We start from the raw sequence: 57,259 nt of genomic DNA on the forward strand, positions 1-57,259 counted from the left end.
GTCGCCGCCAGGTTCAACATCTGCGCATAGCCCGCCCCCAGATTCGCCTCCGCAACCAAGGGACGGAATATGTCTTTCAAGGATTGTGCCGCGGCAGGCATGGCGGCCATCGTCAGGAGTGTGCCGATACAGGCGGCGCGAGTCGAGAGGAGCATGGCTTTGGTAGCTGGCATGCGGGAGCCTTTCGTCGATTGAGCGGACCGGTAGCTTGCCCTTGAGTCGAAGGGAGGTGAAGAATTGGCCGTCAGTCGTTCCCATTTTCCTGATGTGGAACGGGTAAGCATCGTATGGCAGCCCCTGGCCGCACGGAAACTTGGAGTCCGCTGCGGCCGGACGCTTGCCCAGCAAGGAGCTCTTCGACGGGCAGCTTGCCGATCGGAAACCTGCCATTACCCTCGCGAATGTCATCAGGTAGCTCAGGGTCGCTATGGAAATCTTTGCAAGCGACCCCAAGCAGGCATAAGAACGCCCGCCGAAGCTGGGTCGTGGTCATGTTAGGCTGACGAATTCGGAGCCGGATTCGCTGTAAGCTACTCTGGCCGCGGTCGCGTGACCGGTGATCCGTGCTTGCATTGGCATGGCTATTGATATCCGGCGCCGCGCCGCCCGCGTTACGGTAGCTTCATTGCCAGATCGACTATATTCCCGAGTCCAACCGTAGCATAAGGTGATTTCTACGGATCTTCATACCGTGCAAGCCGGTCGGATCAGGATGTCCCGCTTGGGTAGAAGTGGGTTTCGTGCCAGCCTGGACTCGACAGCTTGCATGGCATCCTTGGCCACGGTGATTCCTTTTTCATAGACCGTGCGGCTCAGTTCGACGACGGGATGAATGCCTTTCCACGTCATGCTCTTTGCCCACTCCAACATCGTTTGGGTGTCGGTGAGCTTGGCGCCGTTCCAGTGCTTTTCCAGGATTCCCCAGCAACGCTCCACCGGATTGTATTTGCTGTGGTACGGCGGATAGTACAAGAGGCGGATGGACTTCCCGGTGTGATCGGCAAACTCGACGATTCGCTTGAGAAATTGCGTACGCCGGCCATTGCTCTCCGGCCCGTTATCCGCCTTGATTTGGATGTGTGTGGTGTGACGCGAGCACACTCCTCGGACGCTTGGCCTTGCAGTCCATGCTTACGCGCATGACCGCCTCGCCTTGGCAATCTCGGTCATGCTCCCGGATATTGGCGAAGATGGCGTCGGTTTCGGGGACTTTTTTTGGGGTTTGGCCTTGAGCACCGGACGCAGCCGGTACCCGTTGCGGTTCAGTACTTTCGACATGCCGCTTCGTGACGGCAGCACGTCGTCGGCAAAACCCCGCGCTCGCAACTGCTTGATGGCTTCCTCGGCCGTCAAGCGGGTAAATGACAAAGTCGTGCGAAAAGTCGGATCTTGTTGGGCATGGCTTTCCGCCAGTTCCCAGAGAGCTTGCGCCACCTCCGGGTGTTTCTCCTCCCACGATTTCGCGCCGCAGCGGAACGCGTGCAGCCCCAGACAAACAATCCCCGTACGTTTCTCATGAAGGCCAAGCTGCACCGTCTGCCGACTCCATCCGAAAACGTCCTCTGCACGCCGAGGATTGCCCCCGCAGTATTTCAGCGTCATCTCCGCCTGAAACACCCTACGGTCCGCTCCCGTCATCTTGCTCGAAGCAAGCCGGATATCTTCAATGTGGACGGCTTCAAGAGAAACCTTGCTTTCAGCTACCGTGGCGACCTTCATCAGTAATACCTCCAACCTCATAACCCAACAGTCGCATCACCAGCCGTCGGAATTAGTCGGCGTTATCAAGCTCATCGTAGGGGAGGCTCTCCGGGTAGGGGTTCTCAGCCCAAACCGGCGGAATTTGTCCATAGCGTTGCCCGCCTTGTTTTTGCTCACTCAAAAATCGGGGCAAGTTTCGCCAGCACCTCGTCCATGATCGATGCTGGCAAGGTGTCTACCAAGCGCGCATTGCGAGCGCCAAGATCAAGCACACGTGGCTGATCGCAGCGAACGACGCCGGTTGTTCTGATGCCCGTCACGGGGACAGCGAACCCAATTCGCCGAGCGAAGTCACCGCCACTGGTGATCGGGCAGACCACCGGCAACTTGGTTGCCTCGTTGAACTCGGCAGGCGACACGACCAGGACGGGACGGCTCCCGCGTTGCTCGCGCCCTTCGGTCGGATCAAGCGAGACCAGATAAATGTCACCGCGTCTCATATCAGCTCGCCACCCACAGCGGGCGCATCAATCCATTCGCGTTCTTCCGCCGGTTGCTGCTGTGAATAATCCGAAGCGGCCAACAGTTCCGCGAGTGTGTAACGCGGCCTGGGCTTGGGATCGACCACCAAGCAGCCATCAGCGACGGCCACGCCTACCGTGGCCCCTGCTTGCAGGTGCAGTTGATCGAGGAACGCTGGCGGAACTGCCAGCATCACTGAGCCGCCGACCTTGCGCAGATTGGTTGTATGCATGCTACACCTCGTTCGAGATAAGTTATATGAAAATATAACTTATCTCGAACGAGGCTGCAAGCCTCAATCTGCCGGAAAACACATGTTTCCCACACGGACGGCAAAGCGTCGCAGACGATGGTCTCGACAGGGCGAAAGCTGACATGGCTTCGCCGAAACAGGGGTGGTCGCCGATGACACTGACGGGAAGTGTAACAACGGCTGGCCGCTGCTGTCCGACCCCGGCGCTTGGTCGCCGAGCTGAGGGCACGACCAGCGCCCGGAGAACTCCTTTGTGCAGACTTCCGAACGGCGCGGTTTTCTGGCCATGCCCACGCCAGTCCGGACGATTGACCGGACTCAAATTCACCCGCACCCTTGAAACCTGGCGTTGAAGTTCCTACGCTTACCGTGGAGGTGACCTTATGCAGACAAGTGTGCTTGAAGGCCGTGAACGGGAGATCCTGGTCGCGCGCAGCGAACCGCCAGCCCGCGACAGCGAGCTGTACCTACGGCAGACCGACCGCGTGCGACCGGATGGTCGCCCCGAGACCCTGGTGTCGGGCGTCGATATCGTGCTCAAGGACGGCGCCCCGAACGGCGTCTTCCGTCAGCTGAACCGTCCGCGGACAGAGAAGCTCAACGCCGACCGGCCGAAGGAGAAGCGCCGCAGTGTCGTGATCGTCGCCGATACCGTCACGCTGCACGGCGAGTTGTCGCTGCCGGAAACCGACGTCACCATCTTCGCCCGCCGGCTAGCAATCCGCGACGACGGCCGCATCAACACCAGTCCGTTGGATTGGGATGTCGCCAAGGCGCCGGACGGCGATCCCGTCAACCGCCGGAAGGCGGGTGACGGCGCCGACGGCCCGAGTGCCGGCACGATCACCCTCTTCCTTGACACCATTGATGCCCCGGCAGCGCAAAAGGCCTTCCTTGCGCTCGGTGGCCACGGCCAGGCTGCCGGGCACGGTTTCGACGGCCAGCCCGGCGACCGCATGTCGACGGTCAGCAACCAGTTTCAACTCCGAGATTCCGGCCACCTCAACACCGCCACGGCGAAATACCCGCATCCCTGCGTCTATGCCGACTTCCATTGGAAGTGGGGCTTCATCCCCCAGTACCACGGCCACTACGGCGCCAAGAAATGGCCGAGCAGCGGTCAGGACGCCGTTGAGCCGGGTGTGCCGGGCTCCGGTGGCAATGGCGGTGCCTTCACCACCAACGCGGCCTCGGCCAGGGCCCTGCTGGCCAACGGCGGCGGACGTGCCGGCGCCAAGGCCGGCGACGTGCGCGGCGGCCGGGCCGGCCATCCCACAACCTGCGCTCACTACGAGGTGACCAACCAGTTCGATCTGTTCCGCGCTACCGCCGCCTCCCACGTACGGTCAATCGACGGCAGCCCGAAGTCCTTCGTGGACGGCAAGAGCCATACCGCCCAGCCCGCCGCCCGCAGCGACGGGAAACAGGGTGCGGTCAGCCTGGTCGAGGCGCCGTCTGCCTGGCTGCATCCGCTGCAGCTGAGGACGGTGTTGCGCTATGCCCGCGATGCGCTGCTTGCCGGCGAGCGCGAGACGGTGGCCGGGTTGCTGAAGCCGTACATGGCCGCCCTCGCGCAGCCGATGCCGACGGCCGCAGGCGCCTGGGACGCGGACCTTACCGCCGCCTGGGCAGCCGCCCAGTCCGACGCGGCATCGCTGCTGACCCGGCTCAACACGCAACTGGATGCCTTCGGCAATCCCTTCGGCTTCATGCCGCTGCTGTCGCTGGCCTCGACGGTCCGCCTGCACGAGCGGCAAGCGGAACGGGCCCTGGAGATGCTGCTGCTCGCCGCCTGGGTCGGCGATTCCGAGCGCAACGCCGAGAGTGCGGCCAACGCCATGGCCAGCGCGATTGAGGACACGCTGGCCGACACCGAGCGGGTGGTGTCCGGGCTGCACAAGGCGGAGGCGCGCGTCGAGGCCCTGGATCAGGACCTGATGGCGCTGGAGGAGCGCTTGCGCGCCATGGGGCACAAGCTCGACGCCGTGCGCACCAGGCTGTACAACGAGGCGTCGCAGGACCTGCATATCCGGGCGCAGATCAAGTTCGGCATCAAGATGGCCAGCGCGATCGCCCAGGTGATCCCCTACGTCCAGCCGGCGGCGGGGGCACTCGGCGACCTGGCCAACGTGGCGGCAGACTTGACCGATTCCGATACCGACGTGCCGGACACCGTCAGCAAGATGGGCGACACCATCGACAAGGCGCGTCAGGCGCAGAACAAGGCCTCTGCGGCGAAGAAGAAGGCCGAGGCGGAAGCCAAGAAGGCCAAGGACACGAAGCCGAACAGCGGCAAAAAGCAGGCCTCGCTGGCCGCCAAGGGCTGGGGCGACGTGGCCGACGGCATCGGCCCCGCCGTCTCCCGCGCCAGCGAAGCGTTCAAGGCGCTGCAGGTGTCCGACGCGCAGATCGAGGCGGAGTTGGCGAAGCTGGAGGATTCCAGCCCCGAGTGGCAGACGGTCACCGGCGACCTGCGCACGCTGAATGCCGACAAGGCGCGCATCTTCGGCGGACTTTGCGCGCTGCTGAACGAGATCGCCGAGAGCTACGGCCGCCTCGCCGCCAATGCCGACGCGGTGCGTCTGCTGCAGGCGGAGAAGGAGGACAAGGTCGCGCGACTCAGCCCGGAGGCGAACGAGGTCGTGCAGGGCATGGCGCAGAACGCCCGCCTGTCGCTGCAGTACAGCCTGTACTTGATGAGCAAGGCCTACGAGACGACTGTGTTCAAGCAGTTGTCCGTCGACTGGTCGTTGGACGCCGTATTCGACAGGATCGTGACGCTGCTTGGCGGCCGCGACAGTCTGGATGCCGCCTCCCTGACCGAAATGGCAACCGCCCTGAAGCCGCTGTTCGACCAGACGGTCGACGACCTGCGCAACCGGCTGCTGCAGGATTTCGACTTCAACAACACTCTGGTGGCGCCGCTGGAGTTCGGCATCACCGACGCCCAGACGCCGGCGCTGCTGGACCGGCTGAACGCTGGCGAAGCGGTGGCCATCGACCCCCTGAGCGTCGGCCTCGTTCTGCCGCAGCAGCAACGCGCACGCGCGGTTAGCTTTGAATGCACCAAGCTGGAGTTCGAACCGGCCGGCCAGGCCCTGCCCGCCTCCGGCAACATGATCGTGACGCTGAGCCCCGGTATCGAGGGCACGGTGCGCCAGGACGAACACCTCTACCTGGTACGCACCGACCGGTCGCGGCAATGGGCGTGGACCTTCAACTTCAGCGGCCGGACGCTGGAGGTGAATCCGCCGTCGCTGGCCGCGCTGGACCTGCTCAACCTTCTGCTGCAGTCCTCCGACGACGACGTGAAGCAGAAGCTGGCCGCCCCGCCCGCCTGGACCGACAACGCCGTCAGCGTCAGCTTCAGCCCGCCACTGCCGCCGCAGCAAAGGCCGCGGATCAAGGCGTTGATCTTTCGTTGCCTGGTCGAGTCCCTGCCTGCGCCGCAGTCGCAGCGGGTGCTGGACATCCGCGGCATCGGCCTGGAGTCGGAGATCGCGGTGGCCCCGGCGGACCTTGCGAGCCGCGCGGCGGGCATGGGAGCGAGCTACCGAATCTTCTCGAAGGGCCAGCAGGTTACCCTGACCGCGCCCGACTGCCAGGGCACCGGCCACTTCCGGGAATGGTCGCTGCTCGGTCGGGACCTGATTCGCTCGGAAAATCCTGAAACGCGGATCGAGCTGTCCGACAACATCGTGGCGATGGCGCAGTACGCCACCATGGTCGTCGAGACAGCGGTGCTGGAACGTTGCCGCGGGATGGACCCCGCCGCCCTGCACGGTGAAGTGGGCGATGCCGCCCAGGTTGAGGCGCTCGCTTCCATTGTCACGGCCCGCGCCGCGGCACCGACCTTGGCCGCCGGCGAGCCGACGCTGCTGCGCGCGGCACCGGAAGACGCCGCGGCGGTGATTGCCCTGATCCCACCGGACGCTTGGCCGACGACGCTGGAAGACGCCAGCGCCGGTTGGCAGAAGGTCCAGTTCGGCCCCGCCATCGGCTTCATCCGCGCCGCCTCCGTCAAGGCCTCAACGCAGTAGAGAAATCTCCGACTGCGCTCGTGCTTCTCTGGCCGCCAGCCGTTCCGTTTTCCGTTCGCCTAAGAGGCCGCTGGCGACCGACCCCAGCCGGACGACAGGTGGAATCTCGTTGGCTCCTTACGACCCTGAACGGACCTTCATGTCTTTAGAAAGCGGACCTTCCAGCGTTGCGGCTAGCCGGCGCGCGAGGGAGGTGAAGCCGACCTAAGCCCGATCTGTGTTGAGCCTCGTGGTAGGCCGCACCGTGTTAGATGTCGAGCTTGAACTTACCCTTGTCTGGCTATATCGACCGAGATCTCCACCGCCGGAATCGTTCCTCTGTTCTCAACTGGGCAGTCAGGGCCATGGTCGCACGCAGAAACTGGTCGTTACTGACAGTTGCGCGCACCGGCCCGAGAGCTGCGCGGCTTGTGGTGTAGTCCTGGCGGAGGATGCCGAGTCGCAGGCTTACACGGCCTGGGACGAGATCGACATCGCGCCGCCAGATCAGCGATGGTTACGTCGTCTACCGAAACTGGGAAAACCGCCTGCGCTGCTGGCCGCACCTGATGCGCAAGCTGCGCGGGCTGGCCGAATCGAGTGATGGCCGGGTGTCCCGGGTTAGGCAAGAGATGGAAGCTATCCCGACCGCGCTGATGGCGGGTATCTATGCGGCGCAGCTCGATCCGCCGCCGCAGGCGCTACCCAAGCTCTACGCCGCCGAGGTCACCCGGCTCCAGCACCTGTGCGAGGTGCATCAGATGGATCAACATCCGGCCCTGCGCAGTGTCGTGCGCGAATTCCTACACGACTGGAAAGTCATCCTGCGTCCGCTCGCCGAGCCCCTGCTGCCGCTCTCCAACAACGCCGCCGAACAGGCGTTGCGACACTGGGTCATTTCGAGCCGCATCAGCCACGGCACCCGTTCCGAATAGGGATCGCGCGTTTTCGCTCTCCTGGCCAGTGTCATCGAGACCTGTCGCCGCCGTGGCACTTCCGCCTGGCAGTACCTCGGCACCGTCATCGCTGCCGCTCGAAAAGGCTTAGCGCTCCCCGCCATCCCGGCTTGAGGCATAGGGGAGTGAACGATTACCCCTGCGCAGCGCCGATCGGGTGCCGCCTATAATGATGTGCGTAGATACGGTCGCGAGGCGACGCCGATGGCCCCCGAGCAGGAACCCGATCCCCGAAGAGACTGCCAGACGATTGCCCGTCGGCTGGCAACCATCACCTTTCCATGGGACACCACGCGGGCGCTCGAACTGGCCCTGTTCCGCACCTTCGCGGCAGCACGCATTGGCGGCTTGCTGCACGGCAGCGGGGAATTCGAGAGTCGTCCCCAGAAGCGCTACGACGACACCGACCTGTTGGTGAGCGAGATCATCGAGCACGGCTGCGACAGTCCGCGCGGCTCGCGAGCCATCGCGCGTATCAACGCCCTGCATGGACGTTTTCGGATCGCCAACGACGACTATCTGTACGTGCTGGCAAGCTTCGTTTTCGAGCCCATCCGCTGGAACGCGCGTTTTGGCTGGCGACGCATGACTGAATCCGAAAAGCTGGCCTGGTTCTGGTTCTGGCGGCAGGTCGGCGAGCGCATGTCGATCCACGACATCCCCACGGACTATGCGGAATTCGAAGGCTATAGCCGCCAATACGAAGCCTACAACTTTCACTGCACTGCCGCCAGCCAGCGCGTCGCCCTGGCGACGCGCGAACTCTTTGCCGCCTGGTTTCCCGCGCTCCTGCGACCGCTGGTCCGCAACAGCATTCACGCCTTGCTCGATCCGCCATTGCTCGCCGCGCTCGCTTTGCGCCCGGCGCCGCGCTGGCTGGCATGGCTCGCGGAAAACGCGCTGCGCACACGCGCCCGGGTGTTGCGCTGGCTGCCAAAGCGCCGGCAGCCGAAGCTGCGCACGCAGGTGCCACGACGCGATTATCCCGGTGGCTATCAGATCGAAGCGCTGGGGCCGCCGCCCTCGGGTCCGGCGGATGGGGCGACGCTGCACTGCCCGTTTTCCGGCCAGAACAGCGGCGCGGGCAGGGCGACGGAGGGATAATCAAGCTGCGGCATGGGCATTGGACGCCGCGCCCAGGAGCAAGGATCGAAGCAGGACCAAGGAGGAAGAGGCAATGACGATCAGGATCATGGCCCGGCTGACAGCCCGGGCAGGCAGTGAGACCGTGCTGGCAACTATCTTGCGCGACTTGTGCGGCCCGAGTCGTGACGAAAGCGGTTGCCTTGGCTACGACCTGTTCCACAATCAGGACGATCCATGCGAGTTCGTGACGGTCGAGCAGTGGAACGATCAGACCGCCGCCGACGCGCACCTGGCGACGCCGCATGTCGCCGAGGCTGTCAGGCTGGCCAGCGCGCTGCTGGCGCAGCCACCCTTGATCCACCGCTTCAGGCAGCTCGCCTGACGGCGACGCAAGATTGGCGACGAGCGGCGACGATCGTCGTGGCGGCAAGCGTGCTCATGCTTCGCATTGCGGTCGTCGGGCCAAGCGTTACACGACATGGCTGGTCGATGGCGGCCTGCCGACGGACCGCCCGTCCGGGAGCGGGGCAGTCCTGTGCTCTCAGTTGACTCAGTTGATCGAGAGCAGCGGCCGGCAAGCCGCCGGCGTCGCCGGCTCGGCCCTGGGAGTTGAGCTTTTTTTCGCCGGTTGGCGGGCCTCGGCGCTGAACCACCAGTCCAGTTCACTGCCGCAACCATCGCCAGCCGGGATGGCTGCCTGCGGCGAGCACTCGCTGCTGTCGTGTGGGCAGTGCAAGCGGACGTGGAAGTGGGCGTCGTGTCCGAACCACGGGCGGAGCTTGCGCAGCCACGCCTTGTCGCCATCGCTGGCGCACAGTTCACGCTTGATGGCGGCGTTGACAAAGATGCGCTCCACGCGGGGATCTTCGGCTGCGGTTTTGAGCAGGGCCTGCTGATCGTCGCCCCAGAGGGGGCTCAGGCCCTCGCCGTCCGGGGTGACCATGCTTGGCGGGTCGGCTTGGTTGGCGGTATCACGGTTGGCGACCGCGGCGGAGGGGGCGAGCTGGAACCAGATGTCGACATCCAGTCCATTCTGGTGGCTGCGGTGCGAACTGGACATCAGCCCGCCTCGGGGCTGGCTCAAATCGCCGATCATCACCAGGTCCGGGCCGCGCCGGGCCTGTTTGCGGGCCAGGTCAGAGACCAGGCGCAATAGATCTGGGTGCCCGTAGAAGCGGTTACGGTAGCGGCGGATACTGACGTAGCCGTCGCCTTCGGCGGGGAGCGTTTGGGCGCCGGCAATGCAGCCGCTGGAAACCCCTCCGATGACTTTGGTGGGGCCTGTGCTGGGGGCCGTTACCTCCGCCCAGGGGCCGGCCAGGGCAGTGCCGGTCACGCCGGCAGTGAGCCAGGTGGCGAGCAGGAGGGCGGCGGGAGTGAAGGTGGCCGGCAGGAGTTGTCGATTCATGGCTGAAAGTCTGCGTAGTAGATGCTTGCTGGCGGGGAAAGTGCGGCTGCGCGCGGCGGTGTTCAGTGCAAAGGCGGTACAGCAATCAAGGGGCGGTGGCGGCAACAGCAGACCGGGCATCGTCCCCGGTCGGGCAGGCGATGCGCGTGTGGACGGCCCTACTTCTGCGCCACCATCAGGAAAACCGGGTACTCGCGTTGCGCCGCGCCTTCGCCCTTGGTCATGCTGAATGCGGTCGTGAAACCTGGCTTTTCAAATCCCGCCGCTTCGGCTTTTGCCGCCAGTTCGCGACGATCAAAACCATTGTGGCCCGCGAATCCCTGACCATGAAAAGACCCGTCCTCGGCGTCGAGATCGGCAATGCAGAGGTAGCCTGAAGGCGCCAGCAAGGCGTAGAGACTACGCAGCAGGCCGTCGGTGTCGGCGATGTGATGACAGGTCATCAAGGTGTAGATCAGCGCATAGCGATCCGGCGGCAGGGGATCGGTGACCAGGTCGAGCTTCGCGGCGCGCATGTTGGTGATGCCGTTGGCGGCGATCTTCTCGTTCAACACCGCCAGCATTCCTTCCGAGCTGTCAGCCAGGGTAATGCTGCCGAGCTGTGGCTGCAGGGCAAAGCTAAGCAAACCGGTTCCACAGCCGTATTCCAGCGCCTGCATCTGCGGCGACAGGGCTATCTGGCCTTGAATGGCCTTGCCGACCGCCAGCGCGCGGGACTGCTTGGCGGGATCGGCATCCCAGGTGGCGGCGTTGAGATCGAAGTAATTGGGCGCGGCTGTGTTTGTCATGTGATGGGCAGTGGCCTTTGGGCCAGTAGTGGAGGATGTTCACCGGGGGGGCGTCGCTACGTTTCGCGTCGGCGCTCAGCGCGACTACCCCCTGCGGTTTGTCGGGATCGACCGTGACTCGCTTGCTTCCCCTGGCTTCCCTGGAGGGACGAAGCACGGCCGCCAGCAAGGAGCGTAATACGAAGCGGCCGGCAGGGGAAGCGGTGGTGGCTGGGCGGGGCGCTTCCCCACTTGGCGAGCGCAGAGGAGAGCGCCATTCCGGCTTCGCTGACGACGCCCGACAAGGTCGAGACGCGTATTGGGCGATTTTTGCCGGAGCAGCGTCACTTCGGCGGCAGGCGCTCGGTGGTGGTGCAAAGCCGAGGTGGGAGGGCACCATCTGCGGGCATCAGAGAGACCTCAGCCGATCGCTGCAGGGAGCGGACAGCGCCCTCCCGCCGCCGCTTTCCGGCGGCGGGCGCGCCAACGATCAGCAAGAAGCGACAAGCGTGCAGGCTTGCCAGCGCGTCAAGCGTCGTCATCACATCGCCGGCAGCAGGGCCGGTCGGACCTGCGCCAGCCAGCTTTCGACGCGCTGTCCGGTCAATCCCGGCTGGTTAATCTGGTCCAGCGCCAGGCCAAGGAAATGCTCGCCGTCGACTGACTGAGAAGCCGCGAAATCGTAGCCGGTGGTCGGCCAGCGTCCGACGACGCGGGCTCCGCCTGCCAATAGCGTGCTCTGGATAACAGCGATCGCGTCGACGAAGGCGCCAGGGTACTGCTTCTGGTCGCCGACACCGTAGATGGCAGCTACCTTGCCGGACAGGTCGGCGCCCGCCAGTTGCGGCAGAAATGCCTGCCAACTTGGCGGGCACGCGGCGACCGCGCGGCCTGGCAGCTGGCCGCCGCCGTGGGTCGGACTGCCAAGGATCAGTGCGTCGTAGGCGAGGAAGTCGGCCAGCCTTGCGCGGCCGATATCGATCGGCGTGCTCGCTGCATCACCCAGACTCTTGGCGATGTATTTGGCGACCAGATGCGTACGGCCGCTCTCGGTACCGAAGAAAATGCCGATCTTGGCCATCATCGTCACGCCGCCAGGGTTCGTTTGTGCTTCGCTGCCTTCGACCGGCGGGTATCGCTGACAATGGCGTCGGCGGCGTCGAGCAGATAGGGCATCGGATAGTGCATGTCTACCATGTTGATCTCCTTGTCAATGAAGATTCCTAAGCAAGGAGCATGCCGTGTTCGACGGCGTCCGATGCGGTGCTTTTCCGGCTGGCGAAATTTGTGGCCAGGCGACGATTCCGGGTCGTCGGCGGTGAATGCCAGAGCACGCCATCGAACGTCTGAATGCCGAGCGATACGACCCTAACGGTCATGAGATGTCGAGACACCCCTGATAATAAAAGCCGTGACCGTCCCCCTCTCACTTGCAGTGCGCATTCCGGCCTGCACGCCGGAATCGTGCGCCGGGCAGGGAGCATGCTCCCTGAATTCCCCGCCTCACCCCTGACCCTTCTCCCGCGAGGGGAGAAGGGACTTGCGTGAGTCGCTGGCGCGACTTTCACATGGTCGTCGGGAACCTGCGGCATTCGCTCGCGTCGCCAGCCGGCGAGGTCGGGAACGGCCAGCTCGGTATCGCGAACGAAATGTACTTCCGGCTCTGGAATGATCCACCAGCCCCCGGGGCCGTTGCGGCCGAAGTCGAAAGGCCCGCCGAGGTCGACATTCAACGCCCGCTCGGCGAGACCATGGCGGCCGCTTGGTCGAGCTTGAGCGTGGAGCTGGCCATTGATGATCTCGCCGTGCACGTGCTCGGGCAAATTGCAGAGTTGCTCGTAGAGGGTGGCGGCTAGCGGCGCGGGCAGGGCAGTCATCGAGGTCTCCTCCGCAGTGCTCATCTTACCGCAGGCGAGAGCGCGGATTCCGTGGCGCGCACCGAGCAGGCTCACTGCTCGCCTTGCCGCCACGGCGTGCTGGCTCGGTCAGTCCGCCAGCACGCGGTTGCGGCCCTGTGCCTTGGCGTCGTAGAGCAAGCGGTCGGCGCGTTCCAGCGTCTGGGTCACGCACTCACCGACGCGGTGTTCGGTCAGCCCGGCCGAAAAGCTGACTTGCAAGCGGTTTTCGTCAAAACTGAGTTCCAGCTTCGTCACCTGCTCACGCAGACGCTCGATGGTCGCTCTGGCAAACTCGATGCTGATGTCCGCCTGCATCAAGACGAACTCTTCACCACCCCAGCGCGCCAGTACGTCCGAGCGGCGCAAGACCGTCTGCGCGCTATCGGAAAAGGCGCGCAGTACGGCATCACCCGCGGCATGGCCATGGCGGTCATTGACGCGCTTGAAATGATCCAGGTCGAGCAGTGCCACGCAAAAGCCCCGTCCCGAGCGCAGACTGCGCTGCGTCTCCTGTTCGAGCAGGACCTGCATGTGACGGCGATTCAACAAGCCAGTCAAATCATCGTGTGCGGCCATGAGCTTGATCTGTTCAAGCGCCACGCTCAGCTCCTGCTTTTGCTGGCCCAAGCGGCGGCGAATGCGGCTCAAACGCCCGGCCAAGACCGAAACCGCGGGAACGACGATACTCAGCATCATGAAATGCGCTAATTCAACGGTCGCCGGGTAGGTCTCGGGATTGATCGAAGTCATCAAAGCCATGCTCAGGCCGAAGGCCAATAAAGCAAAAATGCTGATGCCAAAGGCGCTGGCCGCGCGTAGGCCGAACATGCCAAACATCAGAATGATCAGCAAGTTAGGGAACGCAATCGCCCGCACCGGGCCCATCAGCGCATAGCCGCTGGCGCTACAGATAATGGCAATGGCCATCTGCGGCAAAGTAAGAGAGGGGTCCTTGAAGTGCTCTGACCAACCGCAGCGAATGGTCATATAGACGATGACGATGGCGAACAGCGAACTCAGCGTCCAGAGATACAGCGGTTCACGCGGCAAGTGCAGCGCCCAAGCTGCCCACAGTACGACCGCCATGCCCGTGAGCATCAGCAGGAGGGCCAGGCCGGTCTGCGCCACGCGCAAGCGCATGGCCGGGTCGGTGCCGAGCAAGAGCTCGCCAAGGTACTGATTTACAGACATATGGCGACACATTCGCTTGGCATATCCGCGGTAAGTGGAGGAAGTCTTGTCTGGTACTTGCGACAACGAAGTGTAGCGCCTCGCGACGCGCGGAGGTCGCGCAAGTTGCCACGTCGCCAAGCTTCTGAAGGGCGCCAGCTGCTCAGAAGCTGGCGAGCCTTTCGAAGAACCAGAACGATGCCAGAATCCCGATTACATAGGGCGTGGCCGGACGGGTGTAGCGCGCCAATGACGTCGCCAGCTTGATTCGCCTGGCTAGCGCCAAACACCCCAGCACGACGAGAACGAAGGCGAGCTGACCGAGTTCGACGCCGATGTTGAACGCCAACAGGGCGAGCGGAATGTCGCCGCGCGGCAGGCCGATGCTGGCCAGCGCGCTGGCGAATCCGAGTCCGTGCAGCAAGCCGAAACAGAACGCGACCAGCCATGGCAAGCGCGCCGTCAGGCTCGCTTCGCCGCGCTGCAAGTGAACGACCTCGCTGGCGAGCAACAGGATGGAAAGTGCGATGCTGGCCTCGACCGGCGGGCCAGGCAGGTGCACCAGTCCAAGCGTTGCCAGCGCCAGCGTGATCGAGTGCGCGACCGTGAACGCAGTGATCGTCCACAGCAACATCCGTGTCTGACGCACGATAAGCATCAGGGCCAGGACAAACAGCAAATGGTCGTAGCCGAACAGAATATGATCGATGCCATGCCGCAGGTAAGCGCCGCTGACCGACAGCCAGCCGCGCTCCGCGGCGATTTCCAGCCACGGCTGCGAGGGATGGACGAGTGTGGTCGAATGGGTGCCATCGTGCATCTGCACACGTACCAGGACATCGGTGATCGTCGCTTGCAGGCCGAGGATGTCGACACGCGTGCCGGCAAGGCCGCCGGGAGTTTCGATCACGCGGCGCTCGAGCAGAGAATCGGACAGTTCGCGCAGAGCGGGTTCGGTGACGTTTTGCGTGCCTTCAGCGAACTTCAGCGCAATTGGCAGCGGCCTTCCCGACAGCACCGGCGTCCGCCACAGCACGTCGTAGCGGCCCGGCGCGGTCTCGTTGATTTCGAGATAGGCGGGACGCGTTTCGTGCGCCCAGGCGCCCGCCGGCGCGAGGAGAATCGATAGCATCGCGCCCAGCAATGCCCACCAGCGCAACAGCGTCAACACCCGCATGCCGCTGGTCATCGAGTGTTTGCGGTCGATGCTGTTCCGGCGACGAGAGCATCCTCTTCATCCGGCGGCGGCAGCACGACTTCGTAGCGCGCGCGCATCGCGGCGAAAACTTTGCGCTTGGCTTCGGCGCGTTGCGCGTTGATCCATTCGGCTTTCACTTCCGGCTCGATCTCATCGAATTGTGGCACCCGTCCCGGCGTGATCGAATCGATGAACACCAGATGCCAGCCCAGCCCCGATTCGATGGGCCCGCGCCAGGCGCCTGGCGTGAGCCCCGACAGCGACTGCGAAAACGCCGTTCCAAAGACACTGGCCACCTGCTCCGGTACGCGTTCGGCGTAGTAATCCTGGAACATGAAACGATCGCCAAGGTCGGCGACTACCGGCGAGTCGGCGGGCTTGTCGACGAGCTTTCCCAGTGCTGCGACGGCCGCATCCCGGGCGCCGAGGCCGCGCTGGTCGGGTGAAAAGTACACCTGGCGAAACGACATCCGGTCCGGCAAAGTGAAGCTCGCCCGGTTCTCTTCGAACCACAGCTTCAGTTGCTCGGCAGCCGGATCGCGGATCGCGGACGTGTCTTCGGCAAGAAACTCCATTTTCTGCGCCAGGCGGCGGCGGACGATGGTGTCGTTCTGGTCGAGGCCGAGCGCGAGCGACTCGCGATAGAGGATTTCTTCGCGAATCCTGTTTTCGATCAGGCTGTGTATTTCCTCCGGCGTCGGCGGGCGCTGCCACTTCGCCGCCCACACCATGGCCATCTGGCGCAGATCGTCGCGCGTGAGCCGGATCTGATTGGCCTGGGATGGAACAACAGCCTGCGGGTTGAGTGCGCCATAAACCGCGAACAGCGCACCGCCGATCACCAGAAACTGCAGCAGTGGCTCGCGCAGCCAGCGCCGCACGCGTGATGGCTGCGGATCGCCGGCTGCGGCAGGACCGCTGCTCATTCCTTTACCGGCTCGACCTCGTAGTTCGCGTAACCGAACTCGTTACTGCGCGCCGCCAGGTACTTGTCGCCCAGCCGGTAGACCGCGACATCGAACTCGCTACCGTTGATGTCCGTGCGCAGACGCCCATCGCGAATCTCGTAGTCGCGGTCACCGCCGTGCATCATCTCGCCCACTTCGTGCAAGTCCGCTGCCTTGCCGTCGACCGAAGTTATCAAGCGCCGGCCGGTGGCGCCGTGGAGGATCTCGAAGCGCTGGCCGGTCACGGAGTTGCGCACTTTCACCGTCTTGCCGACGAGCAGTTCCTTGAGTTGCGCATCGTCGAGCAGCTGCGCGCCCTGCTTGCTCAGCTCCGCGACGGTCAGCCCTGGCTTGCTGGCTTTGCGCGCCTCTGCACTGGGCGTATACCAAATCGGCGAACTCCATGCCCGTTCCTGGATCACGGCAGTGAACCCGGTGCCGCTCGGGGGAACCCTGCCCAATTGCACGGCCTGCATGCTGCTCCAGCGCGGCGTCGGAATCTCGAGCACGCGGACATAATAGAAAGCGTCAAGAGCTGGGTCGAAGTCGGGGTCCGTCCACACCGTTTTCAGCTCCACCGCACCGATGGTGTTGGTGTAGGTGCCTTTCGTGAGATCCACCGTCGACCCGATTGCCGGCACCTTGCCGGTGCTTGGATCGGGCTTGCGCGCCCCCGCCCAGACGACGTCGTAAATCTTCTCGAACGATTGTCCGTTGATGCTCCAGCCCTTGACGACCTGCACACGGTCGAGATTGGCACTGTCGGGATCCTTCGCCGCCCAGACCACGAAGGAGGGGGCCTTGCTTGCCGCTTGCAGCAGATCGGATCCCATCGGGACGCCTGTGGTGTAGGCGGTCTTCACCCACTCCTTCTGCTTGAGCATGTCGGCATCCAGCCCCCAGCCGCCGAAGAAACGCAGCGGGATGCGCACGCCGCTGGTCGAGTAGGTCTCCTTGCGTCGCATGGCGTCGAAGAGTGCGTCGCGCGTGTTCTCCTCGGCCCACACCGCACTCAGGCCGGCGGGGGTGACCCAGAGGCTGTTCAGTCCGAGCACCGTGGCGCCGTTGATGCGTTTCTCGATGGTGTCGTCGACCGTACCGTGCACGCCAAAGAAGTTCTTCTGACGGTAGGGAACGACGCTGACGTGCGAATCGGAGCCACCGACCACGCCGGGCTTGTAGGGATTGAACCCGCGCGCCTGCTCCATGGCCAGGCCGTCCTTGTAGGCCTGCCGTACGTAGCTGCCGTATTCGCGCGGCGGCGGGCCTTTCTTGCCGAGCAGATGCCAGACGAAGACTTCGTAGTTGGCGAACTCGTCGTTGGGCGAAAGCCCCGGCGTCGTCTCCGACTGCCCCTTGACCTGTTTCATCTCGGTCAGCGGCTCGTTGCGCAGCCGAGACTCCGCCCAGGCGCGGTCGATCGGCCGGCCGGTGTGATCGACTTCGGTCGGGAACATCATGCCGTTGCTCAGGTTCGCGTTGTGCGAGATGGCCAGTAAGTCGTTGCCCGCCGCGCGTTGCTGGTCCATCCAGCTCCAGAGATCACGCGGATCGGGCGAGTCCAGAGGCGTGAACGGCACTTGCGGTACTTTTTTCGAGTCGCGGAAGAAGATGTTGCGATGCAGGTTCTTGGAATCCGGGGTGGAAGTCCACTCGTAAGCGGCGAAGGTCGTGAACTTGCCCGGCTTGTTGTACCTGTCGGCGATGTCGATGACCCGCTTCCAGACCGGTGCGACGACGGCGGGATCGCTGAACTCCTTGATTGGCAGTCCCTTGGCGATCGCCAGCGACAGCACTTTGAAAGCCAGCAGTCCGTCGGCCCTGACGCCTTCCTCGTAGGCCCGAGCGAGTAGCGGCGAGCTCTTGCGCAGCGGCGACTCGGGATCCATGGCTTCCTGGACCATGCCCATGTACTCGGCATGCTCGGTGACTGCGCCCCAGTCGAGAGGTTTGGTGATCTGCACCTGGTAGCCGCCCGGGTGCAAGGTCGGTTTGCCCGTCGCGTACTGATAGAAGGACTCCGGCCCGGTCTGCGTGTCGCCAAATGCGTAGGCGTCGAACGACCAGCTGGTATGTAAATGGGTTTCGCCGTAATAAACGTTGCGTTCGGGGTTTTTCTCCTGGGCGAAGATCGGTGCCGACGTCAGAACCACGAATCCGATGGCGAGCAAGGCGAAGACGATGCTTGTCGGTCTATTTCGCATGGTTGTTTTTCTCCTCACGGGGAAGTGCTTCAGTTTCATGTTGCGCGCCAGCTGCGCCAGAGCATGGAACGGTGTCGCTCCGCGGCCGGCGGGTTGGTTGAGTCTGAGCGAGCCGATTCCATTGCTGACAGGTGCTAGAACTTCCAGTTGCCGTAAACGCTCATCACCAGCGTGCCGGTGTTGTCGTACGAACCGACCAGGTTGCCACGACCACCAACGGCGACCGGGGCGGTGCCCTGCAAATCGGTCTTCAGCGTCCCGCCGTAGATGTATTCCGCGGCGACCCCCCATACGGTCGTCTTGCTCAGCTGTTGCTGGCCACCGGCGCCGAAACGCCAGGCGGTGTTCAAGGGCATCAGCGGCGAGACCGTCGAACCATCCGGCTGGAAACCCGAGTCGTAGGCCACTCCGAAGTTGAGCAGCCACGGATCGCTCAAGCGATACTGCGCGCCGGTGGCGACGTGCCAGGTGTCCTTGAAGGGAATGTCGGTGGTCAGGCTGACCGGATTCGAGGTGTCGTCGATACCGATGTGGATGGCCCCGAATTTTGACCACTGCTGCCAGCCGACGCTGCCGAGCAGCGCCCATTGCGGGTCAAGCTGCGTGAAGACGCTGGCCATCACCTGTTGCGGCACCTTGATACCGACCTTGATCGTCGAATTCAGCAGACCGGCGTTGTTCAATGCCGTTGCGACACCCGGCGAGAGGTTGGAGAACTTTGCCGGCCCCTCGAAGTCGAGATCGACCTGCGAATTCCAGGTCAGCCCGATTCGGGTCCCCTCGTCGATCTCGTAGAGAAGACCGAGGTTGGCGCCCCAGCCCCAGGTCCTGTCGTCCAGCTTCAGCTTGCCGTCGCCGAAGATCGGCGCAAGGTTGTTGATTGCCACCTGGTTCGTATACATCCCGTACATGGCATTCAGGCTCGCACCGAGGGAGAGCTTGTCGTTGACCTTGAAGGCGATACTGGGCAGCAAGGAGAGGCCGAGCATCGTCGTGCTCTGGACGTAGTAACGGCCTGCCCAGTCATTGTCGTACTGCAAGGGTGCGCCGAAATTCCCGGCCAGCGCGAAGCCGAGTTTCAGGTCCGGCGACACGCTGTAGCTGAAGAAGGCGCCGCCGCCTGGGAACCAGCCGCTCGATCCAACCGCATAGCCCCCATTGTCGTTGCCCAGCAGGGGCGAAGTCCCCGAGCCGATCGAGTATTTGGTGTTGGCCCAGAGCAGTTGCCCCGAGGCCAGCGCCTGCGTGCCTTCCAGCCGTGTCATGCCGGCAGGATTGGTAAAGACGGTCGATGCGTCCTGCGCACGCGCGCTGTAACCCGCCGAAGCGAGGCCGACATCGGCCGTCCCGACTTCGTAGGCAAGCATGCCGCCAGCGAACGCCTGACCAGTTGCCAGGGTGGCGACAGCGAGGGCGATGAGCGAACAGTAGTGCACAGGAACTTCGCTGCGCCAGTCGGCGGGGGTAGATTTCAAGCGATGCTGGAATAACATGCTGACCTCCATGAAATGTCTGCTGCTGCATTACCTCGGTTGGGCCTAGCTAGGCGTTTGGACGGGCGAAAAACGGTGGCGAAGGACTGCTCATGACGATCTTACGGCAGCGCGCCTTGGCACGGCAAGGGACACGGCAAGCGCGTTAGATGCCCTCCGCCGCTTCGTCGGCATGGCCTCGCATGGCAGGCTAAAAGGATTGGCGATTGACGGCTTCTCCCAGTGTAAGTTACATTTCGCGAAAATCCATTCACGTTCGTTCGCAATCATGAAGATGCACCAACCGACCAGCCCGAACAAGGCGTTTCCGGGCAAGTCGCAGCTCGGCAGCTACTCGGATTCGATACTGGAAATGGATCGCAACATCGGCCGCAGCATGGACGTGATTCGTGAAGTGGCGCCCGACACCACCATCGTCGTCCGCACTCGTCCCGAAGACCATTCAAGCGCACTAAACCGTTGGTTCGATGGCGAAACACGCGCGCCGCAGCTGCCAGGTTGCGGCCCGCGACTTCATCAGCGAACTGCCTTCACAATGAACGAGACATTCATCCAGCCATGCTCACGGATACCGAATCCGCTCCTTTCGCCATCGCTTTTTTCCTGGGCATGGTCCTTTTTCTCGAACTCGGTCGGCGCATCGGCCGACGAATGCACGCGGATACTCCGGAGCGCGCCCCGAAGGGTGTGGGTGCCGTCGAGGGGGCGGTCTTCGCCCTGTTCGGCCTGCTCATCGCCTTCACCTTCTCCGGGGCGGCAGCGCGTTTCGACGATCGCCGCCATTTGATCATCGACGAGGCCAATGGACATCGGCACGGCCTGGAGCTATCTCGATCTGCTCCCGGTGAATGAGCAGGCCTCATTGCGCGATCTGTTCCGCACTTATACCGATGCGCGCATCGCCACTTTTGAGAAGCTTCCGGATGTCGCCGCTGCGGAGGCGGAACTCGCTCGCTCGATCGCCTTGCAGGATGAAATCTGGATACAGGCCATCGCACTCTGCGAAGCGAAGAAGGATACCGCCACCACCAACCTGGTGCTGGGTGCGTTGAACGAGATGAACAACATCACCACGTTGCGCACTGCCGCCACCCGCATCCATCCGCCAGCGACGATCTTCGGGCTGCTGTTCGCCATGGGACTTTGCAGCGCGCTGCTCGCAGGATTCGGAATGGCCGGCAACCCAAAGCGAAGTTGGCTGCATATCTTGGGCTTCGCCGCAGCGATCGCGCTCTGCGTCTATGTCATCCGGGACATCGAATATCCCCGGCTGGGCCTCATCCGGGTGACGGCCACCGACCAGGTGATGAAGGATCTCCGCGCCAGCATGAAGTGAACGATGAACTTGTCTCCTGCCCGCAACCGCAACACCGGCAGCGGCCCTGGCTGGACAGGCGTACTTCCCGAAGGCGTCAAGGAATACCAATCATCGACCAGCTTCGTCTGCGTATTGGGCCGCATTTGTTGCCCCGGAATGCCTGAGGATTATTTTTGGCAACGCGTACTCGCCGCCAGGTCGTCGTCGCGCACAACGAAAGCCAGTCCAAAGCTGCGACGCAGTCATTTTTCTGAACAAGAGTCAGGCTCAGTTTTCTCTGTAATTCAAATCTTCCGGTGCCGCTCGATCAGATCGTGCGCCAGCTGGATCTCCTTGGCCTTTTCGCTGGCCAGCGCGATCATGTCTTCCGGCAGGCCTTGTCCGATCAACTTGTCCGGATGGTACTGGCTGATCAGCTTGCGATAGGCGCGCTTGATTTCCTGGTCCGTATGGTCTTTCGTCACTCCCAGAGCCTTGTAGGCGTCATCCAGCGCCGCTTCCGTACTGGGTTGGCCCGCGGCGAAGTGGGATTGATTCAGCACCATGTCGATCAATTGCTTGAATGTGGTCTGATCAAAGCCAAGACGGTGGGCGATGTCGGCAAGCACACCCTCTTCGGCCGGATTGATATCCCTCCGTCAGCCGTCGCCATCGAGATCAGATAAACCAGCAAGACCTGCTTCAAATGCCGGGTGTGACCACAAACCGACATGAACCTGGCGTAGGTCGAGTCGATGGCGAACGCCGGGTCGGCCCCCCGTTTGAACAAGGCGATCGCCTGAACGCGATGCTCCGGGGTCATGCCCAGTTTCTGCATCAACAGCTCGACATGCTCGATCTCGGCTTGCGAGACATGGCCATCGGCCTTGGCCAGTTTGCCCATCGAGATGAACATCGTCTCGAGGAAAACGGCTTGACGAAGCGCATTCTGCAGCGGGTTTATGCCGCCCGCACCATAGGCTCGCGCACGGTCGATGATCGACCCGAGAAAAAGCCCGAGAAGCGCTCCGAAGAACCCGAAAAAGTAGAACCCTGCAACGACGCCAATTAGCTTAAACAAAGCGACTCCCGATAACATTCAAGAAAACGATAGGGCGTGGAGGCCACGGGAAAGTCCGACCGTTCGCACTACGAAGGCACGATGCGTCAGCCCGCCTCCGCGCATCCTGCCAGGTCCTTGTGGCCATAGCCTTATACACAACTTACCCAGGATCTGCCTGACGCATGAACTGGAGGCCGATAGCGCAATCCATGACACGCTGCAAACCGAGCCAGATGGTTTTGACGCCCGGTTCTCCGTCGCCTTTGCGTGCAAGGAAGCCGCCGAGCATGGCGACCAATCTCAGGACCTGGTTGAGAGTTGGGAGGTCAGCGGGTGGTTTCTTCTTGTGAAGGAGGTAGGCGGCATGCCATTCATCTTCGTGGAAGAACAAGTCGGCGGGCAATTCGGGGCAGGTTCGGCCGAATCGCATCAGCACAGCAATCCGCCAGGAGACCATGAGGTAGAGTGCGATGGCACGTTGCAGACCAGCGATGGTTCCCAGTTGCAGAGCCTCAATGCGGCAGCCGTTCTTGAGGATGTGGAAGAGGATCTCGATTTCCCAGCGTGCGCGATACCAGTCAATCAGTTCCGTCACCTGTTCGAGCGTCTCGGCGGGGCGATTGGTCAGCAAGCGCCACTCGACCGGGCGACTGCCGGCCGGTGGATCGATCTCCTTGGCCACCACACAGGTGGCCCGGATTGTCTGGTTCTTGCCATGAGGAAGATCGACGACACGCGCCCAAAGCTGCTGACGTACCGGACGTGCCTTTTGGCCCTGCCTCGCGGGCATCGTGAAGGCGATTCCCCCGAGCGCTTCGTCGGACGTCACCGTCTGCCACAGCTTCTGACCGTCGGGCAGCGCTCGATCGTGCTGAGCACGCAGCAGCCAGTCAGCTGGCTGGCCCATTTCGCTGGCCCGAGCCATCAATTCGATCATGTCCGACTCGCGGTCGGCCACGTAGACCAGCCGGGTCGTTGGCAACTCCGTCGCCAGTTCGGCGACCCGTTCATAGCCCTCGATCCAGCGCGTACTCTCTTTGATCCCCGGGCGCCGGCCGTCGGCGTCCTTCGGTTCGCGCGCCCACATCCAAGCATCCAGAACGCCCAACGGCTCGCGATCGACGCTGACCGCATACGTCGGATGCACGTACAGGCCCCGCTGAGCTTCGTAGCTCAGCGGCCCCAAGCCAGAGATGCTCTGCCCGTTGAAGTCCAGTTCGGTGGTGTCCTGCAGCATCAGCACCACTTTGTGCTGCGCGATCCGTCTTCGGGAGCAAGACCAATGGGGCGTGAGGATCGCCTCCCAGGTAATGTCATCGTTGCCGAAGAAGCGGTAAGCCGCCATCGTCTCCGACCAGTCCGAACACGCCCCCGGGATACTCGCCGTCGGTCTCGCAGAAAGCGTATCCAGCAACGCGATCGCTCGTTTGTCCCGACGGCGATCACCCAGGTTGATTCCATTCAGTTCCTCCTCAGAGTCTGTGAAAATATTCCCCGCTCTCCACCGCCAAGCCACGCACCTGGGTTATAATGACGAAGTCATTTACACTCCAGGTGACGACCATGCCCGCGACGCAAGCCCTGTTCCCCGACGATGCGATGCCCCCGTTGGACGTGAATGCGCCAGAAGCTGAGAAGGCAGCGCTACCGAAGGCGTTGGCACGAGTCTTGATGCCGAACCGCACGCAGCTTGAATGGCGTGCCAGCGATCTGGAGTCACTGCTGCCGCCTGGACATCGAGCACGGTTGGTATGGGGTTACGTCGAGCGACAAGATCTGGAAGGACTGTACGCCGGGATCAAAGTGACTGAGGGTGGCGTGGGACGTGCGGCGATTGCTCCTGAAATTCTGTATGCCCTCTGGCTTTACGCGACGCTGGAAGGTGTGGGCTGTGGGCGGGCCGTGGCCCGTCTGACCGAGTCCCATGATGCCTACCGGTGGATTTGTGGTGGCGTGCAAGTCAATTACCACACCTTGTGCGATTTTCGCAGCCGCCAGGGCGAGGCGCTCGACGATCTGCTGACCGACAACGTCGCCAGCCTGATGGCGGCGGGAGCGGTCAAACTCAAAGGGTGTGCGCAAGACGGCATGCGGGTACGCGCCAGTGCCGGTGCGGCGTCCTTCCGGCGGGAAGAGACGCTTAAAGCTTGTCGCGAAGAGGCGCGGCAACAGGTGGCCAAGCTCAAGGCCCAGTTGGATGACGACCCCGTGGGCGAAAGCGCACGCACACAAGCGGCGCAGCAGCGTGCGGTGGCCGAACGGGAGGCGCGCATTGAAGCCGCCCTGGACCGGCTGCCCGAACTGGCGGCGATCAAGAAGGGTCAGGGCAAGGAGCCGGATAAGGCCCGGAGTTCGACGACCGATGCCGACGCGACGATCATGAAGATGGGCGATGGGGGATTTCGGCCGGCCTACAACTTTCAGTACGCCGCCGACACCGAAAGTCAGGTGATCATCGGCGTTGAGGTCGTTACCGCTGGCACCGACCAAGGTCAGATGGTACCGATGGTCGAACAAGTCAGCGAACGCTGTGGCCAGGTCCCGGAGAACTGGCTGGTTGATGGGGGCTATCCGGGCCATGGACAGGTCGACGCAGTCGCCGACAACACGACCGTTTATGCCCCGGTGCCCAAGGCCAGGAACTCGGAAGTCGACATCCACCAACCGAAACCCAAAGACAGCCCGGCGGTCGCCAAATGGCGTCAGCGGATGGGCAGTGATGAAGCCAAGATCATTTACAAGCAGCGCGCATCGACGGCCGAATGCGTGAATGCCCTGGCACGCAACCGGGGTCTGAATCGACTACGGGTTCGCGGGCTGAAGAAAGTAAAGGCGGTCGCCCTACTCTTCGCCTTGGCACATAACCTGATGCGTACTGTCACGCTCGCACCCCACTTGGTTGGGATAGGGACAGGAACGTCCGTTGTTCCACAAATCGCCGGGTAACCGGGGAAAACAGGCAAAAAAGGGATAGATCAAGGGCCAACGGCAATCATTATCATGAATTAGGCATATTCTGCCCCGTGGTGGCGTTACCAGGGGAGCTTCGCCTCTACTGGCGCGAAGGCAATAAATTCACAACCTCTCAGCCCACCTCGCCATGATGCCTTCTCAAGGAAAAACGACAGCTTACAGACGAAACCTAAAGTTGTGTATAAGGCTATGCCTTGTGGCCCGTCGCTATAGTACAGGGCAAATGGCTTGCGACGACGCGGCCGGCCTTGGGCCCTCTTGGCACTACAGGGGAAAAGCGCTCAACATGCCAAGCCATGGTCATGCCCCGTGTTTTGTAAGCATCTGATAAATGTGGATTTTGAGCGAAATTTCTTGAGTGTGCCCGGTCCGGTTTTATGTGGACGAGGTTCGTGACGAATTCGTCGCAGACGGAGGCGATATTGTCGAGAGCGTCCCGGCCGAAGGGCTCGGCGACCCCGAGCAGCGGTGTTGCCAGCGTCAGAAACGCCCATGCGCTCAAGGGCTTGGGGCTGGTTGCGGTGTTCAAGCTCATACCACAGTGGACAAGGCCCTGTTCTGATTGAATCTGACAAACTAACGGCGTAGAGTGTGTCACACTGATGCCGTAAAACAGAGGATCGCCGGAAACCCCCTGTGATGCGCCGCCCGGAGTGAGTGTGCGATACTGCATGTACACCGCTCATCGGGCTGGGCTAAGGGTCTGTCAGCGGTCAATCCCGCCTGCTGCAGCGCTGCTTCCGCCGCTGAGCTGATTATCTTCCTATCGTCTGCGACCAACATAAACGCCCAAAGGAGAAAACCACACCATGAACAAGTACATTCTGTCCATCGACCAAGGCACCACCGGGTCTACCGTGTTGATTTTCGATCATGACGGCCAGATCAAGGGCCGCGCCTATTCGGAATTCAATCAGCATTATCCGCAACCGGGTTGGGTAGAGCACGATGCAGAGGAAATCTGGCTGGTAACCCTGAAGGTTATCGGCGCCGCATTGAGTACCAGCAACATCCGCCCCAACGACTTGAACGCCATCGGTATCACCAATCAACGGGAAACAACGGTATTATGGGATCGCGCCAACGGCAAGCCAGTCGCCAACGCCATCGTCTGGCAGGATCGACGGACCGCACACTACTGCGATGAGCTCAAGGAACGGGGATTTGAGGAGATGATCCGTCAAAAGACCGGCTTGGTGATCGACTCTTATTTCTCCGGCACCAAAGTCAAATGGCTGCTGGATAACGTGACCGGATTACGCGCGCGCGCCGAACGCGGCGAAATTGCTTTTGGCACCATTGATTCCTGGCTGGTCTGGAACTTGACTGGTGGCAAGGTGCATGTCACCGACTACTCGAACGCTTCACGCACGCTGCTTTACAACATTCAAGAACTTCGTTGGGACGATGAGCTTCTGGAATTGCTCAACATTCCTAAGGCGATCCTGCCCGAGGTCAAGGCGTCGTCCTGCATTTACGGCGAAACCGATCCGGAGATGTTTTTCGGCACCCACCGCATTCCAGTGGCAGGGATCGCGGGCGACCAACAAGCGGCTCTGTTTGGCCAAGGTTGCCACAGTGCGGGCCTGGCCAAGAATACTTACGGCACCGGGTCCTTCGTATTAATGAATACTGGCAACCAGGCCGTGTTCAGTAATGAGAAGTTGTTGACCACCATTGCTTGGGGCATCGGTGACGAACCGGTCCAGTACGCGCTGGAAGGCGCGATTTTCATTACCGGCGCCGCGGTGCAATGGTTACGAGATGGTCTAAAGATGATCAAATCGGCAGCGGAAACCAAGGCACTGGCCCGGTCCGTGCCCGACAATGAGGGCGTCTACTTCGTGCCGGCGCTGGTGGGTCTGGGTGCGCCGCACTGGGATCCCTACGCTCGTGGTCTGCTGATCGGCATCACCCGGGGCACCACACAGGGTCATATCGCGCGCGCGGTTTTGGAAAGCATGACCTATCAGACCCGCGACGTGATCGAAGCCATGCAGCGCGACTCCGGGATTTTCCTGCGAGAATTGCGCTGCGACGGGGGGGCTTCGGTCAACAGTGTGCTCATGCAATTTCAGTCCGACATCCTCGGTGTCCCGGTCGAGGTGCCCAGCATTGTAGAAACCACTGCTCTCGGTGCGGCGTATTTGGCTGGCCTGGCTACCGGTTTCTGGAACAGTCGCGAAGAGCTGGCGCAAAAGTGGCAACTGGAAAACCGCTATACCCCGCGCATCGATGAAGCCGAGCGTGAGCGCTTGTTCCGGCGTTGGCACAAGGCGGTTGAGCGCTCCAAAGGTTGGGCTCTGGACGACTAGCAACCGTTCACTCCTCCTCCGTTGCAGGCGGGGGAGGGGCTTACCTTGACCTCTCTCATTCAGCAGGGAGAGAAAGAATTGGATGCCACGTCGAATGAGGAGCAGCCTTGAAACTACGTGAGAGCAACATTCAGAAATTGAAACAGGGTATCTACGATGTCCTGATCATCGGCAGCGGTATCAACGGTGCGGTCTCCGCCGCCGCTCTGTCCGGTAAAGGCGCGCGGGTAGCCATAATCGATCAGCGTGATTTCGCCGGTTTTACCAGCCAGCAATCGTCGAACTTGGCCTGGGGTGGAATCAAGTATTTGGAAAGCCACGACTACAGCCTGGTTCGGAAACTTTGTTTGAGCCGCAATCACCTGATTCGCCATTATCCGTCACGAGTTCAGGAAATCCGGTTTTTTTCCACCATCGACAAAGGTTTCCGCTTTCACCCGCTGTTCTTATGGGCAGGCACCTGGGTGTACTGGCTGTTCGGCAACGGTTTTACAAAAATTCCACGGTTGTTTTTAAAACCAGGCATCCAGCGTGAAGAGCCGGTTGTCAAAACCGAAAACGCAGCAGGCGGCTTCGAGTATTCGGATGCTTACCTGCACGACAATGATTCACGGTTCGTGTTTCAATTCGTGCACTCGGCGATGGATCGCGGCTGCATTGCCGCCAACTACATGGAATCACTCGGTGCGCGCCGTGAAGGCAGCATTTGGGTGGCTCACGTGCGGGATGTGATGAACGGTCAGGAGATGGAAATCCGCGCCAAGGTGTTGATCAACGCCGCCGGCCCATTTGTGGACAAGCACAATGTGCTGACCGGCGAACAGACCGAGCATCATCATGTGTTTTCCAAGGGAATTCATTTGATCGTGCCCCAGATCACTCCTCATAAGCGCATCATGACTTTCTTCGCCGATGATGGACGCTTGTTTTTTGTCATCCCGATGGGCGTGCGCACCTGTATCGGCACCACCGATACCCGAGTGGAATCGCCTTTCACCGAGGTCACGGACGAGGACCGCCAGTTCGTACTCGACAATATCAACAAGCGCCTGATTCTCGATCGACCATTGACTTTCGCCGACATCATCGCCGAGCGTTGTGGAGTGCGGCCATTGGTAGTGAAAGCTCAGGCCGACGGCGCGATCGAAGATTGGTTGCAATTGTCGCGAAAGCATGAGATCGATGTGGATCGCGCCAAGGCACATCTCAGCATTTTTGGCGGCAAGCTCACCGACTGCGTCAATGTCGGTGATGAGGTTTCGGACATCGTTGCTCAACTCGGCGTTGCCTTGCCTCATCAAGGCTATCAATGGTACGGCGAACCGCATCCTTCAGTACGCGAGGAATACTTGCATCAAGCGAAGCTGATGAATCTGGATGGCTATACCTCGCCAGAGTCGATCGAAAGCCTCAGCAGCCGGCTTTGGCGGCGTTATGACCGACAGGCGTTTGAACTGTTGGCGGAAATCCGGGAAGACCCACGTCAGGCGGAAGTGCTGATCAAAGGCACCGATTATATTCGCTGCGAAATTCGACTCGCCCAGCACCAGGAAATGATCACCAAGCTTGAGGATTTCTTGCGCCGCCGTTCGAAGATTGCCCTAGTGGTGCGCCACGAGGATATTCGCAACGCCGAAGGTTTGATGGAGGCTTGTGAAATCCTGTTTGGCGACCAGGCTCGGCAGAAGTTTGATGAGTATTTTCAGGAGCACGCGACTCAGAGGTCAGCGGCAATGGCCGAGGTCGCATGAATCACGTGGATGTGGACAATTTGTAAACAACTCTCCGAATGAGGCTTTGTGATGACCCCTTTTCTTGGCGAAGTGATTGGTACCGCCCTGCTGATATTGCTGGGTAATGGCGTAGTAGCGAACGTGGTTCTCAACCAAACAAAAGGTAAGGATTCGGGCTGGATCGTGATTACCTGGGGATGGGGCATGGCGGTGTTCGTGGCCGTGTTCACGGTAGCCGCTTTCAGTGGTGCGCATCTCAATCCAGCCGTTTCCGTCGGTCTGGCCATTGCTGGAAAATTTCCCTGGGCGCAGTTGCCGTCCTATGTGCTGGCTCAGTTTCTTGGCTCATTTATCGGTTCTTTCTTGGTCTGGTTAATGTACCGGCCGCATTTCGCGGCAACTGAAAATACGGACCTGAAACTGGCGGTGTTCTGCACCGGCCCTGGCATTCGGGACCATTTCTCGAACTTGGCTTCCGAGATTATCGGCACCTTTGTGCTGGTATTCGCGGTGTTGTTCCTGGCGGTGTCGGTGTTCGGCCTGGGCGCGCTGGATGCGTTACCGGTCGGCCTGCTGGTGCTGGCTATTGGTTTATCGCTGGGTGGTACGACTGGTTACGCCATCAATCCAGCGCGCGACCTTGGCCCGCGCATCATGCACGCTATTCTGCCCATTCCCGGCGGCAAGCGCGACAGTGACTGGGGATATGCGTGGATTCCGGTCGTTGGTCCCATTTTGGGCGCGGTGTTGGCCGGCTTGCTGTATCTGGCCCTGCAAGATCCCAGCAACGTTAATTTCCGTTGATCGGTGCAGGAAATGGAGGAGCGTGTGACGCTTCTGCATTGCTCCGGTTATCCCAGCAACGCACCCAGCACGAGAATAAACCAATGTCGATTTCATCCCTATTCCATGATCGCTGTGATCGAGAACGACGGACACTCATAAAAGCTGCGGCCGCCCTTGGATTGGCTGCTGCGTTACCCAAGCGGTCACACGGGCAGGAAGCGGTCGATCCGGTGCGCACCGCTGCCGCCCGACGCTGGGTGCTCGGCGAATTCACTCCATCAACTTTGTCATTTGACGAGCAGATGCGGGAAATGGAGTTCTTCATTCGCGCTGCCGCACCGTTTCGCGGCCAGCAGATTTACGTTGCCTCCGAGACCATCCCCACCCACACTTACGAATCGCGTTTTCTAGCGCGGGCGTTTCGTGAAATCACAGACATCAGCGTGATTCATGACGTAGTGCGTGAAGGCGAACTGGTCGAGCGCATCCAGCAGCAGGTGCGCACCGGCCGTAATTTTTACGACGCCTACGTCAACGATTCCGACTTTCTTGGCACTCATTACCGTTACGAAAGCGCCGTGCCACTGTCCGACTGGATCGCCGGCGATGGCGCGGCGTTCACCTTGCCTACGCTTGATCTTGCGGATTTTATTGGTTTGAGCTTTACCACTGGACCGGATGGCAAGGTCTATCAATTACCCGACCAGCAGTTCGCCAATCTGTACTGGTTCCGCCATGACTGGTTCCAGCGCCCTGACCTCAAAACTGGGTTCCGCCAACGCTACGGTTATGAACTTGGTGTGCCGTTGAATTGGAAGGCGTATGAAGACATCGCCGATTTCTTCACCAATCAGGTCAAGGAGCTGGATGGACGCCGCGTGTTCGGTCACATGGACTATGCCAAGGTCGACCCCTCGCTGGGCTGGCGTTTCACCGATGCCTGGTTGTCGATGGCCGGAGTGGGCGATCCCGGATTGCCCAACGGTCACCCGGTGGATGAATGGGGGATCCGGGTAGAGGGTTGCCATCCGGTGGGTTCCAGCGTCAGTCGGGGCGGAGCGCTGAACAGCCCGGCAGCGGTGTATGCGCTACGCAAATATCTGGAATGGCTGCGCCAATACGCGCCGCCAGAGGCCATGCAGATGGACTTTTCCACGGCGGGACCGGTACCTGGGGGTGGCAGCATCGCTCAACAAGCATTCTGGTACACCGCTTTTACGGCGGACTTGCTCAAGGAAGGCTTGCCGGTAGTCAATAGCGATGGCACGCCTAAATGGCGGGTCGCGCCGTCGCCGCATGGCGCCTACTGGAAGGAAGGGATGAAACTGGGTTATCAGGATTGTGGCGCCTGGACACTGTTGAACAATACCCCACTGCAACGTCGTCAAGCCGCGTGGCTGTATGCCCAGTTCACGACCTGCAAGACGGTGTCGCTGAAAAAAACCCTGGTGGGATTGACCCCGATTCGTGATAGTGACTTGCGCTCGGAGGCGATGAGCAAAGCGGCTCCTCGCCTCGGCGGGCTGGTGGAGTTTTACCGCAGTCCGGCGCGCGTCGCCTGGACGCCGACCGGTACCAACGTACCCGATTATCCGCGACTGGCCCAGTTGTGGTGGTCGCGGCTCGGCCAGGCCGTACGGGGTCTAGCCACTCCGCAACAGGTCATGGACAACTTGGCGGCCACCCAGGATCAAACGCTAGCGCGTCTGCAGCAAATGGGCGGGATGAAACGCTGCGAGCCACGATTGGCTGAGCCGCGTGATCCACAGTATTGGTTCGATCAACCCGGCGCGCCCAAGCCAAAACTCGCGGATGAAGAGGGCCGGGGTGTGACTGTCGATTACGAGACTCTGCTGCACGCCTGGCGTGCGGGGAAAGTGGGCGTTTAAGGGGTTTGGGGTGGAGTGGAACGGCTAGAAACACGCTTCCGGTCTATCTTTGAATCACGGGGCCAGGAAAAACGAACAGCAACGTGGAGGGGAATGTTCGACTCCAAGACCATCGCGTGCCATGTAGACAACGGAGGAAGATGATGACCTATGTCAAGTTCGCCTACTGGAACCCCAGATCGGAAGACGTGCTCAATAACCAGATTGCCGCTTAGGATGCGATGCGTAAGGGTTGCCCGGTCGCCCATAGCAACTTTCTATGGTGGTCCCTGTTTCGCCATGAGGATGTAATGCGCGTGCTGGAAGATCACGAGACCTTCAGACTTCCTGATCTCGGAGGAAACCCGGTTGGCACTTTAATGTGAAAGTCGCGCAAGCTCACGAATCTCCCTTCTCCCCTTGCGGGAGAAGGGTCGGGGAAGAGGGGGGAACGGTCATGACTTTCATGATCCGGGGTATCCCGACATGTCATGACCGTTAGACGAGGGTGAGGGCGAAGGTCATTCTTGCCCCGGTTTCCGGATGCGGGAAATCTTGCAGGGTGAGTTCCTCGAGGAGCGCGGCGATGGCGCGATCATGGGCTGGACTGGCCATCCGGTGAATTTTGATGGTCGGGGTGTTGGCCAGAGCGTTCGGTTCGATGGCGGCGGAAGAAACGAACAATTCGCGAATGAGCGCACGCGCGTTGTCCTCCTTCTTTAAGTGGCGAAGCAATAGCGCCACCATGGCGGTCTCGGCTCGGTAAGCGAACATTTTCACGGTACCACAGTGCATCTTGTTCAACGGCGGCAGTTGGGTCGGCCGGTCTCTCGCTCGCTCTGCCTCCGGCAGACTGTCGATGGTCACCTTTCGGGAGCTTGCCTTACGCGCCGAGCAAAGTTGCTTGAGTTCCGCCTGAACGGCTTGCAGTGCTTCGACAGACTCGGCGTTTTTCTGGATTTCGCCGCCGTCATTCAAGGCCACCCTGGCGATTCCCGCCTGGCGGCTGGAAAGTCGATACGACGGCAGCGGACGGCGGCCCACATCGCTTTCACAACGTCTTGCGTGACCCGGTAGCGACGAGAGCTGCTGACCTTGGCGATGAAGCCATGGCCGCGCAGTTTAGCGATCAGGCGGCTGGTTCGATGCGTGCGCCGCTTGCCTTCGGCGGTGTTGTTGGGAGGGACCGAGTAGCGCAGGCGCAGAATGCACAGGGTGTCGCCGAGACCGGTGAAGCCGAGGCCGACGCGGCGCTTGTTGCCGGCTTCTTAGCGCTGCCGCTCGAGCGGCCAGGCGGTGACGTCGCGCAGATCGCCAACTTTTGTGCATCTCCGGGATTCGTTTCAGTAAGCGAAAAGCGGTCAGGTTTCGTGAGCGTCGAGGCCCGTCCTCTACCAGTCTGCTCCGACCCCCCTCCCTCCGGTGGTTCGGCCCACTTCACTTCGCCTTCAAACCAAAGGTTCCAGGCCGCAGATTCCGCCTTGCTCGCACCAGATTTATGTCGGCTCGTGGGCGCCGACTTCGCCCCTGCGCGGACAATTCCGGCAAGACGTGCGGTATCTCACGTAAGCGCATCGGCGCCCCTGTTCCAATGAACCCTGTCTTCCAGGCGCCGGCAAACGATGAGTACGACGGTGGCAGGGATTTAAAAAAAGTGCTGTGTTCGCAGCGCACCAGAGCCCACTTATTGAAGGATTTGGCGATGAAAAACAAAATGATCCGCGTGGCGATCGCCGCGCTTGCACTCGGTGGCGCTGTTACTGCCAACGCTGCCCTTTTCGATGTTGCAGCGTTTGCGAATAGTTCGTCCGAAGGCGTCGGACTGAACACGGGCATCACCCTGAGCGCTGGTCAGCATTTTTCAGTGACAGCAGCCACTGGCGACCTCTGGAACGCCGGTGAATTGCCGCGCTGGTCCAATGCCAACGGGCTCGTAGCAGATCTGTTTGCTACGGGCTCGGACGACTCTGGGCTGCCTGCAGGAACCCATATTGGTAAAAACTTCGGGGCATGGAGTCAGAACGGGCTCAGCGCGCCCTATGGCGCCCTGGTCGGCGAGCTGGCCGGAACGTATTTTCTTCTTGGCACCAATTTCTCTGGCCTCGCACCCGTTGCCGGGACCCTGAGCCTCTACTACTGGGACAGCAATAACGGAGACAACTCTGGCAGCGTTCGTGCCGACGTTACCGTCCCAGAACCGATAGCACTCAGCCTGGTCAGCATCGGTCTGCTGGGAGTAGGTTTTACCCGCCGTAAGCGGGCCTAGCAGCTACATTGTTTTAGTGGTCACGAGTCCGCGAGGGGTCGTTTTTGTTAATCTTTTCTTATAAGTGCCGTCGGGAAGGAATGCGAGGATCATGTCTTGACTTTTGCCAACGGTGGAAATGCAAAGGCAAAAGGAAAGATCTGACCGTTCGTCTGTGTACGCGCCACCGCGTTTTTTAACGAAGCAAGGAGAATGAATATTTGGGGTCTGACCCCTATTTTCCGCTTACTGAATCCTGGGCCCCGTTTATTGAGAGTTGTTTCATCCACAGATTACGCAGATTCTCGCAGATTCATGACCCTCCGTCGGTTTGGTTTCAATCTGTGGAAATCTGCGTAATCTGCGGATATTGACGGAAAGAAGGGCTCCCGATCTTGCGGCGACCGAGGCAAGCAGGCGGCAAAACAATTGGGGTCTGACCCCAATTTGTGTTCGTTCTTTATAAGTGCCGTCGGGAAGGAATGCGAGGATCAGGTCTTGATTTTTGCCAACGGTGGAAATGCAAAGGCAAAAGGAAAGATCTGACCGTTCGTCTGTGTACGCGCCACCGCGTTTTTTAACGAAGCAAGGAGAATGAATATTTGGGGTCTGACCCCTATTTTCCGCTTACTGAATCCTAGACCCCGTTTATTGAGAGTTGTTTCATCCACAGATTACGCAGATTCTCGCAGATTCATGACCCTCCGTCGGTTTGGTTTCAATCTGTGGAAATCTGCGTAATCTGCGGATATTGACGGAAAGAAGGGCTCCCGATCTTGAGCCGCGAAGGGGTCAGGTCTTTCCTTTTGCCCTCTCCGTAGCATTTCAACCCGCGATCTCCAACCGTCTCTCGATCCGGTCGATGCGCGCCTTTATCTGGTCGATGCTTGACTGTTGCCGGATGATTTCTTCGTAGTTATGCGCGCCGTCGCGCCGGCCGGCAGCCATGCCTGCTTCCAGGCTGGTGAGGCGAGCGCCAACCTCTCGCATTTCGCTCTCAAGGCGGTCTTGTCCGGCTCGCAAAGCGCGCAGGTGTTCAAGAATCAGATTTTCTACGTTGTCGGTCATGGCCAAGACTCCTTTGCTTGAGTCTATCCCTACGGCGGGGCGTTGCCAAACAGTTGAAATCGCACACCAAACATGGCTGGCGGGCAAAGCCGCCCATTGGGCTTGACGCGGGCAGGGGCATTACTCCTGCCCCCAGCCGCACCCACAAACCTACCCGCAACTCCCCACCGCCCCGCAAGCCGTACAAAAATCACAGCCATCCTTCCTGATCATCGTCCGGTTGCCGCATTCCCCGCACAGCTTTCCGGCTGTCGGTTTCGCCGCCGTTCCGCCCGCCGGCGCTTCGAGAATCCCCATCTGCTGCAGTGGGAGCCCGTTCTCATCGAGGATGCCGAGCATGGCGTAGCGGTGGATGATCAGTTGCGCGAGGTAGGCGACAGTGGAGGTGTAGTTGGTCTGGCGGCGGGTGCCGGGGACGAAGGCCATGAAGTCGCCGAGCGGTTCGGGGTAGTCGAGGAGCTTCCTGAGTTTCATGCCGATCCAGGCCGGGTCTACGACGCGCATGTCGAGCGAGAGCAGTTTGGTCAGGCCGTCGAGGGCGCGCGGGTAGTTGCCGGCGAGCCATACCGAGTAGGGGCGGGTGACGCCGTCGGGGAGGGTGATTTCCTTGAGGCCGAGGACGAAGTCTTCGCCGGTGGCCGGGTTGAAGACGTCGACGGTCCAGGAGAGGGTGCCGTCGGTGCCGGTTTTCGGCTCCTTGAGGCTGAACATGGCGTCGAGCACCGGCGTCGGGCCGTCGTGGTTGAAGGCGCCGATCTTCTCGACGCGGTGCTGGATCAGCTGTGCGACGGCGGCGACCACCGAGGGCATGCGCTTGCGCTCGCCATGCGGCGGGAAAGCCATGTCGAAGCCTTCGTCGCCGGGGGTCTTGGCCAGGGATTCGAGCTTCAGCGCCAGCCAGCCGTGGTCGTTGGCGCGCATGTCCATGGACAGGGTCTTGGCGACGGCGCCGAGGCCGCGCGGCTGCTCGGGGCCATTGACCCAGACTTCGAAAGGCCACTTGCGTCCTTCCTGGTCGACGTGACCGACGAAGAGCGCGAACTTGCCGTGCATGTGCTCGATCATGTAGGTCCACGCCATGTTGCCTTCCGGCAGGTTCGGGCGGTTCGGCCAGCGCAGGCTGGCCAGCACCGGCGCCGGCAGGGTCTTGATCGACAGGCGGCGGTTGGCGTCGCCGCTGACGAAGTCCTGCGGCTGCTTCTTCTCTTCGGCCTGTTTCTGCGATTCGACCGAGAGCACCGAGCCCATGACGCTGTTCGGGCGATAGGTGGCGAGGCCCTTGAGACCGGCTTTCCAGGCGCTCATGTATAGGCCCTGGAATTCCTCGTAGGGGTAGTCGGCGGGGACATTGACCGTCTTCGAGATCGAGGTGTCGATGTACGGGGCGACGGCGGCGACCATGTCCTTGTGCGCCTTGGCCGAGATTTCCAGCGCCGTGACGAAGTAATCGGGGAGTTTCTCGACGTCGCCGCCGAGGTGCTTGTAGAGGCGCCAGGCGTAGTCTTCGACGGCGTATTCCTTGAGCGTGCCGTCGGCCATGCGCTTCTTGCGGCTGTAGGTCCAGGAGAACGGCGGTTCGATGCCGTTCGAGGCATTGTCGGCAAAAGCCAGGGAGATGGTGCCGGTGGGCGCGATCGACAACAGGTGCGAGTTGCGCAGGCCGTGCTTGCGGATCTGATTCTTGATCTCGTTCGGCAGGCGTGAGGCGAAGTTGCCGCCGGAGAGATAGAGTTCGGCGTTGAACAGCGGGAAGGCGCCGCGCTCCCGGGCCAGGTCGACCGACGCCAGGTAAGCGGTGTCGCGCATGTATTCGGAGATGCGCGCGCCCATTGCCGCCGCTTCCGGGCGATCGTAGCGCAGGCGCAGCATGCACAGGGTGTCGCCGAGGCCGGTGAAGCCGAGCCCGACGCGGCGCTTGTTGTTGGCTTCCTCGCGCTGCCGTTCGAGCGGCCAGGCGGTGACGTCGAGGACGTTGTCGAGCATGCGCGTGGATACCTTGATCACTTCGCCGAAAGCGGCGAAATCGAACTCGGCGCGCTGGCTGAAAGCGTCCCTGACGAAGGGCGTCAGGTTGATCGACCCAAGGCAGCAGCAGCCGTACGGTGGCAGCGGCTGTTCGGCGCAGGGGTTGGTGGCCTCGATCACTTCGCAGTAGTAGAGGTTGTTGTCCTTGTTCATGCGGTCGAGGAAGAGGATGCCCGGCTCGGCGTGGTCGTAGGTCGATTTCATCACCTGGTCCCAGAGGTCGCGGGCGCGCACGCGGCGATAGACCCAGATGCCGTCTTCACGCTGGAAGGCGCCGGCGCGTTTCATGTCGCCGTTGGGCTCGGCGCGGTGTGAGAGTTCGACTTCGGCGTCGGCTTCGACGGCTTCCATGAAGCCGTCGGTGACGGCGATCGAGACGTTGAAGTTGGAGAGGTCGCCGTGGTCCTTGGCGTGGATGAAGACTTCGATATCGGGGTGATCGCAGCGCAACACGCCCATCTGGGCGCCACGGCGGGCGCCGGCCGATTCGACGGTTTCGCAGGAGCGGTCGAAGACGCGCATGTAGGAAACCGGACCGGAGGCGCGCGATTGCGTGCCTTTGACCAGCGCGCCCATCGGCCGGATCGACGAGAAGTCATAGCCGACGCCGCCGCCGCGGCGCATGGTTTCGGCGGCTTCGGCGAGGGCGCTGTAGATGCCCGGCTTGCCGTCGACGATCTCGACCACCGAATCGCCGATCGGCTGCACGAAACAGTTGATCAGCGTCGCTGCCAGCGTCGTCCCGGCCGCCGAGTTGATGCGTCCGGCCGGGACGAAGCCGGTTTCCTGCGCCCACAGGAAGCGCTCTTCCCAGTGCACGCGCTGCTTTTCGTCCTCGTTGGCGGCGAGTGCGCGGGCGACGCGGCGGCGCACGTCATGGACCGAGGTTTCCTTGCCCTTGGCGTACTTTTCGACCAGCACCTCGACGGAGATTTCCTGTTCGGCAAGCGGCGTGACGGCGGGTGCCTCGGCGACGGCTGACAGGGGTAGCTGGTGTTCAAGCTGGCTCATGGGTAGTTCCTCCGGTGTTTATGGTGTTGACGTTGTCTGTGCTTGTTGATTTTTTTGGCGAAGCGTCGTGCCGATACGAGGCGCGTGCGGCGGGTCGTAGCGGCGACTCTTAGCTTGTCGGCGCAATGGCTCAATGGCGTAAAGCTACTGCATGTAGTGTACAAAGGCAATAACTTGACTAAATGTAGTTTTCAGGCCGTGGCTTGCCGAGGCGCGGGAAAAGCCGTGAAATCACGGCCTTGCGGCTGCTGGGAGCGGTAGAATTATTTTTCTCTGCTGCCGCGGGCGCGCTCGGCAGCATGCGCGCTGCGCCCGGGATCGGAGGTGACGCGGGAGGGGGCGTGGGAGGGAAGAGGCGCTAGGCAGTGCTGCGGCGCCCGAGGCGAGAGAATCCCGCCCCGGCCAACGGTGTCGTGGTTTCAGGTACTCGCCTGTCTGGCGCGCGCGGCGTGCGCCACCAGTGCGGCGATGACGCACGAGGCGATGCGTGTTTCGGCGGTGTCGGCGCGGCTGGTGAGGACGATCGGCACGCTTGCACCGAGGACGATGCCGGCGCTCAAGGCGTTGGCCAGGTATTCGAGCTGCTTGGCGATCATGTTGCCCGATTCGAGGTCGGGAACGACCAGGATGTCGGCGCGGCCGGCGACCGCCGAGACGATGCCCTTGGTCTTGGCGGCGACCAGCGACACGGCGTTGTCGAAAGCCAGCGGGCCATCGACCAGGCCGCCCCTGATCTGGCCGCGGTCGGCCATCTTGCACAGCGCGGCGGCGTCGAGGGTGGACTGGATCTTGTCGCTGACCGTTTCCACGGCCGAGAGAATCGCCACCTTGGGTTCGGGCGTACCGATGATGTGCGCCAGGTCGATGGCGTTTTGCACGATGTCGACTTTCGCCATCAGCGTCGGCGCGATGTTGATCGCTGCGTCGGTGATCATGATCGGCCGTGGATAGGTGGGAACGTCCATCAGGAAGACGTGGCTGACGCGCCGGCCGGTGCGCAAGCCGGAAGTGCGCGAGATGACCTCGGCCATCAGTTCGTCGGTGTGCAGGCTGCCTTTCATCAGGGCTTCGACGTCACCGCTGCGTACCAGCGTCACCGCCATCGCCGCCGCTTCGTGACTGTGCTTGCAGTTCACGATGCGGTAGTCCTTGAGGTCCAGGCCGTTTTCCTCGGCGACGGCGCGGATGCGCTGCTCGGGACCGATCAGGATGGGATCGATAAGCCTGGCTTCGGCGGCCAGTAGCGCCCCCTTGAGCGATTCGCGGTCGCAGGGGTGTACGACTGCCATGTCGATCGGTGCCAGGCCCTCGGCGCGCGACACCAGGGTTTGCAGACGCGCGTATTTGTCCGAAATCGTGATTTCCGGCATCGCCTTGCGCTTGGTGATGATTTTTTCGCGCGGCGCCAGGACTTCGGCGCTGCCCGAGACGACGAGCAGCTGATCCTGATTGTGGCAGTTGCAGTCAAGCAGGATGTGCCGGTTGCGGGCGAATTTCTGGCCGACGGTGACGGTCACCGTGAGCGTGTCGCCGATCGCCACCGGCCGCGCGAAATGCAGCGACGATTCGACCATCACTGTCCCCGGGCCGGGGAATTGCGTGCCGAGCATGGTCGACAGCAGCGAAGCGCACCACATGCCGTGCGCGATGAAGTCCTGGAAAACGCCGCTGTGACTGAAGTCGGCGTTGGCCAGGGCCGGATTCATGTCGCCCGACATCAGCGCGAACAGCTTGACGTCCTCCGGGCGCAGGGTACGTACCAGCGACGAGCTGTCACCGATGTTAATTTCGTCGTAGGTTCGGCTTTCGAGGAATTCCAGGGGCGTTTCGAAGTGCATGAGGGTGCTCCCAAGGGGACTGATCAGCGCGCATTATGCTGCAACGCAGCACGAAAATGTAGAGCGATTTATCGAGCGTAGCGAGGTGGCAGTCCCGTGGCCTTTTGCCTGATGGCCGTCACCCTTGTTGACCTGCGTCAGCATCTGCCGCTGTCGGAGGCTTTAGGCTTGACCAGGAAATCGGCAACGGCGGTACAGTGTTGGAGGCGATGGTGAGCGAGGAAAGCTTTGACGCGGAGCGACTTGAGGAACTGCTACGGCCGGTCGTCGATCGTCACGGCGGTGATCCGCTGCAACTGGTGCAAATCCTGCGCGAGACGCAGGATGTCGTCGGCTATCTGCCGACCGCCGTGCTGACCGCCATTGCCACGGCGCTCAGGCTGCCGCGAGCGCAGGTCGAAGGCGTCGCCGGCTTCTACTCTTTTTTTCATCTGACGCCGCCCGGTTGCTACCGGGTGTTGTTCTCGGACAACATCACCGACCGCATGCTGGGCAGCGGCGAACTGCTCGATCGCCTGTGCAACAAGCTGTGGATCGAGCGCGGCAAAGTCTCAGAGGACGGTCTGCTCAGCGTCGACAGGACCTCGTGTACCGGCATGTGCGATCAGGGGCCGGCGCTGCTGGTCAATGGTCAGCCGCTGACCCACCTCTCGGGCGAGCGCATCGACCGCATCAGCGCGTTGATTCGCGCGCAGGCGCCGCTGGCCGACTGGCCGGCCGAGTATTTTCGTGTCGACGATAATATTCGCAGGCGCGACAGCCTGCTGGCTACCGAATGGCCGCCGGCGAAGCGCTGCGGGCGGCGCTTGCCCGTGGTGCCGAGGCGATGCTCGCCGAAATGAAGCTCTCCAACCTGCGTGGGCGCGGTGGTGCCGGCTTCACCACCGCTGTCAAATGGGAGTCTGCGCGTCGAGCACCGTGCCACGGCGAGGAAGGCCTGCGCTACGTGGTCTGCAACGCCGACGAGGGCGAGCCGGGCACTTTCAAGGATCGCGTTCTGCTCAGCAGTTACGCCGACCTCGTTTTCGACGGCATGAGCGTTGCCGGCTTCAGCATTGGTGCCAGAAAAGGCCTGCTCTACCTGCGTGGCGAGTACGCCTATCTGCTGCCAGCGCTGCGCGAGAAACTCGAGCGTCGCCGGCGCAGCGGCCTGCTCGGCCGCGCGTTGTGCGGCCAGGTCGCGTTCGACTTCGAGATCGACATCCATCTCGGTGCCGGCGCCTACGTCTGCGGCGAGGAAACGGCGCTGCTCGAGTCGCTCGAAGGCAGGCGCGGTATCCCGCGCATTCGCCCGCCGTTCCCGGTCACCGCCGGTTATCGCGGCCAGCCGACGGTGGTGAATAACGTCGAGACCCTGTGCAAGGCGGCGCTGATCGCGATCCGGGGCGGCGCCTGGTTTGCCGGTCTCGGAACCAAGCAATCGACCGGCAGCAAGCTGCTGTCGATCTCGGGCGACGTGGAGAGGCCGGGGATCTACGAGTATCCCTTCGGGGTTTCGGTCGAGCAGGTGCTCCAGGACTGCGGCGCCGGCAACGCGCAGGCGGTACAGGTCAGCGGACCTTCGGGAGTTTGTCTGGCGACGCACGAGTTTTCGCGCCGCATCGCGTTCGAGGACGTGCCGACGGCGGGCGCCTTCATGGTCTTCGGCACGCATCGCGACATGTTCGAAGTGGCGCGCAATTTCGCGCACTTCTTCAAGCATGAAAGCTGCGGCTTCTGCACGCCTTGCCGGGTCGGTACTTCGCTGGTCGCCAACTGCATGGACAAGATCGCCAAGGGCCTCGGCACGCAGTACGAGATCAACCAGATTTTCAAGATCCATCGCCTGCTGCATGCGGCCAGCCATTGCGGCCTCGGCCAGGCGGCGTGCAACCCGCTCTTCGATACCTTGCAGAAGTTTCGCCCGGCCTACGAGCGGCGTCTGTGCTCGCTCGATTTCGAGCCGGCTTTCGACCTCGACCAGGCGCTGGCGGCAGCTCGCCAGATGACCGGTCGCAACGATCCGGCAGCGCATTTCGGCCTCGCCGCAAGACTTCCGGGAGTGGCCTCATGAAACCGGCCAGCATCCTGCTCGACGGACTGCCAGTGCCTTTCGATGATGGGCAGACGATCATGGATGCCGCGCTGGCCGCCGGGATCTTCATTCCACATCTCTGTCACCACCCGGCCTTCAAGCCGCAGGGCAGTTGCAAACTGTGCACGGTGAAGGCCAATGGCCGCTACGTTTCGGCGTGCACCCTGCCGGCACGTGACGGCATGGAGGTCGAGAACAATACACCGGACCTCAACGACAAACGCCGGACCCTGCTGCAGATGCTTTTCGTCGAAGGCAATCACTTCTGCCCGTCGTGCGAGCAAAGCGGCAACTGCATGCTGCAGGGGCTGGCCTATGAGCTGGAGATGCTGAGCCCGCATTTCGACCAGTTCTATCCCAATCGGCCGGTCGATGCCTCGCACCCGGAGGTGCTGCTCGACTTCAATCGCTGCATTCTTTGCGAGCTCTGCGTGCGTGCCAGCCGCGATGTCGATGGCAAGAGCGTTTTTTCGCTCTCCGGGCGCGGCATCAACAAGCACCTGATCGTCAATGCCGAGTCCGGGCGGCTGGCCGACACCGACTTCGACTGGGCCGACAAGGCGGCGCAGGTTTGCCCGGTCGGCGTGATTCTCAAGAAGCGCAGCGGCTTCGCGGTGCCGATTGGCAAGCGCCGCTACGACGTCGAGCCTATCGCCAGGCAGGTCGAGCGCCTGGCGGCGCGTCGCGCCGACGATAGGGGCGATGGGGGCTGAGATGGACACCCCGATAACGCAGCGCAAGCTGCGTCTGGCGACTGCTTCGCTGGCCGGCTGCTTCGGCTGTCACATGTCCTTGCTGGACATTGACGAGCGGCTCTTCGAACTTGTCGAGCGCGTCGATTTCGACCGCTCGCCGCTGACCGACATCAAGCACTGCGGGCCGTGCGACATCGGCCTCATCGAGGGCGGCATCTGCAATGCCGAGAACGTACATGTGCTGCGCGAGTTTCGTCGCCACTGCAAAGTGCTGATCGCCGTCGGTGCCTGTGCAGTCAATGGCGGCCTGCCCGCGCAGCGCAATCATCTCGACCTCGGTCTGTGCCTGCAGGAAATCTACCTCACCGCGCCGGATATTGTCGGCGGACAGATCCCCAACGACCCGGAGCTGCCTCTGCCGCTCGACAAGGTGCACCCGATCCACGAGATCGTGCGCATCGATTACTTCATCCCCGGCTGCCCGCCGTCGGGCGACGCCCTCTGGAAGTTCCTGACCGATCTTCTCGAGGGGCGCACGCCGCGTCTCGGGCATCCGCTGCTGCATTTCGACTGAGGGCGGGCGCCATGGAACAAGGTCAGGGCTTCGAACTGGAAACCGCGTCCGCCGACGCCGGCACACTGCGCCGCGTGGCCATCGACCCGGTGTCGCGCGTCGAAGGGCATGGCAAAGTGACCCTGCTGCTCGACGACAAGGACCAGGTGCAGCAGGTGCGCCTGCACATCGTCGAATTCCGCGGTTTCGAGAAATTCATTCAGGGCCGGCCGTACTGGGAAGTGCCGGTGATGGTGCAGCGTCTGTGCGGCATTTGTCCGGTATCGCATCATCTGGCGGCCGCCAAGGCGCTCGACCAGGTCGTCGGCGCCAGCTGCCTGACGGCGAGCGCCGAGAAGCTGCGCCGGCTGATGCACTATGGGCAGATCCTGCAGTCGCACGCCCTGCACTTCTTCCATCTCTCGTCACCAGACCTGCTTTTCGGCTTCGCGAGCGAGGCCGGCCGGCGCAACATCGTCGCTGTCGCCGCCGCCTTCCCTGAAGTCGCCCGGCAAGGGGTGTTGTTGCGCAAATTCGGCCAGGAAGTGATTCGCCTCACCGCCGGCAAGCGGGTGCATGGCACCGGCGCGATTCCCGGTGGCGTCAACCGCGCGCTGAGCCGTCAGGAACGTGACGGTCTGCTCGCCGACATCGGCCAGATCGTCGGCTGGAGCCGCGATGCGGTGCAACTGGTCAAGCGTCTGCACGCCGCCGACCCGGCGCTCTACGACGTTTTCGGCGCTTTTCGCTCGAACATCCTGTCGCTGGTCGGCGCCGAGGGCGCGCTTGATTTCTACGACGGTCAGTTGCGTGTTCGTGACGCCGACGGCGGCATTTTCGTGGACGGCTTCGACGCGCAGAACTATCACCAGCTGATTCGCGAAGAAGTCAAAGCCTGGAGCTACATGAAGTTTCCCTTCCTGGTCGCGCTTGGTCCGCAGCAGGGCTGGTACAAGGTCGGGCCGCTGGCGCGGGTGCAGAATTGCGACTTCATTTCGACCCCGTTCGCCGAAGCCGAGCGCCGCGAATTCATCGACTACGGGCAGGGCAAGCCGATCCACGCGCCGCTGGCCTATCACTGGGCACGCATGATCGAACTGCTGCACGCCGCCGAGACGATCGCCGCACTGCTGCCCGACGACGATCTTTCCGGCAGCGAACTGATTGCCGGTGGCGGGCGCAGTCGAGAAGGAATTGGCGTCATCGAGGCGCCGCGCGGCACCTTGATCCACCATTATCAGGTCGATGATGACGATCTGGTGAGCAGTTGCAACCTGATCGTGTCGACGACGCACAATAATCAGCCGATGAACGAAGCGATCCGCCGGGTTGCGCGCCGCTACCTCAACGGGCGAGAGCTCACGGAAGGTCTGCTCAACCACATCGAAGTCGCCATTCGCGCCTTCGACCCCTGCCTGTCCTGCGCCACGCACGCGCTTGGCAAGATGCCGCTGCAGCTCGAACTTCAGGATGCGGCGGGTGAAGTGGTCGGGCGCCTGAGCAGCACCTCCTGAAACCCTCGGCGAGACGCTGATGCCATTGCCCCCGGTCCTGATTCTCGCCTGCGGTAACCCCAGCCGTGGCGACGACGCGCTCGGGCCGCTGCTTCTCGAGCGTCTGCAAAACTGGCTGGACCGTGCTGGCCTGGCCGCCGGCTTCGATTTGATCGGCGACTTCCAGTTTCAGATCGAGCACGCGCTCGACCTCGTCGGCAGGCAGCTGGTCCTGTTCATCGACGCCGGTGAGCAGAGTACGGCACCTTTCGTCTTTCGGCAGGCGCGCGCTGCTGCTGGCCGCGATCTCGCCAACCCCGGCACGCATGCCCTGTCACCCGAGGCGGTGCTGGCGGTGCTGGCGCACATCAATCACGCAGCGCCGCCGCCGGCTTTCGTGCTCTGCGTTCGCGCTGAGAGCTTCGCCTTGGGTGAGGGCTTGAGCCCTGCGGCGAGCCGCCATGCCGAGTGTGCGTTTGAACTCTTGCAAGCCTTGTGTCGGGTCGCCAAGCTCGAGGCCTGGATGAGTCGGCTGACGTGAATAGGCGCCTGGCGGTGCCCGTTGGGCGCTTCAGTTCCCGGCTGCTGTTGCTTGCCCGGGGAGCAGGGCCCAGCCGCCGACGGCCGCTTTTCGGCTTATCATGCCTGCTTGATTCCGGTCTGGCGTGCGGGCCATGCTCCTTCTCCCTATATCGACAATGCGTTTTCAGGGCAATGTATGTGGAAATCAGTTCTCGCCATTTCGATCGGCGCCGCACTTGGCGCACTCTTGCGCTGGCAGCTCGGCATCCGGCTCAACAGCCTGTTTCCGACCATTCCGCCGGGCACGCTGGTCGCCAATCTGGTCGGCGCCTACCTGATCGGCCTGGCGATCGCTTTCTTCTCGTCGTTTTCGGCGATCTCGCCGGAATGGCGCTTGCTGATAATTACCGGTTTCTGCGGCGGACTGACGACTTTCTCGACTTTTTCCGCCGAACTGGCGATGTTGCTGCAGCAGGGACGACTTTCCTGGGCGCTCGGCGCCGCTGCGGCGCACGTGGCGGGATCGGTGCTGATGACCCTGGCCGGTATCACCACGGTGGTCTGGGCACGCAGTTCAAATTGATCGGCGACGGGAGGCTCCGGCCACCGATGTGCGGCCGGGATTTCAGCCTGGCGGCGCCGCTTTCTCGCCAGCATCAACATGGGAGGCAGGCATGCAAGGCTCTTACCTCAGGTTGTACGTGCGCGAAAGCGACAGGCATCACGGTCGCCTGCTCTGGGAGTGGTTGCTCGACCAGGGCAATCGGCTTGGCGTCCGCGGCGGGTCGGCCTTTCGCTCGATTGGCGGCTTCGGTCGATCACATGCGGTGCATGAAGGCGGCTTCTTCGAACTGGCTGGAACGACCAGCATCGAGGTCGAGTTCGTGGTCACCGGGGACGAGGAGCTGCGCCTGTTCGAGCTGATTCGCCAGGCGCAGGTGCGGGTCTTCTACGTGCGTCTTCCGGCCCGGTTCGGGGTGATCAATCCGGACGCCAAGGACCCGCCCGAGCTGAGCAGCGAGGATTGAGGGCGAATTGAGGGCGGAGAGGGCGGCGAGCAGCGGGCATCCCGCGCTGCCGCTCCGTGCCTATCCGTTGCTGCGGAAGGCGCGCACGCCGAGGATGACGCCGCCGACCAGCAGGGCGATGCCGATCCCAGCCGTGCTCCCGGGTAGCGCAGCGCGCAGGATGAAAGCATAGGCGAAAGCGGCCAGGGTTTCGAAGACGATCAGCTGGCCGACGAGGGCGGCGGGCAGCAAGCGGCTGGCCCGATTCCAGAGCAGGGTGCCGAGCCACGACGCACAGAATCCCAGGATCAGCATCAGGCCGACGTAGCGCCCGGCACTGGCGCCGAGCGGAAAATCGAAGCCGCCATGCCAGTGGAAATACAGGCCGGCAGCGGCCATGCCAAGGAGCGCCAGCGGCAGTGTCGCCAGTCCCTGCGCGATGGCCCAGGTGCCGGAAGCCAGCGCCGGTCGTTGCTGCAACCAGCGCGAATTGCGCAGCGGGTACCAGGTCCAGGCAGCTACCGCCGCCAGGGCGAAGGCGGTGCCCAGGAAGTAGTCCTGTGCGCTGTGGCGGTCGTCGAGTAGCGCCATCTCGTGGCTGTTCACCAGCGCGATACCCGTGGCGATGACCAGCAGCGAGGGCAGCAGCCGGCGCCAGGGCAGGGCTTCGGCGCTGAAGTTGGCGGCGATGGCGATGACGATCGGCAGGGTGCCGATGAGCATCGTCGGCAGCGGGGCGTCGGCGAGCTGGATGGCGGCCGACAGAAAGAGGTAGTAGAGGATGTTGCCGACCAGTGCCAGTTCAAAAGCTTTTTGCCAGTCCTGGCGCTGCAGGCTTTGCAGTCGTGGCCAGTCGGTGCAGGCCAGAAACAGGGCAATCACCCCGAAGCTCAGATAGCGCCCGAAAGAAAGCATCGCCGGCGGATAGTCGGGCAGCATCAGCGGGACGACGAAAACGAGTCCCCAGAGCAGGCCGGCGCCGAGTGCGCAGCTCACCCCTTCGACCAGGAGGCGCCCGGCGGGCAGTGGCGGCCGGGCACGCGGCAAGCTGGCCTTGGCAGCCACAGTCAGCGCCGTCTGCGCAGCAAGCTAGGAGCGAAAAGCGGGCAGGCTGGGTAGCTGTGGCAGTTCGACGGCGTCGAGCATGTTCTTGATCACCAGGCCCAGCTCGGTGTCGCCGACGATCGACAGCTCGCGGCTGAAGAACAGGGTGTCCGGGTCCTCCTGGCGGGCGAGCAACTGCAGAAAAGCCGAGAGGTTGGCGCTGAACGACAGGTCGGGTGTTTCGGGTGATTTTGGCGCTTTCCACAGCGGCCGGAAAAGGCCGTCGCGATAGGTAAAGTTCGCCTGCCCTCCCGCGTCGAGCACCTCAACCAGAAAGCTGCGTCCTTCGAGCAGTGCCAGGCTGTCGGCGGGCAGCAGGCCGATCCTGGCGGCGGCATTGAGGCCCATGGCCAGCGCCAGCGAGTGCGGCCACTGCGGCAGGCGCGAGCCCAGCGAAGCGAGCAGCGCGGGTAGTTTGAAACGGGGTATTGAAAAACCCTGGCTCATGAACACACTCCTTTCATTGCGGCGGCTGCCGGCGGGTGTTGCGCGATGCCGGCGTCGCCGAACCAATAGCCGTTGACCAGGCCTTCACTGGCCCAGACGCTGCTGTCGGGTGCTGGCGTTTGCCCGTTCCGGGCGGCGTCGAAGGCGGCGATGATGGCTGTCATGGCCTGCGGCTGTGGGCTGATGCGCAGCACCTCGACGCCCATCTTGAGCAGTTCCGGTACCTGTGGCAACAGATTGTAGGTCTGCGCGGACATCGTCTGGATGCCGTTGATGGCCAGAAATGGCTGTCCTTCGCGCGTGCGCAGGGTCATCCCCTGCGGATGATCGAGACACTTGAACTGGCAGTCGTCCTTGTTGAGGCCGTAGTAGCGCGCCGTGAAGCAGCGCGCCGAGAAGGCCAGCGGCAGCTTGCCGAAAACGAAGACCTCGGTTTCGACGCCGGCCGGGCGGCTGCGGTGCAGCGTCTCGATCAGCTTGCGGTCCCCTTCGAGCGGCGGCACCCAGCGTTGCATGCCGTAGCGGGCATAGGTCGCCAGGGTGACTTCGTTGTAGATATTGAGGTGCGGTCCGGCGACAAAAGGGCTGCCGGCGGCGACATTCACTGCACCGAGATCGTTGGCTTCGAGGCGGCAGCCGGGGATTTCGCCGAGCTCGGCACAGAGGCGCCGCAGCGTTTTCAGGTCGCCCTCGGACTCGAGCAGTGCCTGTGCGGAAAGGACCACTTCCTTGCCGGCGTCGGCGAGGTCGCGCGCCAGCGCCAGCCAGTCGGTGACGCGAATCTGCTGGCGCCGCGAGCAGATCACTTCACCGATGTAAATGATATCGATCGCCGGGTTGTGAGCCATTTCGGCGTAGAACTCGAAGACTTCGTGTTTTGGCCAGAAGTAGAGCAGCGGCCCAAGAGAGAGTTTCATGGTGTTCCTGGCCTCAATGTGAAAGTCGCGCGAGCGACTCACGAAACTCCTTTCTCCCCTTGTGGGAGAAAGGCCCGGAAAGAGGGGGGGCGGTCATGCCTTTTATGACCGCTAGCGCCACGGGCGGTTGTAGGCGCCAAGGGTGACCTGGCTGCCTTCGGAAACGTGCGCCAGCTCGGCCTGCCAGGTGGGTTTGACGTGGAAGTGGTCGGGATTTCTCGCCAGTTCGTCGAGCGCCGCGCGCAGGGCTCGCGTCACTTGCGCGACGTAGGCCGGGCTGCGCTGCCGCCCCTCGACCTTGATTGCTGCGACGCCGATGGCGGCAATCTCTGGCAGGACTTCGAGGACATTCAGGCTGGTCGGTTCTTCGAGTGCGTAATAGGTGTCGCCATTGACCTCGAAGCGTCCCTTGCACAGCGTCGGGTAACCCGCCGGCTCGGCGTCGCCGAAGCGGTCGATGAGAATGCCGTTGAGGCGGGTGCTCATCTCGCCGGGCGATTTCTCCCACTTGACGTACTTCGCTGGCGAACAGGCGCCGACGGTATTCGGCGATTCGCCAGTGGCGTAGGACGATAGCCAGCAGCGGCCTTCATTCATAACACACAGACTGCCGAAGCCGAAAACTTCGATTTCGACCGCTGTGTTGCGGATCACCGTCTCGACTTGCGCCAGCGTCAGCACGCGCGGCAGCACCGCGCGGCGGACACCGAATTCCCGGTGCGCAAAATTGACCGCTTCGTAACTGGTCGCCGAACCCTGCACCGAGAGGTGCAAGCGCAGCTCGGGGTGGCGGCGGCTGGCGTAGTCGAGCAGTCCGATGTCGGCGAGGATCACCGCATCGACGCCGAGATCGGCTGCGCCATCGACAGCGCGCTGCCAGTCGGCGACGCGTCCGGGCTGGGCGAAAGTGTTGATCGCCATCAACACCTTGCGCTGCCGCGACTGAGCGTAGCGCAGTCCTTCGAGCATCGCCTTGCGGTCGAAATTGAGGCCGGCGAAGTTGCGCGCGTTGGTGTCGTCGCGGTAGCCGAGGTAGACCGCGTCGGCGCCGTGGTCGACTGCGGCTTTTAGTGCCGGCAGGCTGCCAGCGGGGCAAATCAGTTCGGGAATCTGTGTGCGCGACATGAAATACCTCGGCGAAGCGGGTCAGTGACGAGAACTGGCCAGTATAGTCAGGGCGGCCATCCAGCACTTGATTCGGGTCAAGTTCGCGGCAATCGCCTTACACCAGGCGGGCACGCAGGCGGCGCAGATACGCCAGCCCGCGTATGGCCCGGCTGCCATACCAGGAGACCATTTCACCGTCGATCAGCGTGGCGCGTGTGCTCGGCAGCTGCTCTGCCAGTTGGCGCAGGTGTTCTTCGCGAAACGGGTAGGGTTCGCTGGAAAGCAGTAGCCAATCCGCTTGCCCGGCCAGCGCTGGCAAATCGATTTCCGGGTAGCGCAGCGCGCTGTCGACCGGCAGGCTATCCCAGCCGGCGGCGGCCAGCATTTGCGAAATATAGGTGTCGCGGGCGACGCTGAGCCAGGGCTGCTGCCATATCAGGTAAAGCACCTTTTGCCGCGGCAGGGTCGCGGTCTGTGCGCTCAGAGCGGCCCATTCGCGCTCGAAATCGGCTGCCAGTGCCCGCGCGCGTGCTTCGACCTGCGGGTCGCGGCCGAAGATACCGCCGAGCAACTGGTAAAGCGCGAGGTTGTCGCGTACCGCCAAGGGGTGGGTAACGATCACCTGCGGCACGAAGGCATGCAGGGCGGCGACTTCGTCGCGGCGGTTTTCGTCGATATTGACGAGCACGTGCGTCGGCGCCAGCGCGCGCAGTTTGTCGATCGCAAAACCCTTGGTACCGCCAAGCTTGGGCAGCCGGCGAACGACCTGTCGCGGATGGACGCAGAAGCCGGTGCGGCCAACGAGGTGCTCGGCGAGGCCAAGATCGACCAGCAGTTCGGTGAGGCTGGGGACCAGAGAGACGATTCGCGGCGTTTCCGCGTAGCGATCATGTCGCTTGCCGATCGCGTCAGACCATTGCATGATTGGCGTTTTGAGGTGAGAGAACGGGGGAGACAAATGCTAGCGCAAAAACTTGCCGTCGTTACCGGTGCCGCGCGTGGGCTTGGCCTGTCGGTGGCACGCGACCTGGCAGCGGCCGGATGCCGGGTCTTGATGGTTGGTCGCAATACCGAAGCGATCGAAGACGCTGCCCGGCAGCTACGCGAGAGTGGCCACGACGTCTTTCCGCACACTGCCGACGTGACCGACGCCGGTGCCGTCGCTGCCCTCGCCGCCCGCCTGCGCCGCGAGTTCGGGCGCGCCGATATTCTGGTCAACAACGCCGGCGTGTTTCCCGAACGCAGGAACTTCGCGCAGCCACAGGCCGGCAGCGTCCTGGTCGTCGATGCGGAGATGGTGGCCGCCACCTACGCCTGCAACGCGCTGGCACCGCTGCGTCTGATTCAGGCAATTGTTCCGCTGATGCGCGAAAACGGCTACGGGCGCATCGTCAATGTTTCGTCGGGGATGGGGCAGTTGTCCGCCATGGGCGGTTCATGGCCCGGTTATCGCATGTCGAAAGCGGCGCTCAATGCCTTGACCTGCCTGACCGCTGCCGAACTCGCGGAGAGTCCGATCAAGGTCAATTCGGTTTGCCCCGGCTGGTGTCAGACGGAGATGGGCGGCAGGGACGCGAGCCGTAGTGCCGATGAGGGGGCGAAAGGGATCGTCTGGGCCGCGCTGCTGCCTGACGATGGCCCCAGCGGTGGTTTCTTTCGCGATGGCCTGCCGATCGACTGGTAGGGCCAGGGCGAGCTGCTCGCGGAGATAGGCTCGGTGGTAGCCTACTCGGCTGCGGCTGGTCGCGGTTTGCGCGGCGCGGCGACCATCAGCCGATCATAGACAGCGTTCGGCAGCAGCCGTAGCAAACCGGCAACGATGCCCATTTGCCAGGGAACGACGACATGGCTGCAGCCCTTGGCGATGGCCCGCGCAAAGCGCGGCGCGGCGGCCTCGGCCGACATCAGGAAAGGCATCGGGAAAGGGTTGACCGCCGTCATCGGCGTGCTGATGTAGCCGGGAGAGAGTGTGACCACCTTGACTCCCGAAGCGCGCAGTTCGACACGCAGGCTTTCGAGATAAGCAATCACCGCCGCTTTCGAAGCGCTGTAGGCCTCGGAACCGGGCAGTCCGCGGATGCCGGCTACCGACGCGATACCGACCAGCCGTCCGCGACCGGCGCGACGCATAGGGCCGATGAAAGGCGAGAAGCTTGCCGCCATCCCGAAGAAATTGGTGTCCATGATCCGGCGAATGGCGTCCAGGTCTTCGGCGTGCTCGCTCAGCGTGCCCATCGAGATGCCGGCGTTGGCAATGACGATATCGGGAACGCCGAGGTCGGCCATGAAGTTTTCGCCGGCGGCGCGCAAGGCGGCGGCGTCGGTGACGTCAAGCGGGTAGCAATGGACCTGCCCTGGCCAGCGCGCGGCCAGCTGCTGCAGCGGTTCGGAGCGCCGCGCGCAAAGCCCGAGCTGCGCCCCTTGCGCGGCGTAGTAGGCGGCCAGTGCCTGGCCGATTCCCGACGAGGCGCCGGTGATGAAGAGCTTGGCGGGGAGCGCCGGCATGGCGGTTCCGCGGGCGCTCATCGCGGCTGCCGGTTCACTTCTTCGGCTTCTCGCTGCGCGCCTTGTCGATCACCTGCTCGGTCAAGGCCAGGAGATCCCCGTAGCCCTTGAGCTCCTTGCTGGAGACGAGATACTTGCCGTCGACGGCGAGAGCCGGAACTCCCTGGATCTTGTAGGCGTGCGCCATCTGATCCGCACGTTTGGCCTGGCTGAGAACCCCGAAGGAGTTGTAGGTGGCGGTGAACTTCGCTTCATCGACACCCTGCGCGCTCACCCAGGCGATGATGCTCTTGTCGTCGAAGAGGCGCTTGTTCTCCTGATGCAGGGCGCGGAATACCGCAGCATCGAGCTTGGTCAATTCGCCGCTCGCTTCCAGCGCGTAATACAACCGCGCCAGGCTGGCCCACTGCGGGCGTCCGAAGGAGATCGGGACGCGTTTGAAGACCACGTCGCTCGGCAAGGCTTTGGCCCACTTGCTGACCAGCGGGTCAAAGTCTGCGCAATGCGGGCAGCCGTAGGAGAAGAATTCGAGCACTTCCGTTTTGGCCGGATTGTCGGTGACCTGCGCCGGGACGATGGCCACGTAATCGCGATCGGCCACCACTTCGGCGCGTGCCGGTAAGGCCATGGCCAGTACCGCCAGGGCGATCGCGGCCAAGTATCCACTCATGCGTCTTTGCATTGTCTTGTTCTCCTTGTAAGCGTCTCAGAGTGCTTGTGCGTCTGAGTGTTTGAGGATCTGACTCAGTCCTTCTTGACGACGCGGGCATCGATTCCCTGCCTGGCCAACTCGCCACGCAGGATGCTTACTTCTTCCATGCGCGGGTAGGGGCCCAGGCGAACGCGGTACCACACCTTGTCCTGCAGCATCACCTGTTGAATTCGTGCCTCAACGCCCATCAACGCCAGCCGAGCCTTCTGGTTGTCCGCCTCAGCCATATTCTGGAAAGAGCCGGCCTGCAGGTAAATGGGCTTCTTGAGCAGAGGTTCCGCTTCGGGTTTCTTGTCCTCGGCCTTCCTGTCTTCCGGCGGCCTGACGTCGATCGGCTTGATTTCGAGAGGTTTGCCCTCCAGCGGCGGGATGGTCGCCGGCGGGCGTTGGGCCACGCTAGGCACGTGCTGTGTCGGGTCGGGAATGGCTTCGGCGTTGCCGGGCAGGATCTTGTAGAAGTCAAAGCGCGGTTTTTCGGGGGCCGTCGAATCGCCGGGCTTGCCAGGCAGCGCTACCGGTGCCGGTGCCGGGGCCGGCACTTCCGGCGTCGGTTCCGGGCGTGGCGCGTCGCTGACCGGTGACGGCAATTTCGCTTGCTGGCCGGTGGTGGTGAACGGCAGCGGCACTTTGTTCACGTACCAGACCACGCCAGCCACGGCGATGACGCCGACGACCAGGCCGATGAACAGTCCAAGCAGGGTGCCGCCGCCCGAGGTCTTGCGGGGTGGGGTTCTGCGGGGTTGTTTCATGTCTCGACTCATGCCAGTGTTCCTTTGATTACATCGATTCGGGGCAGCTGACGCCGAGAATCGCCATGCCGTTGCGAATCACTTGCCTGACCGCCGCCGCCAGCGCGATGCGCGCATCGCGCAGCGCGGGTTCATCAACCAGCATTCGTTCGGCGTTGTAGTAGCTGTGAAATTCGGCCGCCAGTTCCTTGAGATAGAAAGCGATCAGGTGTGGCGCCAGTTCGCCGGCGGCGGTCTCGACGGTCTCCGGGAATTCGCCCAGTCGGGCGGCGAGCGCCAGTTCATGGCTGCCATCCAGGCAGCCGAGATCGGTGCTGGCGAGCGTTTGCGGCTCGCCTCCCCACAGGGCCAGCAGCGAGCAGACGCGAGCATGCGCGTACTGAATGTAGTAGACCGGGTTCTCGTTGGACTGGCTCTTGGCCAGGTCGAGGTCGAAATCGAGGTGCTGGTCGGACTTGCGTAGAACGTAGAAGAAGCGACAGGCGTCGTTGCCGACATCTTCGCGCAAGGTGCGCAGGGTTACGAACTCGCCGGAACGGGTGGACATCTGCGCCTTGCGCCCCGAGCGATAGAGCACTGCAAACTGAACCAGCGCCACATCCAGCCCTTCGGGATCGCGCCCGAGCGCCGCGAGGGCGCCTTTGACGCGCGGGATGTAGCCGTGATGGTCGGCACCCCAGACATTGATGAGCCGCTGAAAACCGCGGTCGTACTTGTTGAGGTGATAGGCGATATCCGACGCAAAGTAGGTGTACTGGCCATTTTCGCGTTGCACGACGCGATCTTTCTCGTCGCCAAAAGCGGTCGACCTGAACCAGCAGGCGCCGTCCTGTTGGTAGAGATGTCCCGCTTTATCGAGTTGCTCGACGCAGCGGGCCACCAATCCGGTTGCGAACAGCGATTCTTCGGAAAACCAGACGTCAAAATGTACTCCCGACTCTTCGAGGTCGCTGCGGCAGTCGGCAAGCTGTTCGCCGAGCACGTAGTTGTGCAGTTCTTTCCAGTCGCCGCCGAGCAGCTGTTTGGCATTGGCAATCAGGGCATCGAGATGCGCTTCGCGCTGCTGCGCAGCTTCGCCGTCGGTGCGCGCGGGGTCGGGCAGGCCGGGAGTGCCGGCGATGGCGCTGGCTGCCGAACGCAGATAGCGCTCGCCCTGCGTCGCCAGCAACTGCCTGGCCATCTCTGTGACATAGGCGCCCTTGTAGGCGTTGCTCGGAAAAGGGATTGGCTCGCTGGCGATGCTTCCGTGGTCGGCCAGTGCCAGATAGCGCAGCCAGGTCGACACGGCCAGAATGTCCATCTGCCGACCGGCATCATTGACGTAGTATTCGCTGGTCACCTCCCAGCCGGCGCAGGCGAGCAGCTTGCAGAGGCTGCCTCCGTAGGCTGCGCCGCGGCCGTGGCCGACATGCAGCGGCCCGGTCGGGTTGGCGGAAACGAATTCGACGAGCACTTTCTTCCTGCCGCCGACTGTCGAGCAGCCAAAGGACGGCCCGTCCTCGAGGACGCGGCGCACGGCTTCGAGCCGGGCAGTGGGGTGCAGGCGAAAGTTGATGAAGCCGGCGCCGGCGATTTCGGCGCTGCCGAGCAGTGCCGACTTCGGCAATTCGGCCAGCAGCAGCTGCGCCAGCTGGCGGGGATTGCGTTTCAGCGTGCGCGCCAGCTGCATTGCCAGGTTGCAGGAGAAATCGCCATGCGTGGCCTGTTTTGGCCTTTCGATGTGGATTTCGCTCGTAGCCACCTCGGCCGGCGCAACGCTGCGCAGTGCGGCACGCATCAGCTCGGCAAGGTGGGATTTCAGGTCTTGGCTCATCAGGGCGCGTCGGGTCGTGGATTCGGTCAAGCGGCCGATTATACGTTGCCAGGGCTCGAGCAGCGACGATAGCCGGCGCGATGCAGCTCGTTTCTGTGTAAACTCGACACTTTGCCGACCACAGGGCGCCCCTTTTCCGTGCGACTTTTCCGCCTCGCCAAAATCCTCAGTATTGCCAGCCGCTTCGGTCTCGACGAGATGATTCTCGAACACGAGCCCAGCGGGCGTCTGGCCGCGCTATCGCGGACGTTGCACTTCTGGCGCCGCTTCGATACGCCATCGGCGGTTCGTCTGCGTCTGGCCCTTGAAGCTCTGGGGCCGATTTTCGTCAAGTTCGGGCAGGTGCTGTCGACGCGGCGCGACCTGCTGCGCCCGGACATTGCCGATGAACTGGCCAAATTGCAGGATCGCGTGCCGCCGTTCTCGTCCGAACTGGCGCTGGCGCAAATCGAGGCCGCCTACGGCCGACCGGCCAGCGAAGTGTTTGCCGAATTCGACGCGACGCCGGTCGCCAGTGCGTCGATTGCGCAGGTGCACTTCGCGCGCCTGCGTCCCGAAGACGGCGGCCAGGAGGTGGCGGTCAAGGTGCTGCGTCCGGAAATGCGCAGCGTCATCGCCAATGATCTGGCGCTCCTCGACACCCTGGCCGGATTACTCGAAACGGTATGGTCGGACGGCAAGCGGCTGAAGCCGCGCGAAGTCGTTGCCGAGTTTGCCAAGTACCTTTATGACGAACTCGATCTGATGCGCGAAGCCGCCAACTGCTCGCAGCTGCGGCGCAACTTCCACGGCTCGCAGTTGCTGCAGGTTCCCGAAGTGTACTGGGATCAGTGCACGACGACGGTGATGGTCATGGAACGGATGCGTGGCATCCCGATCAGTCAGACCGGGGCGCTGATCGTCGCCGGCATCGACCTGCCGGCCTTGTCCCGCGCCGGCGTCGAGATCTTCTTCACGCAGGTTTTCCGTGACGGCTTCTTTCACGCCGACATGCACCCCGGCAACATTTTCATCGCCACCGACGCGGAGCACCACGGCCGCTACATCGCGCTCGACTTCGGCATCGTCGGGACGCTGACCGACACCGACAAGAACTACCTGGCCCAGAACTTCCTTGCTTTTTTTCAGCGCGACTACAAGCGCGTGGCGACGGCACACATCGAAGCCGGCTGGGCGCCGCCCGATACCCGCGCCGACGAGTTCGAAGCCGCCGTGCGCGCCGTCTGTGAGCCAATCTTCGACCGCCCGCTGCACGAAATCTCCTTCGGTCGCGTGTTGCTGCGGCTGTTCCAGACCTCGCGCCGCTTCAACGTCGAGATCCAGCCGCAGCTGGTTATGTTGCAGAAAACGCTGCTCAATATCGAGGGCCTCGGCCGTCAGCTTGATCCCAATCTCGACCTCTGGAAAACCGCCAAGCCCTTCCTTGAACGCTGGATGAACGAACAGGTAGGCCGGCGTGCCTTCCGCCGTGGCGTCGAGCAGGAGGCGCCAAACTGGGCGCGCATGCTGCCGCAGCTGCCGCGTCTGGTGCACCAGGCACTGGCCCGGCCAGTGGCGCCCGAGGTGGCGCCGCAGCTGGCGAAACTGGTGCGCACGCAGCGCCAGCAGAACCGCTTGCTGGCGATCATCGTCGTCCTCCTGACGGCGCTGCTGCTCAGCCAGTATTTCGGCCCGCAGCTCGGCTAAAAAACGCGCTCGCCAACGACGCCCGCGCGCT

General features: G+C 62.5%; 49 protein-coding genes and 4 pseudogenes (1 of these 53 only partly in view). 23 read left to right on the forward strand and 30 right to left on the reverse strand.

Going from position 1 to position 57,259, the window contains the following annotated elements; translation table 11 throughout:
- The 5 genes from V5B40_RS17600 to V5B40_RS17620 form a co-directional block, all read right to left on the reverse strand.
- On the reverse strand, window positions 1-284 hold the beginning of the coding sequence (locus V5B40_RS17600; protein ID WP_332355702.1) for a hypothetical protein. Its footprint begins 415 nt before the window's first position; the window shows 284 of its 699 coding nt (coding positions 1-284); it begins with the start codon at window positions 282-284; its stop codon lies beyond the left edge, outside the window.
- Between the two features lie 400 nt (window positions 285-684).
- On the reverse strand, window positions 685-1,101 hold the full coding sequence (locus V5B40_RS17605; protein ID WP_332355703.1) for an ISAzo13-like element transposase-related protein: 417 nt from the start codon (window positions 1,099-1,101) through the stop codon (window positions 685-687).
- Between the two features lie 30 nt (window positions 1,102-1,131).
- Window positions 1,132-1,719, reverse strand: coding sequence for an ISAzo13-like element transposase-related protein (locus V5B40_RS17610; RefSeq protein ID WP_332355704.1), 588 nt, complete (start codon window positions 1,717-1,719; stop codon window positions 1,132-1,134).
- A gap of 155 nt (window positions 1,720-1,874) precedes the next feature.
- Entirely contained in the window at window positions 1,875-2,201 is a 327-nt protein-coding gene (locus V5B40_RS17615) for a type II toxin-antitoxin system PemK/MazF family toxin (RefSeq protein WP_332355705.1), read from the reverse strand.
- Window positions 2,198-2,455 (reverse strand): AbrB/MazE/SpoVT family DNA-binding domain-containing protein, encoded by a 258-nt coding sequence (locus V5B40_RS17620; protein WP_332355706.1) that lies wholly within the window; start codon window positions 2,453-2,455, stop codon window positions 2,198-2,200. Before V5B40_RS17620 ends, V5B40_RS17615 begins: the two co-directional genes overlap by 4 nt.
- 404 nt (window positions 2,456-2,859) lie before the next feature.
- On the opposite strand from V5B40_RS17620, the gene V5B40_RS17625 reads away from it, so the two are divergent.
- From V5B40_RS17625 to V5B40_RS17640, 4 genes and pseudogenes are all read left to right on the forward strand, one after another.
- Complete coding sequence (locus V5B40_RS17625) at window positions 2,860-6,516, forward strand: hypothetical protein (protein ID WP_332355707.1); 3,657 nt, start codon at window positions 2,860-2,862, stop codon at window positions 6,514-6,516.
- A gap of 485 nt (window positions 6,517-7,001) precedes the next feature.
- A pseudogene (locus V5B40_RS17630) lies at window positions 7,002-7,565 on the forward strand (IS66 family transposase); the annotation flags it as partial.
- Between the two features lie 90 nt (window positions 7,566-7,655).
- Window positions 7,656-8,555, forward strand: a complete 900-nt coding sequence (locus V5B40_RS17635) for an oxygenase MpaB family protein (protein WP_332355709.1) — start codon at window positions 7,656-7,658, stop codon at window positions 8,553-8,555.
- 73 nt (window positions 8,556-8,628) lie between these two features.
- Window positions 8,629-8,919 carry a putative quinol monooxygenase gene (locus V5B40_RS17640; RefSeq protein ID WP_332355710.1) on the forward strand — a complete coding sequence of 97 codons (291 nt, stop codon included), beginning with the start codon at window positions 8,629-8,631 and terminating at the stop codon, window positions 8,917-8,919.
- Between the two features lie 168 nt (window positions 8,920-9,087).
- On the opposite strand, the gene mepA is transcribed toward V5B40_RS17640, so the two are convergent.
- The 3 genes from mepA to V5B40_RS17655 all read right to left on the reverse strand — a co-directional run bounded on the left by mepA (window position 9,088) and on the right by V5B40_RS17655 (window position 11,796).
- Entirely contained in the window at window positions 9,088-9,945 is an 858-nt protein-coding gene (gene mepA / locus V5B40_RS17645; protein ID WP_332355711.1) for a penicillin-insensitive murein endopeptidase, read from the reverse strand.
- A 158-nt stretch (window positions 9,946-10,103) separates the two neighbouring features.
- The gene (locus V5B40_RS17650) at window positions 10,104-10,733 is read right to left on the reverse strand and encodes a class I SAM-dependent methyltransferase (protein WP_332355712.1); all 630 of its coding nucleotides are present in this window, start codon (window positions 10,731-10,733) and stop codon (window positions 10,104-10,106) included.
- Window positions 10,734-11,253: 520 nt separating this feature from the next.
- Complete coding sequence (locus V5B40_RS17655) at window positions 11,254-11,796, reverse strand: flavodoxin (RefSeq protein WP_332355713.1); 543 nt, start codon at window positions 11,794-11,796, stop codon at window positions 11,254-11,256.
- Window positions 11,797-12,256: 460 nt separating this feature from the next.
- Here V5B40_RS17655 and V5B40_RS17660 point away from each other — a divergent pair, with 460 nt between their 5' ends.
- Window positions 12,257-12,568, forward strand: coding sequence for a hypothetical protein (locus V5B40_RS17660; RefSeq protein WP_332355714.1), 312 nt, complete (start codon window positions 12,257-12,259; stop codon window positions 12,566-12,568).
- Between the two features lie 129 nt (window positions 12,569-12,697).
- Here V5B40_RS17660 and V5B40_RS17665 read toward each other — a convergent pair whose 3' ends face one another.
- The 6 genes from V5B40_RS17665 to V5B40_RS17690 form a co-directional block, all read right to left on the reverse strand.
- The gene (locus V5B40_RS17665; protein WP_332355715.1) at window positions 12,698-13,801 is read right to left on the reverse strand and encodes a diguanylate cyclase; all 1,104 of its coding nucleotides are present in this window, start codon (window positions 13,799-13,801) and stop codon (window positions 12,698-12,700) included.
- A gap of 142 nt (window positions 13,802-13,943) precedes the next feature.
- Complete coding sequence (locus V5B40_RS17670) at window positions 13,944-14,912, reverse strand: HupE/UreJ family protein (RefSeq protein ID WP_332355790.1); 969 nt, start codon at window positions 14,910-14,912, stop codon at window positions 13,944-13,946.
- A gap of 53 nt (window positions 14,913-14,965) precedes the next feature.
- Window positions 14,966-15,904 carry a peptidylprolyl isomerase gene (locus tag V5B40_RS17675; protein ID WP_332355716.1) on the reverse strand — a complete coding sequence of 313 codons (939 nt, stop codon included), beginning with the start codon at window positions 15,902-15,904 and terminating at the stop codon, window positions 14,966-14,968.
- The gene (locus V5B40_RS17680; protein WP_332355717.1) at window positions 15,901-18,129 is read right to left on the reverse strand and encodes a DUF3604 domain-containing protein; all 2,229 of its coding nucleotides are present in this window, start codon (window positions 18,127-18,129) and stop codon (window positions 15,901-15,903) included. The genes V5B40_RS17675 and V5B40_RS17680 overlap by 4 nt, the downstream gene beginning before the upstream one ends.
- Before the next feature lie 134 nt (window positions 18,130-18,263).
- Complete coding sequence (locus tag V5B40_RS17685; RefSeq protein WP_332355718.1) at window positions 18,264-19,622, reverse strand: OmpP1/FadL family transporter; 1,359 nt, start codon at window positions 19,620-19,622, stop codon at window positions 18,264-18,266.
- A 516-nt stretch (window positions 19,623-20,138) separates the two neighbouring features.
- Window positions 20,139-20,432, reverse strand: a complete 294-nt coding sequence (locus V5B40_RS17690; protein ID WP_332355720.1) for a hypothetical protein — start codon at window positions 20,430-20,432, stop codon at window positions 20,139-20,141.
- Here V5B40_RS17690 and V5B40_RS17695 point away from each other — a divergent pair.
- Window positions 20,425-20,958, forward strand: a complete 534-nt coding sequence (locus tag V5B40_RS17695; protein WP_332355721.1) for a DUF4239 domain-containing protein — start codon at window positions 20,425-20,427, stop codon at window positions 20,956-20,958. The genes V5B40_RS17690 and V5B40_RS17695 overlap by 8 nt on opposite strands.
- Window positions 20,959-20,961: 3 nt before the next feature.
- A pseudogene (locus V5B40_RS17700) lies at window positions 20,962-21,138 on the forward strand (DUF1254 domain-containing protein); the annotation flags it as partial.
- Window positions 21,139-21,224: 86 nt separating this feature from the next.
- Here the strand turns inward: V5B40_RS17700 and V5B40_RS17705 are convergent.
- The 3 genes from V5B40_RS17705 to V5B40_RS17715 form a co-directional block, all read right to left on the reverse strand.
- A complete protein-coding gene (locus tag V5B40_RS17705) occupies window positions 21,225-21,548 on the reverse strand; it encodes a DnaJ domain-containing protein (RefSeq protein WP_332355722.1) in 324 nt (107 codons plus the stop codon).
- Window positions 21,491-22,018 carry a TerB family tellurite resistance protein gene (locus V5B40_RS17710; RefSeq protein ID WP_332355723.1) on the reverse strand — a complete coding sequence of 176 codons (528 nt, stop codon included), beginning with the start codon at window positions 22,016-22,018 and terminating at the stop codon, window positions 21,491-21,493. The genes V5B40_RS17705 and V5B40_RS17710 overlap by 58 nt, the downstream gene beginning before the upstream one ends.
- Window positions 22,019-22,142: 124 nt before the next feature.
- Window positions 22,143-23,471, reverse strand: a complete 1,329-nt coding sequence (locus tag V5B40_RS17715) for an IS4 family transposase (RefSeq protein WP_434735886.1) — start codon at window positions 23,469-23,471, stop codon at window positions 22,143-22,145.
- Between the two features lie 74 nt (window positions 23,472-23,545).
- On the opposite strand from V5B40_RS17715, the gene V5B40_RS17720 reads away from it, so the two are divergent.
- The 6 genes and pseudogenes from V5B40_RS17720 to V5B40_RS17745 all read left to right on the forward strand — a co-directional run.
- A complete protein-coding gene (locus V5B40_RS17720; protein WP_332353184.1) occupies window positions 23,546-24,928 on the forward strand; it encodes an IS1182 family transposase in 1,383 nt (460 codons plus the stop codon).
- Between the two features lie 836 nt (window positions 24,929-25,764).
- A complete protein-coding gene (glpK, locus tag V5B40_RS17725; protein WP_332355724.1) occupies window positions 25,765-27,270 on the forward strand; it encodes a glycerol kinase GlpK in 1,506 nt (501 codons plus the stop codon).
- A 107-nt stretch (window positions 27,271-27,377) separates the two neighbouring features.
- Window positions 27,378-29,021, forward strand: a complete 1,644-nt coding sequence (locus tag V5B40_RS17730; RefSeq protein WP_332355725.1) for a glycerol-3-phosphate dehydrogenase/oxidase — start codon at window positions 27,378-27,380, stop codon at window positions 29,019-29,021.
- Between the two features lie 51 nt (window positions 29,022-29,072).
- Window positions 29,073-29,807 (forward strand): MIP/aquaporin family protein, encoded by a 735-nt coding sequence (locus tag V5B40_RS17735; RefSeq protein WP_332355726.1) that lies wholly within the window; start codon window positions 29,073-29,075, stop codon window positions 29,805-29,807.
- An 83-nt stretch (window positions 29,808-29,890) separates the two neighbouring features.
- On the forward strand, window positions 29,891-31,678 hold the full coding sequence (locus V5B40_RS17740) for an ABC transporter substrate-binding protein (protein ID WP_332355727.1): 1,788 nt from the start codon (window positions 29,891-29,893) through the stop codon (window positions 31,676-31,678).
- Between the two features lie 140 nt (window positions 31,679-31,818).
- Window positions 31,819-31,998, forward strand: a pseudogene (locus V5B40_RS17745) (hypothetical protein); the annotation flags it as partial.
- 157 nt (window positions 31,999-32,155) lie between these two features.
- Here the strand turns inward: V5B40_RS17745 and V5B40_RS17750 are convergent.
- Window positions 32,156-32,635, reverse strand: a complete 480-nt coding sequence (locus V5B40_RS17750; protein WP_332355728.1) for a putative transposase — start codon at window positions 32,633-32,635, stop codon at window positions 32,156-32,158.
- A gap of 613 nt (window positions 32,636-33,248) precedes the next feature.
- On the opposite strand from V5B40_RS17750, the gene V5B40_RS17755 reads away from it, so the two are divergent.
- Window positions 33,249-33,923: a PEP-CTERM sorting domain-containing protein gene (locus V5B40_RS17755; RefSeq protein ID WP_332355729.1), complete on the forward strand. Its 675-nt coding sequence runs from the start codon at window positions 33,249-33,251 to the stop codon at window positions 33,921-33,923.
- An 804-nt stretch (window positions 33,924-34,727) separates the two neighbouring features.
- On the opposite strand, the gene V5B40_RS17760 is transcribed toward V5B40_RS17755, so the two are convergent.
- From V5B40_RS17760 to V5B40_RS17770, 3 genes are all read right to left on the reverse strand, one after another.
- Window positions 34,728-34,976: a hypothetical protein gene (locus tag V5B40_RS17760; RefSeq protein WP_332355730.1), complete on the reverse strand. Its 249-nt coding sequence runs from the start codon at window positions 34,974-34,976 to the stop codon at window positions 34,728-34,730.
- A 144-nt stretch (window positions 34,977-35,120) separates the two neighbouring features.
- Window positions 35,121-38,006 (reverse strand): adenosylcobalamin-dependent ribonucleoside-diphosphate reductase, encoded by a 2,886-nt coding sequence (locus V5B40_RS17765; protein WP_332355731.1) that lies wholly within the window; start codon window positions 38,004-38,006, stop codon window positions 35,121-35,123.
- Between the two features lie 419 nt (window positions 38,007-38,425).
- Window positions 38,426-39,844, reverse strand: coding sequence for a bifunctional enoyl-CoA hydratase/phosphate acetyltransferase (locus V5B40_RS17770; RefSeq protein ID WP_332355732.1), 1,419 nt, complete (start codon window positions 39,842-39,844; stop codon window positions 38,426-38,428).
- 209 nt (window positions 39,845-40,053) lie between these two features.
- Here V5B40_RS17770 and V5B40_RS17775 point away from each other — a divergent pair.
- The 7 genes and pseudogenes from V5B40_RS17775 (at window position 40,054) to V5B40_RS17805 (ending at window position 46,209) form a co-directional block, all read left to right on the forward strand.
- Window positions 40,054-41,897, forward strand: a pseudogene (locus tag V5B40_RS17775) (NAD(P)H-dependent oxidoreductase subunit E).
- Window positions 41,894-42,631 carry a 2Fe-2S iron-sulfur cluster-binding protein gene (locus tag V5B40_RS17780; protein ID WP_332355733.1) on the forward strand — a complete coding sequence of 246 codons (738 nt, stop codon included), beginning with the start codon at window positions 41,894-41,896 and terminating at the stop codon, window positions 42,629-42,631. The pseudogene V5B40_RS17775 and the gene V5B40_RS17780 overlap by 4 nt, the downstream one beginning before the upstream one ends.
- A gap of 1 nt (window position 42,632) precedes the next feature.
- Window positions 42,633-43,187 (forward strand): NADP oxidoreductase, encoded by a 555-nt coding sequence (locus V5B40_RS17785; protein WP_332355734.1) that lies wholly within the window; start codon window positions 42,633-42,635, stop codon window positions 43,185-43,187.
- 11 nt (window positions 43,188-43,198) lie between these two features.
- Window positions 43,199-44,680 (forward strand): Ni/Fe hydrogenase subunit alpha, encoded by a 1,482-nt coding sequence (locus V5B40_RS17790; RefSeq protein ID WP_332355735.1) that lies wholly within the window; start codon window positions 43,199-43,201, stop codon window positions 44,678-44,680.
- A gap of 19 nt (window positions 44,681-44,699) precedes the next feature.
- A complete protein-coding gene (locus V5B40_RS17795) occupies window positions 44,700-45,200 on the forward strand; it encodes a hydrogenase maturation protease (RefSeq protein ID WP_332355736.1) in 501 nt (166 codons plus the stop codon).
- A gap of 177 nt (window positions 45,201-45,377) precedes the next feature.
- Window positions 45,378-45,764, forward strand: coding sequence for a fluoride efflux transporter CrcB (gene crcB, locus V5B40_RS17800; protein WP_332355737.1), 387 nt, complete (start codon window positions 45,378-45,380; stop codon window positions 45,762-45,764).
- Between the two features lie 91 nt (window positions 45,765-45,855).
- Entirely contained in the window at window positions 45,856-46,209 is a 354-nt protein-coding gene (locus tag V5B40_RS17805) for a DUF190 domain-containing protein (protein WP_332355738.1), read from the forward strand.
- 60 nt (window positions 46,210-46,269) lie between these two features.
- On the opposite strand, the gene V5B40_RS17810 is transcribed toward V5B40_RS17805, so the two are convergent.
- From V5B40_RS17810 to V5B40_RS17830, 5 genes are all read right to left on the reverse strand, one after another.
- Window positions 46,270-47,196 carry a DMT family transporter gene (locus V5B40_RS17810; protein ID WP_332355792.1) on the reverse strand — a complete coding sequence of 309 codons (927 nt, stop codon included), beginning with the start codon at window positions 47,194-47,196 and terminating at the stop codon, window positions 46,270-46,272.
- An 81-nt stretch (window positions 47,197-47,277) separates the two neighbouring features.
- Entirely contained in the window at window positions 47,278-47,739 is a 462-nt protein-coding gene (ubiT, locus tag V5B40_RS17815; protein ID WP_332355739.1) for a ubiquinone anaerobic biosynthesis accessory factor UbiT, read from the reverse strand.
- Entirely contained in the window at window positions 47,736-48,656 is a 921-nt protein-coding gene (locus V5B40_RS17820; RefSeq protein WP_332355740.1) for a U32 family peptidase, read from the reverse strand. The genes ubiT and V5B40_RS17820 overlap by 4 nt, the downstream gene beginning before the upstream one ends.
- Before the next feature lie 111 nt (window positions 48,657-48,767).
- Window positions 48,768-49,781, reverse strand: coding sequence for a ubiquinone anaerobic biosynthesis protein UbiU (ubiU, locus tag V5B40_RS17825; protein ID WP_332355741.1), 1,014 nt, complete (start codon window positions 49,779-49,781; stop codon window positions 48,768-48,770).
- 97 nt (window positions 49,782-49,878) lie between these two features.
- Complete coding sequence (locus V5B40_RS17830; protein ID WP_332355742.1) at window positions 49,879-50,685, reverse strand: helical backbone metal receptor; 807 nt, start codon at window positions 50,683-50,685, stop codon at window positions 49,879-49,881.
- Between the two features lie 36 nt (window positions 50,686-50,721).
- Here V5B40_RS17830 and V5B40_RS17835 point away from each other — a divergent pair, with 36 nt between their 5' ends.
- Window positions 50,722-51,447, forward strand: coding sequence for an SDR family NAD(P)-dependent oxidoreductase (locus V5B40_RS17835; protein ID WP_332355743.1), 726 nt, complete (start codon window positions 50,722-50,724; stop codon window positions 51,445-51,447).
- 41 nt (window positions 51,448-51,488) lie between these two features.
- Here the strand turns inward: V5B40_RS17835 and V5B40_RS17840 are convergent, their stop codons facing one another.
- The 4 genes from V5B40_RS17840 to argS all read right to left on the reverse strand — a co-directional run bounded on the left by V5B40_RS17840 (window position 51,489) and on the right by argS (window position 55,542).
- Complete coding sequence (locus V5B40_RS17840) at window positions 51,489-52,289, reverse strand: SDR family oxidoreductase (protein WP_332355744.1); 801 nt, start codon at window positions 52,287-52,289, stop codon at window positions 51,489-51,491.
- A gap of 13 nt (window positions 52,290-52,302) precedes the next feature.
- Complete coding sequence (locus V5B40_RS17845; protein WP_332355745.1) at window positions 52,303-52,938, reverse strand: thiol:disulfide interchange protein DsbA/DsbL; 636 nt, start codon at window positions 52,936-52,938, stop codon at window positions 52,303-52,305.
- A 74-nt stretch (window positions 52,939-53,012) separates the two neighbouring features.
- Window positions 53,013-53,729, reverse strand: a complete 717-nt coding sequence (locus V5B40_RS17850; protein ID WP_332355746.1) for an SPOR domain-containing protein — start codon at window positions 53,727-53,729, stop codon at window positions 53,013-53,015.
- A 28-nt stretch (window positions 53,730-53,757) separates the two neighbouring features.
- A complete protein-coding gene (argS, locus tag V5B40_RS17855) occupies window positions 53,758-55,542 on the reverse strand; it encodes an arginine--tRNA ligase (protein ID WP_332355748.1) in 1,785 nt (594 codons plus the stop codon).
- A 138-nt stretch (window positions 55,543-55,680) separates the two neighbouring features.
- On the opposite strand from argS, the gene ubiB reads away from it, so the two are divergent.
- A complete protein-coding gene (gene ubiB, locus V5B40_RS17860) occupies window positions 55,681-57,228 on the forward strand; it encodes a ubiquinone biosynthesis regulatory protein kinase UbiB (protein WP_332355749.1) in 1,548 nt (515 codons plus the stop codon).
- The last annotated feature ends 31 nt before the right edge of the window (window positions 57,229-57,259 follow it).

It is taken from the genome of Candidatus Accumulibacter meliphilus (assembly GCF_036625345.1).
Lineage (GTDB): Bacteria > Pseudomonadota > Gammaproteobacteria > Burkholderiales > Rhodocyclaceae > Accumulibacter > Accumulibacter meliphilus.

Excerpts from the sequence above, each read along its gene's own strand:
- V5B40_RS17615 (WP_332355705.1), bottom strand. The coding sequence starts at position 2,201 with ATGAGACGCGGTGACATTTATCTGGTCTCGCTTGATCCGACCGAAGGG.
- V5B40_RS17655 (WP_332355713.1), bottom strand. The coding sequence starts at position 11,796 with ATGATGGCCAAGATCGGCATTTTCTTCGGTACCGAGAGCGGCCGTACG.
- V5B40_RS17710 (WP_332355723.1), bottom strand. The coding sequence starts at position 22,018 with ATGTTATCGGGAGTCGCTTTGTTTAAGCTAATTGGCGTCGTTGCAGGG.
- V5B40_RS17755 (WP_332355729.1), top strand. The coding sequence starts at position 33,249 with ATGAACCCTGTCTTCCAGGCGCCGGCAAACGATGAGTACGACGGTGGC.
- V5B40_RS17720 (WP_332353184.1), top strand. The coding sequence starts at position 23,546 with ATGCCCGCGACGCAAGCCCTGTTCCCCGACGATGCGATGCCCCCGTTG.
- V5B40_RS17640 (WP_332355710.1), top strand. The coding sequence starts at position 8,629 with ATGACGATCAGGATCATGGCCCGGCTGACAGCCCGGGCAGGCAGTGAG.
- V5B40_RS17785 (WP_332355734.1), top strand. The coding sequence starts at position 42,633 with ATGGACACCCCGATAACGCAGCGCAAGCTGCGTCTGGCGACTGCTTCG.
- V5B40_RS17650 (WP_332355712.1), bottom strand. The coding sequence starts at position 10,733 with ATGACAAACACAGCCGCGCCCAATTACTTCGATCTCAACGCCGCCACC.
- V5B40_RS17805 (WP_332355738.1), top strand. The coding sequence starts at position 45,856 with ATGCAAGGCTCTTACCTCAGGTTGTACGTGCGCGAAAGCGACAGGCAT.
- V5B40_RS17680 (WP_332355717.1), bottom strand. The coding sequence starts at position 18,129 with ATGCGAAATAGACCGACAAGCATCGTCTTCGCCTTGCTCGCCATCGGA.
- V5B40_RS17770 (WP_332355732.1), bottom strand. The coding sequence starts at position 39,844 with ATGCACTTCGAAACGCCCCTGGAATTCCTCGAAAGCCGAACCTACGAC.
- V5B40_RS17835 (WP_332355743.1), top strand. The coding sequence starts at position 50,722 with ATGCTAGCGCAAAAACTTGCCGTCGTTACCGGTGCCGCGCGTGGGCTT.
- glpK (WP_332355724.1), top strand. The coding sequence starts at position 25,765 with ATGAACAAGTACATTCTGTCCATCGACCAAGGCACCACCGGGTCTACC.
- V5B40_RS17620 (WP_332355706.1), bottom strand. The coding sequence starts at position 2,455 with ATGCATACAACCAATCTGCGCAAGGTCGGCGGCTCAGTGATGCTGGCA.
- argS (WP_332355748.1), bottom strand. The coding sequence starts at position 55,542 with ATGAGCCAAGACCTGAAATCCCACCTTGCCGAGCTGATGCGTGCCGCA.
- V5B40_RS17830 (WP_332355742.1), bottom strand. The coding sequence starts at position 50,685 with ATGCAATGGTCTGACGCGATCGGCAAGCGACATGATCGCTACGCGGAA.
- V5B40_RS17850 (WP_332355746.1), bottom strand. The coding sequence starts at position 53,729 with ATGAAACAACCCCGCAGAACCCCACCCCGCAAGACCTCGGGCGGCGGC.
- ubiU (WP_332355741.1), bottom strand. The coding sequence starts at position 49,781 with ATGTCGCGCACACAGATTCCCGAACTGATTTGCCCCGCTGGCAGCCTG.
- V5B40_RS17625 (WP_332355707.1), top strand. The coding sequence starts at position 2,860 with ATGCAGACAAGTGTGCTTGAAGGCCGTGAACGGGAGATCCTGGTCGCG.
- V5B40_RS17740 (WP_332355727.1), top strand. The coding sequence starts at position 29,891 with ATGTCGATTTCATCCCTATTCCATGATCGCTGTGATCGAGAACGACGG.
- V5B40_RS17845 (WP_332355745.1), bottom strand. The coding sequence starts at position 52,938 with ATGAGTGGATACTTGGCCGCGATCGCCCTGGCGGTACTGGCCATGGCC.
- V5B40_RS17690 (WP_332355720.1), bottom strand. The coding sequence starts at position 20,432 with ATGTCCATTGGCCTCGTCGATGATCAAATGGCGGCGATCGTCGAAACG.
- V5B40_RS17820 (WP_332355740.1), bottom strand. The coding sequence starts at position 48,656 with ATGAAACTCTCTCTTGGGCCGCTGCTCTACTTCTGGCCAAAACACGAA.
- V5B40_RS17840 (WP_332355744.1), bottom strand. The coding sequence starts at position 52,289 with ATGAGCGCCCGCGGAACCGCCATGCCGGCGCTCCCCGCCAAGCTCTTC.
- crcB (WP_332355737.1), top strand. The coding sequence starts at position 45,378 with ATGTGGAAATCAGTTCTCGCCATTTCGATCGGCGCCGCACTTGGCGCA.
- V5B40_RS17665 (WP_332355715.1), bottom strand. The coding sequence starts at position 13,801 with ATGTCTGTAAATCAGTACCTTGGCGAGCTCTTGCTCGGCACCGACCCG.
- mepA (WP_332355711.1), bottom strand. The coding sequence starts at position 9,945 with ATGAATCGACAACTCCTGCCGGCCACCTTCACTCCCGCCGCCCTCCTG.
- V5B40_RS17675 (WP_332355716.1), bottom strand. The coding sequence starts at position 15,904 with ATGAGCAGCGGTCCTGCCGCAGCCGGCGATCCGCAGCCATCACGCGTG.
- V5B40_RS17685 (WP_332355718.1), bottom strand. The coding sequence starts at position 19,622 with ATGTTATTCCAGCATCGCTTGAAATCTACCCCCGCCGACTGGCGCAGC.
- V5B40_RS17795 (WP_332355736.1), top strand. The coding sequence starts at position 44,700 with ATGCCATTGCCCCCGGTCCTGATTCTCGCCTGCGGTAACCCCAGCCGT.
- V5B40_RS17670 (WP_332355790.1), bottom strand. The coding sequence starts at position 14,912 with ATGCTATCGATTCTCCTCGCGCCGGCGGGCGCCTGGGCGCACGAAACG.
- ubiT (WP_332355739.1), bottom strand. The coding sequence starts at position 47,739 with ATGAGCCAGGGTTTTTCAATACCCCGTTTCAAACTACCCGCGCTGCTC.
- V5B40_RS17790 (WP_332355735.1), top strand. The coding sequence starts at position 43,199 with ATGGAACAAGGTCAGGGCTTCGAACTGGAAACCGCGTCCGCCGACGCC.
- V5B40_RS17765 (WP_332355731.1), bottom strand. The coding sequence starts at position 38,006 with ATGAGCCAGCTTGAACACCAGCTACCCCTGTCAGCCGTCGCCGAGGCA.
- V5B40_RS17780 (WP_332355733.1), top strand. The coding sequence starts at position 41,894 with ATGAAACCGGCCAGCATCCTGCTCGACGGACTGCCAGTGCCTTTCGAT.
- V5B40_RS17635 (WP_332355709.1), top strand. The coding sequence starts at position 7,656 with ATGGCCCCCGAGCAGGAACCCGATCCCCGAAGAGACTGCCAGACGATT.
- V5B40_RS17610 (WP_332355704.1), bottom strand. The coding sequence starts at position 1,719 with ATGAAGGTCGCCACGGTAGCTGAAAGCAAGGTTTCTCTTGAAGCCGTC.
- V5B40_RS17735 (WP_332355726.1), top strand. The coding sequence starts at position 29,073 with ATGACCCCTTTTCTTGGCGAAGTGATTGGTACCGCCCTGCTGATATTG.
- V5B40_RS17695 (WP_332355721.1), top strand. The coding sequence starts at position 20,425 with ATGGACATCGGCACGGCCTGGAGCTATCTCGATCTGCTCCCGGTGAAT.